Here is a 50,132-nt window from a genome sequence, read left to right as displayed (position 1 = left end):
TCCATATGTCCCAATCCATTTGTTACCTTGTCCATCTATGGCTATTGATTCAACATAATTATCTGGCAAACCTGAATTTGATCTTTTATAAACCGTCCAATTTACTCCATCAAACTTTGCAAGTCCTACTCCCTCTGTCCCAATCCACTTGTTACCCTGTCCATCTATGGCTATTTCACGAACCCGATTATCTGGCAAACCTGAATTACCTGTTTTATAAACAGTCCAATTTACTCCATCAAACTTTGCAACTCCTCCTCCATCTGTCCCAATCCATTTGTTACCTTGTCCATCTATGGCTATTGCACGAACATTATTATTTGGCAAACCTGAAGCCTTGGTGTAAAAAGTCATATTCCCCGTTCTCTTGTCAATTCTTACAAGTCCTCCTCCCCATTTTCCAACCCAGACATAATCACCTTCAAGTGCAATTGCATAAACAAAATTACTAGCTGTGAAATTAATCCATTCGGGATTTTGTGAGAAAGAAAGGATTGGAAATATAGTAAAGGAGAGAAATAAAAACATAGAAAAAGCTTTTAGTCTTTTCATTGTTATTTCCTCCAGTTTTCTATCTTTATAAATTCTGTTTTAATCTAAATAAGTTAATTTTAAAGTTCAAGCATCTATTAAAAATTAAAGAATTAATATTATCTTCAGAAAAACTCTTAAAGATGAGGGATTCATTTTCAAAAAGATTTTTAGGCTGGAATAAAAGATCAGACTAAAATTAATTTGTTTTTTCCAGCTTAAGTTTTTTTTGTTATTATTAGAGAAATGAATTTAATTCTGAGATTTTTTAAGATGGTGATGTTAATCACCACATAATTTAATTTCTTCAGCTTCGACAAGCTCAGCCTGACAAAGAATTGTCATCCTGAGCATTTGTCGAAGGGTAACATTATGGAATGTTAACTTAATTCCTTCAGCTTCGACTGGCTCAGATTGAAGAAAAATAAAATGTTATTCCAAGACTGACTTCGTAATAAGCTGGTATTTACAACTATAATTTGCATTCATCGAAGAAGAAATTTCGAATTACAAATCATTTAAAGATTTTTATCTCAAAACAAAAAAGGATGGGAGAACCCATCCTTTTTAATTCTGTACTTCAAAATAAATTTCATAATTGCTCTAACAAACCATCAACATCTTTCTGCTCAATTGGTCCATCAATTACAATTATAAAACGATCAAGAGTGAAATATTTTTTAGCCAATCTTATCACATCTTCTTTTGTGACTTTCATAATTCGATCAGCTTTTTTATCAAAATAATCAAGTGGCTTCCTATCTTGAATTAATTCAAATACTCGGCTTCCAATATCATCGGGAGTTTCGACATAAAGCGGAAGTAAGCTCAAAAGTCTAATCTTTGCGTTTTTTAATTCTTCGTCGGTTACACCATTCTCAATTAGATTTTTTATTTCAGAGAAAATTCCTTTAATGACTTTATCAACATTCTGTGGAGCTGTTTTTGTATTAAATTTCCAATATCCAATTCCATCTGTTGTTGACCAAAGTTCGCTTTTAATTCCGTAGATTAAACCCTGTTTATCGCGAAGATTAACTCCAATCCTTGATGTTAATGCACTCGATGCAAGAATGTAATTCAAAACATTAACCGCATCTTCTTCTTCAGCAGGAATATCATTGAAAGGAGAAAAACCAATATTAATTGTGCATTGAGTATAATCTTTTTCTGTAAAGACTTTAATTTCTTTTCCCTCAAGCGGTTTAACTTTTGGCATAACCTTGTAATCCGACAAAGCCTTTTTGGATTTGAAATCAGAAAAATATTTTTCAGCAATCTTTTGCATTTCCTTGTGAGAAAAATCTCCAAGAATTACAATTGACATTAACTTGGGCTGAAAATATTTATCCCATAAATCAATCAAATCCTGACGAGTAATTTTATTCAGCGACTCTTCCGTGCTTAAGTACTGAGAGTATGGATGATCTTTGAATATTTTATCGAACATATAATAGAAAGCTCTAACGCTTGTTCGTTTATATCGATTTTTAGCTTGAATCAAATGACGACTGCGTAGTTCTTCAATTTCTTTTTCATCAAAGCGAGGCGATTTCAATATATCAAGTCCTGTAGTCATCATTTCATTGAGATTTTCTTTCAAGCAATAACCCTGGAAATATATTCTTCTATAATTTCCTTGAACGCTAAATTGAAAAGGAACAAACGAAGCTTTTTCAATAAACTCATCATAAGTCATATTTTTTGGTCCACGATTAATTACATCACTTAGCAAATCGACAATACCTGGTTTATTTTTGCCGACAGCTTCTTCAATATATCCTGGTTGGATTACTCCTCCAATGTAAATCGATGGCGTTAGATGATTTTCTATTGTGTAAACTGTAATTCCATTTTTAAGCTTTGATGTTTTTATAAGTGGAGCAATAGGCATTGGTCTGAGAATATCTTTGTAATCTTCTTCTTCAACTTGGGTCATCAATTCAAAAATTTCTTCTGGCAATTTGAAATAGAATTTGCCATCATAAAGTTCAAATTTCTCTTCGTTACTATTTTCTTCATTTTCTTCTTCGCTCTTTTCTGCCTGCCTTTTCACTGGACCTTTTGGATAAAGATAAGCAACTGTGACCTGCTCAGGATTGAAATATATTTTCATTACTCTTTGAATGTCTTCACGGGTAACTGCTTTAACTCTATTGCTGAATGTATCAATGAATTCATAATTAACATAATTCTCATACAAACTAATCCTCGATCCTATATCTGCATTTTTTGTGTAAGTAGTTAATTCATCAAATCTGAATCGGTTTTTCGCTTTTTGTAATTCTCTTTCTGTTACAAGCGAATCCTGCAGCTTTTTAATTTCTTCCCAGACAATTTTTTCAACACTATCAACATTAGCTTCTGGTTTGAGTACAACTGAAATTTGATACAAGGTTGGATCTTTTGTAAACCCAAATCCACCTGCAGCTGCAGTAGCGACCTTTTCTTTTTCCACAAGTCGATTGTAAAGACGAGCACTTCTTGCTTTTGCTGTAAAAATTCTTTGTACAAGTTTCAAAGCTGCCGCATCGGGATGTTCATAATTTGGAACATGAAAAGCCATTCTTAAAGTTGGCTGAGTTATGTCATTGTGATAGAGAGTAAATGTTTTTCGGACGATTTGATTTTGTTCGCCAACTTTTAATTCTGGAACCTCAGGACCTTTCGGAATTTTTCCATAATATTTTTTGACAAGCTCAAGAATTTTTTCAGTTTCGAAATCACCAACAAGCACAAGGAATGCATTATTTGGAGTGTAGAAAGTTTTGTAATAAGTATAAGCATCATCCCTTGTCATACTCTTCAAATCCGTAGGCCAGCCAATAACAGGATCACGATTTGGATGACTATCATAAGCAATTGCATTCATCATCTCGTGAGCAATTCCATTTGATGTGCTTTCTGTTCGCATCCTTCTCTCTTGAATAATAACCTCAATCTCTGATTTAAATTCATCTGGATCGAAAATGCAGTTCATCATTCTATCAGATTCGATATCCATTGCAAGTTCAATTTTATTTTTAGGAAGATATTCGTAATAACTTGTCATATCATTCATTGTAAAGGCATTGAACACTCCACCATTCTTTGAAATAGTTTTTGATGCAACACCTTTAGGATATTTTTCTGTGCCTTTGAACATCATATGCTCTACGACATGACTGATCCCGGTAATTCCCAATCGTTCGTTTCTCGAACCAACTCGATAAGTCAGTTGATGATAAATGTACGGGGCAAGGTGTCGTTCCATCGTCAACACAACTAACCCATTGTCAAGTTGGTGACGATAAACTTTTCCTTCTTCATATTTCACTTTTTGAGAAAGAACAAAATTCGAAGTAATCAAAACGATTAATACAAGAATTTGAATTTTTTTCATTTTTCAATTTCCTCCAGATCTGGATTTTTAGTTGTTCGATATTTCTTTTGTTTTTGCATTGATGTTTCGACAAGCAGTTTTCTTTCTTCGATTGAAAGTTCTTTGTATTGTGGTTTGAAGTCAGAATTTGCAATGGCCTCAATAGACAAGAATCCAAGTTTAGCTACTCGGGCAAGTTTTTCGTAATTGATTTTATCATAGTCATCCTGAGGAGTATGATAATCATCGTGTAAACCACTGAAGAAAAAAGCTGAGGGAATTTCTTTTTTCAAAAATGGAGCCTGATCGCTCGCAAAATTTAGAAGTCCCACATTGTACAACAATTCAAATCCCACTTCAGAATTTGCTTTTTCAATTATCTTTCTTAGATCATCACTGTAAAATGCCCCTCCAATCCAGAGAAGTTCAGGTTCATTTCTTCCAACCATATCGAAATTGAACATTGCAATAATTTTATCAAGAGGGATTAAAGGCTGATAACTTACATAAAATCTTGAACCAAGCAGTCCATTCTCTTCACCGCTAAACGCTATGAAAAGTAAACTTCGCTTTGGTTTATTAACAGAAAAAGCTTCAGCGAGTTCAATCAATGTAGATGTACCTGAAGCATTATCATCGGCACCATTGTGAATCTTGCCAGTATCAGCTTTATTCATTGCTCCATAATAACCAAGACCAACATGATCATAATGTGCCCCAATTACAATAAATTCATCTTTAAGTTTTTCGTCAGTTCCTTCAATTATGCCCACAACATTTTGAGAGTTTATGATTTCCTTAACGAAATTAATTCTTAATTCTACTTTGATAGTCGGAAATTCAAATGCATTTCCTTTTAAATTTTTCTCGATTTTTTGTAATAAGTCTTTCAAACTTATTCCAGCGTCTTTAAAGATTTCATAACATACATTTTCGCTTATAAAAACTATTGGAATTGAATTACTCATTTGAACTGGTAAATGAAAGGATGGGTTTTCATAAGCATTGATTCTTTGTTCATATTTTATGTTAAACGGAGGTTCATTTTTCAATGGTGAGTTTACAACTAAAACTGCAACTGCACCGAGCTTTTGTGCAGCTTCCATTTTTCTCAATGGATTTCGATAGAGAGCATTCTTAGATTTTGAAAACGAACTTTCAGGATTATTTTCCTGTGGAAATCCATCAACAATTAGAACTATCTTATTCTTTACATCGACTGGTTTACCTTTTTCATCGGTATAATCACTATAGTTGTTTTCACCTTTATCAATTCCGTAACCCGCGAAAACAACAGGCGCTTTCAAGTAAATATCATTAAATAGATTGCTTATTTGAATAACAAAATCTTTTTTGTATGAAAACGAAACTTCAACATCTGCGACAGAACTCGATTTGCATATTTTCAAAGAATTATTTTCCGAAAGCTTTGACTTTATGAAACTAAATTTCTGATAATATTCTTCGGGCATCATCTCATCTGACTTATTTGATTTCAATCGAGTTCGATATAAAGAGGAAAAGTTTCCCGCAGGTTTCAAGCCATAATCGATAAATTTTTTTGCAATAAATTGAGCAGCAATATTATTTTCATCTGAACCAGCAGCTCTACCCTTCAAACTATCAGAAGCTAAAAATCTCAGATTCTCATAGATTTCATTTTGCTTGATTGTTGATAAAGCTGTTTGCAGCTGTACTGAGGGTTGAGCAAAAACAAAAAAGGATAAACTAATTAAAACAAAAAATGCGCGTAATAATTTCATAAAAAGATCTTTCCTTCATTATAACTAAGGTTTTGATTTAATATTCTCTCAGAGCAAATTATTTAAGAACAAAATAAAAGGCACCGACCCGGTCACACATCGGTGCCTTTTTAAAAAATTACTTCATCAGAACCATTTTCTTAACAGAAACAAAATCACCAGCGGTTAATTTATAAATATAAACTCCGCTTGTAAGTTTAGAACCATCCACTTTAACCGAATGATAACCAGCGTTAATTTTCTCGCCGTTTATTAAAGTCATAATTTCCTGACCAATCATATTATAAACTTTCAGTGTAACAATGCTTTCTTTCGGCAAGGCAAAGTTGATAGTTGTCGATGGGTTGAATGGATTTGGATAGTTCTGTGATAATGAATATGTCGTCGGCTTTGTAACTGACTGATCATTAACTCCTGTAATGTTTGTCAAATATGAATCTCCCATCCTTCCAAATGTATAACCGTTGTCGCTCCTGTCATAAATCTCGTCATATTCAAAATGTGATTTTGTGCAAAGCCAGCTTCATTATCATTTCCTCCACCATTATTTGCAGCATCTCCAAAGTTGATTGAATATTTGTACTCAACTCTCAATATTGTGTATTGCGGGAATGTAATATCTCTCGAGAATATCTTATCGCCTGCTACCAAATCTCCATTTGTCCCATCATCATACAATCTTATCATTACTGTCGAATCACTATTGGGCCATCCACCCTGTGGCCATTGCAATGGCAATGCACTTCCTGCTATGTGTACTGTATTAACTACTGGGAATGGCTGTCCATTGATTATCGATATCGCTCCATTGGTATTAACTGTAAACTTAATCGTTGCAGGCTGATTTAATACAGTCGCCAAGCTTGCATCGTTAAATGAACCACTGTAAAACACCGCTCCTGCATTGATATCATCCTGTGTAAATGTATATACTCTGTTTGGTCGGCTTTCCCAGTTATTCGGTGTATACCAGAACTTAAATTCAATGCTCTCACCTACTCCTGCATTAATTGTCCAGGTTCCTTCATACAAATCTGGATTTAATGGATTTGGTGTAAGTATCCATGCCTTCGATGTCCAGCCATTGAATGTTCCATTTACGGAAACTGTGTCTGTGGCTGGATTAAATCTTCCGCTTAATCGCTCTAATTCCATATTGCAGGAGAAGGTAAACTGAATTGGAAATTGTGGAACATACACACTGTCATTATTGAAGTAGCCGCCATCATAAACATTTGTTCCTGCCTGAACTGTGTAAGTTCTGTTTGGAATTTGATCTTCCCAGAAATCCTGTCCACCTCTTACAATGACAAACTTGAATTCAAGATTATCACCAACATTGAATGTCTTTGTAATTGAGTAGACTGAGTCACCATCTGGATCGCTTAATTGATCATCATTTCCACCCCATCCGTTGAAACTGCCGCGAATTACAACCAAATCACTCGATGGAGTGAATTTACCTTTCCGAATTGCTACACGCATGTTGATATTGAATGTGACCTGAGCTTGAGCAGAATATGTATATAGATTGCTGCCTAATGAACCAAACCAGGGATTTCCATTTTGATCGGTTGCAGCAGCATAAAATGTTGAGGTGAACAGCGGATCTGTTATTTGTGTCCAATTATCACCGCCATCAGTTGTTTGATAAACAAGTCCATTTGTTCCTACTGCATAACCATTCATCGCATCTTTGAAAGTAAGAGCATAAAGTAAATTTGGAACTGTTACAGGTACGGCATTCCAAGTTAAGCCGCCATCATCACTTTTGAGAATTGCATTTGTACCACAGGCAATTAATCTTGTTGGACTAAGGTAGACCACATCTCTCAAGTCGCCTGTAGTCATTCCATTTACAGTTGCAGTTTGCCAGGTAGTCCCACCATTTGTTGTATAAAGAGCTGTGACAGAAGCACCGACGGCAACTCCATTATTTTCATCTTTAAATGCTATTGCTCTAAGAGCCTTAGCAGCAACATTTTGATAAGTCGTCCAGGTTTGACCGCCATCTGTCGTTTTATGAATCACTCCATTACTGGTAGTGTATTGACCACAAACCCAACCTAAATTTTCATTCAAGAAGAATAGACCATAATTATGTCCAGTCGTTATTAAGCTATCGGGCAATACAGCAAACCAGCTGTTTCCACCATTTGTTGTCTTCGAAACCAAGCGATAACTGTGTGCGGCATATCCAACATTATCATTTAGGAATTGAATTCCATTTACATTTGGAGCAACATTGTTTGCAAAAATATAAGATGCTGTCCAGGTTTGTCCGTTGTCATTTGTTTTTAAGAATGTTCCATCATAACCTGCAGCAAAGCCGCTGCTTGTTCCTGCAAAACACATATCATAAATGGTTGCAGCTGGTATTGGCGTAATTTTTTTCCAGGTATTTCCAAAATCTGTTGTGTAAGCAATTAAGCCATCACTGCCGCCAATCCAGACTTTATCTCCAATCCCATAAATACCATAAAGTGTTGGTCCAAACGGAGCTGCAATTGGTACCCAATTAACTCCACCGTCTGTTGTTCTTTCAATTACACTTCCACGAGTTGCACCACCTATTGCAAGCCCATTATTTCCATCTTTGAACCAGATATTGTAAAGATTGTCATAGCTTCGGTTTTGTTCAAGTTGAGTCATATAAGTCCAGTTTGCACCACCATTTGTCGTTTTGAGATGAATGCTCGGCTGCAACCCAGCTGCAAAAGATCCCCAGCCGACTGCTACAGCTGTATTAACATCAAGCATTTTAACAGCACGAACATCAGAACGAGTATAGTTAAAGCCACCGAGCGATGGAGTGGGAGCCAATGTCCAAGTGTTACCATCTGTTGTGTAATAAAGAGTTCCAACACTTCTTCCTACCGCAACTCCAACAGTTGGACTAGCAAAATCAAAATCATTTAAATTGTTTGTTGTGCTTGCAAAAAGCTGAGTCCATGTATTCCCACCATCTGTTGTTTTAAAGATTCTTCCAACAGTAGTAGAATAAGAAGCAAGCACATATATTAAATTCTGGTTAAAAGCTTTAATCTTCACAATTGAACCTGTTGGTTCGGGAATTACATCAAGAGTAATTGCGGTCCAGGTAAATCCGCCGTCCGTTGATTTTAATAATGTTCTTGAACCACCTCCAGCGAGAAGGAAATTTTGATTTAAACCAGTAATAGTATAAAGAGTAACCGTAACTCCGCTAGTTTGTTCGACCCAGTTATCACCGCCGTCTGTAGTTTTAAGTATGATACCATCTGAGCCAACAACCCAGCCAACATTCTGATCAACAAAATAAAAACTTCTGAAAGTTGTTCCGCTCGGATATGTCGAGGTTAATGCGTTTCTCCATTGAGTATAAGAATTGGAGAAAAAGATTAAAAATACCAGACTTAGATAAAGTAAATTTTTTCTCATAGCCGCTCTCCTCAATTTTTTAGTAATTAAAGATTTTTAAGTTTAGTTGTGAATTCAAAAATTTATTCTTTTGTGAAATAGAATTTGATTGAATTGAATATGAAATATAAAAATCTATTTGCAATGAATTAAAATTATAAAGTCCAAAACCTGCTGAGATAGAATTAGATTTCACATCTTTGCTGCCTCTAACAACATCAAATCCGAGTTTATTAAAACTATATCCAGCTCTTAGAAAAGCTTTCGTTAGAATCTCAAACTCAAATCCAAAAGTCAATGAATAAAAAGGCTCCTTATAATTTGAAAAATAATTGTCAATGTATTTCGATGAATCTGATTTCACTATTCCAGATTTAATTTCAAAAATTGAAATAAGAGGAAATGAATTAAACTTATAAGAAATGCCGCTTCCAATTGAAATAGTCTGAATATTCCACTTCCAAATCATTAAAGCAGTTTCTGAGACTCGAGACCAACTTGAATAGTTATCAAAACCTCCTTCAAAACCAAATAATAAATTTCTAATTGGAGAATAATGAACTTTCAATGCTGTTCCATAATCTTCAAATACTGTATGACCTTCTTCATATTCTTTCAATGTTCCATAGGGGAACTGAGTTTTAAGATTTGAATTCAGGTAATTTCCTTTTAAGCCAATGTTTAAATTCTCTAATGGTGAAATGATTGCTGCAAGATCGTATCTATTCAATTTTTCTCGGTAAGTCTGTTCAACTGTTTGACTTCTTCTTCTAAAAGCAAAAGTATCACCACGATAATTAAAGATTTCTGCATCAAAAAGATCTTCACTTTTTGCTTCAATTGATTCTTTGTTATCGAGCATGGTTAATTTTCCGCCTACAACAAAGTCATTAGAAAATTTGTAAGCCAGATTAATGCTCCCATCTATATTGCGCCAAAGTGATTTTGCTCTGCTGTAAATATTTTTTAATCCATCAACTATTTGATAATTCAAATCAAAGCCGAGATAAAAATTTTTCAATGGAATGAAACTATATTGAAATCCAACTCGAGGTCCATTATAAAGAAAATCGCCAGTTGTTGTATCGGTCATTCTAAATGGGATACCATTGTAAGGGTACCGACTCAATGCTCGATTAACATTTTTCCGATTTTCAATTTCATAAATTACATAACCACGGAATGCACCATCTTTCAAGATTTTTGTTCCATCAAATGAAAGTGAATAAATCGAATTTTTCTCAGCATCATAAAATCTGCGATAATCTCCGGACTGAAAATTAATTTTAGGTCTGATATACAAAACATCAAATGTGTGATCTTCGATTAACCAGGCATAGTTATTTCCAAAATCATAAAGATTCAAATCGAGGTCAAAGTCTTTCAATGCAATTGTTGGATTTCCAAGTGCTGCAATTCTCTCGTTTTGAGTAAATGCAACTTGTGTTGCAAAAACTATAAACAGAATTAATAATCTTTTCATTTTCAATCCTTATTTGAAATATCCTGGTGTTGCTCGATCAAGAATTTCAAAATCTGAAAGCGAGTCATTGGTATCAAGTCCCGGCTCCCGCCTCTGCATTGATTTACCACTATATCTTGGCGGACTTAAGACATAACTTCTATCGATTCGATTATCAAGAGTTTTCTTATTCTGAGGATGTGGATTGGTTTGATATTCCACACCATCTACCACTGTGTTAATATCAATTCCATCCTGCCAAATTGAATCTCTTCCATCCGAAAGAATAATGACATCGCTTGTTAGAGCTATAAGAAAATCAGCAGTTTTATCCGGACGCATATTAATCAAATTTGGAACATTGGGATTGTCAATATCTTCAGGAGAATATTGATTATAAAATTCCCAATCAGCATTTGATAAATCATAACTTGTTGCACAGACATTTCTGTGATCTACTGCATCAGAAGCCAAAACAACAAACTGCTTTGGATAAAATGGGTAATTTGTCTCACCTGGTTTTCCAGGAAATTTAAAGACATAAGTTGCACCATCGATATCGTTATCGTCATCTTCATCTGCACCAGGTCCTTTACCTTCATTGTTTGAGGAAAATCTCATTATCATCATTCCATCGAGATAGCGTACGCTATCGCGCGCATTATATAGTTCAATGAATTGATCAAAGAAAAAGAAAAAGTTATTAACTGGTCCTGCACAGTAAATTTCATTGATTGAAATTCCAGTGCTCGAAATTGGTTTAACAAAAATTGTATCATAAACAATTTTGCCAGAAACAATCTCAACATTTTGCTTAGAACCAACCAGAATTATACTTGGATCAATCGGATGGGATTTTCTTACCGTAAAACCGTAAACTGAAGTAGGTAAATTTCTCAAATAAAGTTTTCCGTTTTGATCTGTCTGACAAATTTTTGCAGTATAACGAGAAGAAATAATTACCTTCGCATCCGAAACAGGAACAGCCAATGTCGAATCTGTATAAGTTGAATCCCACAAAACAACGAGTTCCAGCACTCCCTGCCCATCAACAAATACTGGTGGGTTTTCAGCACAGCTATTCAAATTAATCGCAATTAAACTCACAAAACAAAACCGAAATAAATTTTTAATAATAAAAGCTCTCATCTTTTTCTTCAATTATTGTCTTCCTGGTGTTGGAGGTTCAATAATTTCAAAATCAGTTCCGGAATCATTTGTATCAAAACCAGGTTCTTTTCTTTGAATTGAGCGGCCGCTGTATCTTGGCGGACTTAATACATATCCTCTATCGACTCTTGGGTCAAGCGTCTTTTTACTTTGTGGATGTGGATTTGGCTGATATTCAACCCCATCTACAATTGTTGATATATCAACTCCATCAAGTAAAAGAGAATCTCTACCATCGGCGATTACAATTACATCTGTTGAGAGATTAATTAAAAAATCTTGAGTTCGATGCGAAAAAACATTAATCAAATTTGGAACATTGGGATTATCAATATCTTCAGGTGAATATTGATTATAAAATTCCCAATCAGCATTAGAAAGATCAATGCTTGTTGAAATCATATTTTTGTGATTGACTGCATCGACAGCAAGAACTACAAATTGTTTTGGGTAGATTGGAATGTTTTGTTCACCGGGATTTCCGGGAAATTTAAACGCAAAAGTGACTCCATCAATGTCGCCATCATCATCTTCATCGGCGCCAGGACCTTTGCCGTCATTATTACCAGACACACGCATCACAATCATACCATCAAGATATCGAATACTATCACTTGCATTATAAATCTCAACGAATTGGTCATAAAAGTAAAAAATATTGTTTACCGGTCCGGCTGTGTAAATTTCATTAATCACAATTCCAGTTGCCGAGATTGGTTTTACAAAAATTGTGTCCGAAATAGTTTTACCCGAAATTACATTCAAATCCTGTTTTACACCGATCAGCATAATGTTTGGGTCAAGTGGATGTGTTTTTCTAACCGATAGACCATAAATCGATGTCGGCAAATTTTCGAGGATAATTCTTCCATTATCATCTGTCATTAAAATTTTTATTCCATATCGACTGTTTAAAAATACTTTTGCATTTGCAACTGGCAGCGCGATGGATGCATCTTCAGAGTAAGTCGAATCCCATAATACAATTACATCAAGTTTACCTTCACCATCTATTGCAATAGGCGGCTGTTCAGCACATCCAACAAATAAAATTACAAATGCAAAAAAATAAAACATTAATCTTTTCATCTTCTCACCTGAATAATTCATCCACAATCATACTGAATTCAATTCCATAAAAGAGAGAAGGATTTCTAGCTTCTTCAGCAATATCATTTGGATTATAAGTGTATTGATAACGATAAAGTGCAGGATCATCAAAAACATTATTCACATAGAAAGAAATTTCAGCACCTTTGAACAACGATTTACTTATGTTGATGTTAAATAACCACTTCGCAGGTTTCTTCTTAATTCTTTCATCCCAATCACGAGCAATTTTAACAGTATTTAATTTGACTGAGTCTGTAATAACTGAGAAATCAATTGGCTCAAGATTATATGTTTTGCTTCTTTCGAAGATCGTGTGTTCTGCTCTTAAAGTTATCCACAAACCAAGAGTAGGATGAGTATATTTAACATAATAATTCAAAATCAATCTGTCACTCCAGTATAACGAAGCATCGTAAACGAAACCAATTAAAGTATCGAATGGAACACCGGGCACTTTGTAATTTGGAAATCTCCCAAGAGTTTGATCAGGATCTGAATCAAATGCCCAACCGTTTGATCCACGCTTTACAAAATTATAAGAACCGACAATTTGAAACTCCATATTTAAAGGTTTAATTTTACTCGATCTCGCTGTAAACTCAATCCCCTTGCTTATACTCCAGCCAAGATTCTGTTGAATAGAATATTTATCAATGTAGTATAAATAAGATTGTCCATTAAGTTCTCTGTAATAGAAAAGGGGAATTGTTTGTCCAGTTGGATCCTGTTTTCGCTGTTTGTAATAGGCAGTCAAAGAAGTTCCAATTAAATTTCCAAATCTGTGGTCATAAGAAATTTCATACTGAGTTTCTTTATATCCTTTAAGTTCTGGATTTCTAGTATTCAATCTGAAAAATACAGTTTGACTATCGAGTGGATTTCTCCACTTTGAAACAGTTGGCGGAGGATAAATGTAACTCATTGCCGGTGATTTTGATGATGTTCCTAAACTTAAACGGATTTGATTGTATTCACTTAAATAAGCAATTAAATTAACTCTCGGATTAAAAAAGCTTCCCTGGTGTGATTTTACAAAATCACCTTTACCCAGTAATCCTGATAAATTGATTCCGTAAGGCCTGTACATTTCATAGCGGAAACCAAACACGGCAGTAAAATCTAAACCAAGCTTACCTGTTACTTTATCTTCTGCATAAATGCTTGCTAATACCTGACCTGGAATATCATCAAATCGATATGGAAGTTTTCCAGATTCGACACCGTAGTAATTAAATAAAGTATCAATTAAAACTCCTTCACCAGTATTTGCTTCATACTGTACATCCGAACCGACCAAAAGTTTGTGAATGAAATCGCCAGTTAAGTATAATCTTTCCCACTCGAACCTTCCGCCAATTTGCCATTCATTTCCACGAGTTTCTACTTTTCCAAGATATGTTGAAACAGTATCGCCGCTTGGTAAAATTCTCAAATCAGATTGAACAAGACGAGATTTCATACTGTTTTCTCGTCTGTAATTTATGTATGCATTGTAATTAAAGTTTTCTATATCAGGTATCGAAACATATTTTCCCCAAGAAGATGTCTGAAGCGAATAACCACGATTATAATTTCTTGTTTGATAAACATCTCCTTTGGGTTGTTCCTCATCAAAAATTCTCTGACCGAATAACTTCCAATTGGTATTTAGTTTGTTATCAAGGAAATCTCTCGTAAAAACTGCCTGACCAGTTAATCTGATATATTCATCACCTTTTTTTCTAATATCTCTTTCACTCTGTGCCGCATTAAGATTGTAAGAAAATCCAGTTAGACCAAAATTTTTTCCACCGCCCAAATTTAATTCTCTAGTATCCGGATTATTTTTAATTTTAAGTCGATGCGGCTGCACACCTGTTTTGGTTTTTACATTAATTACACCAGCAGTTACATCTCCATATCTAACTGAGGGAAGACCACGAATCACCTCAATCGATTCAATGTTGTCTGCTGGAATTGTTCTCAGGTCAACGCCACCGCCAACATTCGAAGGTCCAGTAATTCCACTTGTCCATTTTTCAAACTGAAGATTTGCATTGTTTGAGATTGGAATTCCATCAACCATTACAAGCGTACCAAGTGCAGAGAGTTTATCGGTCTCTTCACCTCTAATCGCAACCTGACTTGTTTTTGAAAGTCCGGGATTTGAAGTTTTTTGCACGCCCGGGACAAGGTCCAGTACATCGCCAATACTTGAAGCTTGAAAATGTTCAACCTCTGCACCGCTAATTACGGTTTTTGTATTCGCATCCTTCGGAATTAATTCGGTTGTTCCAACGACTTCGATTGCACCAATGTAAAATGCAGTGCTTTCAAGATAGAAATCTACCGTAACTGCTTCACCTTTTTTGACAATAACTTCTTTTGATTCCTTTTGATAACCAATAAATGATGCTTCGACGGTGTACTTGCCCGGTTTCAATTTGTGAATTGAATATTTTCCAAATCGATTAGTGGCTGCACCAAATTTATTTTCTTTAACAATAACATTTGCGCCAATTAATGGCTCGCCAGATTTATCGCGAACTGTTCCCTGAATTGAACCTGTTTCTTCATCTATTTTTTGTGTCTTTGCAATTATCAATTCATTTTTTTCAGTTAAGATGTAACTAACTTCTTTGTTTCTGAAAAGATAATTCAAAACATTCTCAACAGTTTCGTCATAAAAGCGAATGTCTGTTACTTTATCTCTAACAAGGTCATCGCTATAAATCATTCTGATGCCGGTTTTTGATGAAATGATATTTAAGACATCTCTAATTGTCCCTTCAGAAAGTTCAATTGTAATTTTACTTGATAAGATTGATTGAGATGGTAATAGATAACTGTCTTTTTCTGATTGCAAAAATTCAAGATTGTTTTTCTCAATCATCAAGCCGCCGCGAACAATTTCCGAAACAAGACTATCGCCGTCCTGTCCATAAATTTCATTTACGGATGTAATTGTATTTATCAGAAGCAATAAAATGCAAACAAAATTCAAAGTCATTTTAAACCTCTGTTAAAAGATAATAATTTTTTTACCTTTTCTCTGGAATTTGAAATCTAAGGCGAGACTAATTTTTGTAAGAATTTCATCAAGTGAATTGGAGTCAAAATAACCAGTTAATTTACGGTCTAAAATTTTATTATTCTTACACAAAGTCTCGACATTATAAAATCTCTCTATCTCTTCAAGAACATCAGAAAGCGGAGTAGCGACAAAAGACAATTTGTTTTCGCGCCAGGCTGTGTAAAGTCTTGTGTCTACCTTTATCGGTTGGGTAAATCCATTACTTGTAGAAGTTATTAATTCACCTTTGCGAAGATCTACAAATTTTGAACTATCCTGATTGTATAAAACCACAACTCCTTTTGTAACTACGACACTTAATTTATTCTTTCTGAATTTGACATTAAACTCAGTGCCTTTCACTTCTGTAAATTTATCACCTGTTTGGACGACAAATGGTTTCTCGGGATCTGATTTAACTGAAAAATAAGCTTCACCTTCAAGTTTCAGTAATCTTTTGTGTTCATCAAAAAATTGAGGATAAGTTAATTTTGAATCTGCATTTAAATAAACAATGCTTCCGTCGGCAAGAGGAATGGTTGCTTTTTCTCCCTTTTGAGTAACGAATTCATAAAATTTAGATTCCTGAATCTGATTGTTAAATTTTTGAGGGATAGGTAAACTTATAAACTGATAAGCAATCAAAGAAATCAAAATAATTGCAGCTGCTCTGGTAAGGACAATATGTTTTTTGAAATACTCTGAAAAATATTTTGTCTTTACAGGTTCATCAAAATTTTGATCTGATATTGTATAAATTCTGTAAGATTTTTCTGGAATTTGGTCTGTATTTTTTGTGAGTTTATCTTTTAATTTTTCCCATTCTGAAATTAAATCAGGGGAAAGAGGAGTCGGCAGGGTACCTGTTTTATCCCAAAGGAGAGCGATTTTACCGAACTCCTCTTTGTGTTCATCACTTTCTTCGAGCCATTGATTGAAGAATTCTCTTTCCTCTTCTGTGACTTCATTTTTAATCACTCGAATTATAAACTGAGCGTCAATAATTTTATTTTTTTTAGTCATTAACTTTTTTCTGCCTGCAAATTTCTAAAAAACAAAAGGAGTGGAACTTTCTTTTCTCCACTCCTTGAAGTTTAGTACCTCAATAACGCTGACCCCAATGATAACTAAAAATTCAATTTTCATCTCTTTCTAATATGTAATACAAACGAAAAGCGATTTTGTACTATTCGACAACAAAAACTTTTAATCAAAATATTATTTCTAATTGTGATGAAATTTGAACTTTAAATATTCTTTATTTAATCTTTTTGGATTTTTGCCTCTTCAAATTAAAATTGCTCGAGAGTTGACCCTTATTTCAAATAAATCATTTTTTTAATCGAGTAATTATCCGCTGAACTTAAATGAATAAAATAAACGCCACCTGCTAAATTGTAATTACTTAAATCTAACTCAGCTTCATAAATACCGGGCGATTTTTCTTCGTTTAATAGAGTTGTAATTTCTCTCCCCAATAAATCATAAAGTTTAAGAGTTACAGTATTCTTATCAGCCAGCGAAAATTTGATTCGAGTTTTTGGATTAAACGGATTAGGATAATTTTGATATAATTGAAAAGCTCTTAATTGGTTAATTTCACTTTCGACATCTAAAACTTGATTAACCGATCGATAAATTCCATAATAATTCATTCCTGCATAAAGATAACCATTTGGAGTTGCACCTAAACTCAAAACATATTTTTCCTGCCCAAAACCATCATTTAATAATTCCCAATTTTGACCCAGATTTGATGTTCTATAAACACCATAACCATTTGAACCCGCATAAAGAATATCTCCATCAATATAAAGTGATGTAAATTCGGGTCCAGTAATCCCAATCTGACTGAACGAATTCCCATCATCATTAGAAAGATAAATTCCATAACCAGCTGTTGAAAGATAAATATTATTTCTTCTATCCTTGATCAAATCTGTTGATGTAAAATTAATTCCAAAGGAATAACTGTTCCAGTTTGTACCTTCATCGATCGAAGAATAAATTTTTGCCTGACCATTTTCATAAGCTGCAGCAAGGATTTTTCCTGAAGATGTTTTTAGTATTGAATAAACATATGCAGGATAAGGAAAGATGTTAACCCAATCCGAACCATTGAACTTGTAAATTCCACCCTGACCATCGTAATAATTCATTCCAATATAAAGATTATTGTTTTCATCAATATAAATACAATTAAATCCGCCCTGCTTAATCCATATTCTATTCCAGTTAATTCCTTGATCAGTTGATTTGTATAGACCACTTTGCGAACCATCAACTCCTCCGACCACCAGAGCATAAAGATTCCAATTATTATCTCTTGTTATTTTCATCACCCACATTGAATCAAAGCTTCTATTTTGCCAGTCGTTGCCATTATTTGTTGAGCTCATTATTCCATAAAAATAAGTGCCGGCTAAAATGGTATTATCAGGTAAACCGAGTAATGCATAAACATTATTTAATTGAGTACCTGAGGGGAAGGATGTTTTTATCCAAAAATTTTGAGAGTAAATGTTTAAACATAAAGTGAGAAGCAAAAGGAAGGATTTTCTTAGCATAAAAAATGTCCTTTTTTTCAATTAAGTGATTATCGGGATTAAAAGCAAAAATCGGGGAATTATAAATTCAAAGAAATCATAAAAATCAACTTAAAATGTCTTTTATTCCTTTAGATTGCCTGTGATTATCTTAATCTTAAATAAGGGTGAATTCATTTTATCATCAAAGCCATTACAATCTTTTTTGTCTTTCTTGCTGTTAATTAAAATGAAAATATTTCACTTGAAAAAATTTTTTCGATAAAAAGATCTGAATTGTGTCAGAACAATAAAATATGAGCATATAGGATTAAATTTTCTTCAGGAATTAATTAAAGTAGGATACGTCGAAGTTTGAGGAGTTAAATTAACTGATTATAAACATCATCACTCGACAAATGCTCAGGATGCCAATTCTTTGTCAGGCTGAGCTTGTCGAAGCTGAAGAAATTAAATTATGTGGCAATTAACATCACCATCTTACAAAATCTCAGAATTAAATTCATTTCTCTAATAATTACAAAACGAACTTAAGACGGAAAAAACAAATTAATTTTAGTCTAATCTTTTATTCCATTTAAAAAATCATTGTGAAAATGAATCTCCCATCTTTAAGAGCTTATGTAAAGATTATACTGATTATTAAAATTGTAATAAAAGCTTGAATGTTAAAATTGACTTAATTAGATTAATGTAGAAATTATTAAAGTTGAAAAATGGGGGAATAAAAATGAAAAAACTAAAAACTTCTTATATCTTTTTATTTTTCATCATTTCTATTTTGTTACTTCTCTTCTTTTCTTTATATCCAAACCGCTCTTTCTCACAAAATCCTGAATGGATTAATTTCACAAATTGCAATTCAGTTTCTGCAATTGCAATTGAAGGTGATTCTGTCTGGGTTGGAACAAGCGGTGGTCTTGTAAGGATTGATAAGAAAACGGGAAATAAGATTTTTTATAACAGGTCAAATTCAGATTTGCCATATAATCATGTTTATGCAATAGCCATAGATGCTCAAGGTTACAAATGGATTGGGACCTGGGATGGACTAGCAAAGTTTGATGGAATAAAATGGACTATTTATAATACATCAAATTCAGGTTTGCCAGATAATTGGATTAACGCAATAGCCATCGATGGACAGGGTAACAAATGGATTGGGACAGGTGGAGGAGGACTTGCAAAGTTTGATGGAGAAAATTGGACTATTTATAATACGTCAAATTCAAGTTTGCCAGATAATTATGTTCGTTCAATAGCTATAGATAGACAAAATCGAAAGTGGCTTGCGACAAGTGGAGGACTTGTAAAGTTTGATGGAGTAAATTGGACTGTTTATAACACATCAAATTCAGGTTTGCCAGGTAATTTTGTTTCTGCAATAGCCATAGATGGATTGGGTAACAAATGGATTGGGACTTGGGAAGGACTTGCAAAGTTTGACGGAATAAACTGGACTGTTTATAATACATCAAATTCAGATTTACCAGAAAATGATGTTTCTGCGATAGCCATAGATGCTCAAGGTAATAAATGGATTGGGACAGGTGGAGGAGAACTTGCAAAGTTTGATGGAGAAAAATGGACTGTTTATAACACATCAAATTCAGGTTTGACCTTTGAACGTATTACTGCAATAGCCATAGGTGAAGAAGTTAACCAATGGATTGGGACAGATGGAGGACTTGCAAAGTTTGATGGAGTAATTTGGACTGTTTATAACATATCAAATTCAGGTTTGCCAGATAATAGTGTTAAAGCAATAGCCATAGATGCTCTTGGTAACAAATGGATTGGGACAGATAAAGCTGGACTTGTGAAGTTTGATGGAGTAAATTGGACTGTTTATAACACATCAAATTCGGGTTTACCAGAAAATGATGTTTATGCAATAGCCATAGATGGACAAGGTAACAAATGGATTGGGACATATGAAGGACTTGCAAAGTTTGATGGAGCAAATTGGACTGTTTATAACAAATCAAATTCAGATTTGCCAGTTAATTGGATTAATGCAATAGTAATAGATGGAAAAGGTAATAAATGGATTGGGACAAATTATGGAGTATTTACGAAGCTTGATGGAGTAAAATGGACTGTTTATAACAAATCAAATTCAGGTTTGCCAAGTGATGTCGTTTTTGCGATAGCCATAGATGGACAAGGCAACAAATGGTTTGGGACATATGGAGGAGGACTTGCAAAGTTTGACGGGGTAAATTGGACTGTTTATAGCATATGGAATTCAGGTTTGCAAAGTGATGTTGTTTATGCAATAGCCATAGATGGACAGGGTAACCAATGGATTGGGACAGATGGAGGACTTGCAAAGTTTGATGGTGTAAAATGGACTATTTATAAAACATCAAATTCTGGATTACCAAGTAATAAAGTTTATGCAATAGCCATAGATGGACAAGGCAACAAATGGATTGGGACAGGAGGAGGACTTGCTGTGTATCGTGAGGGAGGAGTTAAACTTGATTTTAAAAAATAAACAAGCGAAATACCATTTGGATTTAAACTTTATCAGAATTATCCCAATCCATTTAATCCAACAACAAAGATCAGATACTCAGTAAAAGAGACAAAGCCTGTGATGATAAAGCTTTATGATATAGTAGGAAGGGAGGTAACAACACTTGTAAACGAAGTTAAAGATGCAGGTGAGTATGAAGTAGAACTTAATGCTGGGAAATTTGGATTGAGCAGCGGGGTATATTTTTATCAGATGAAAGCAGGAGATTTTACTTCAATAAAGAAGATGGTTGTGTTGAAGTAATTTAGAGATTAAAAGCCAGCTCATTGGGCTGGCTTTTATTGTTTTTATATCAATTTTCAAAAATTTTATCAACCCTCCCAAAGAATCAAATCCAGAATGGATGAAATTATTATAGAAAAAACAATTACACATAAAACAAAAATGAATATAAAAACCCCGCAGGGGTTTAATATGAATAGCCCCCAATCGCATTGGGGGTAAATGAGAACAAAAAACAAAGAACCCTGAAGGGGTTCAAATAAACAGAATTTGTTCTAAATGATCTGAAAAATTCAATTGCAGATCAGACATTAAAAAAATTTTGAAATCCACATTCAACCCCTTCGGGGTTGGAATTTTTGGTTGACATTATTTCCCCGAGTGCAACTCGGGGCTAATCATATTCAACTCCTTCGGAGTTGGTGTAAATAGATCACAAAAGATATTGATTTAATTTCGATTAATTGAGAACCTAATCCAGAAAGGATGAAATTATTATAGAAAAAAACAAGCACCCACAAAAAACAAAATCCTGAAGGGTGACATTATCTTGGAAAAACTAAAGATGAAAATTCACTGTCAGGCTGAGCTCATCGAAGCCTGACAGCAATGAAACTTTAAACATTTTTTTAGGTCATCCTTCGACAAATGCTCAGGATGACATTTCCTTCTAAAAACTCAGGGTGAAATTTTGCTGTTACATTGATTAAAATATGAAAGGCATCTAAGACAGTACACAAAATCTTCTTCAAAAAATAAAAAATGCTGTCACACTTTATTCAAAAGAATAAGTATGACAGCAAACAATTTAAATTTTCAATCTATTTACATTGTCAATGCCATAATCGCTTTTGCGGTGTGAAGACGATTTTCTGCTTCATCATAAACAATAGAAATTTCTGGATTATCAATAACTTCATCTGTTACCTCTTTTCCGCGATCGGCTGGAAGAGCATGCATTAATTTTACATCTTTAGCAGCAAGCTTTATTCTTCTTTCGTCACAAATCCAATCTTTATATTTTTCAAGATTAGCTTTCATTTCCTTTTTACATTCTTCTTCATTTTGTAGATAGTAATCAACATCGTAATAAGCAAAACCGCCCCAATTTTTTGGAATCACAACATTTGCACCTTCAAAAGCTTCATCCATATTGTCAGTAAATCTTAAACTGCCTCCGCCAGCCTCAGCATTCTTATAAGCTTTTTCAACAATATTTTTCGAAAGTGGAAATTCTTTCGGATGAGCTACTGTTACATCAATTCCATATCTCGGGAATAAAAGAATTTGTGATTGCGGAACAGAAAGAGGTTTCGCATGCGATGTTGCATACGCCCAGGAAATTGTTACCTTCAAACCTTTCGGATTTTTTCCAAAGTATTCGAAGATTGTCATCAAATCTGCAATTCCCTGAAAAGGATGATAAACATCATCCTGCAAAGACATAACAGGAACAGTTGCATACTTTGCCATTTCATCTAAATATTTTTTACCAATTCCATAAAAACAATTCCTGCAGGCAATTCCATGTCCCATCCTTGAAAGTATGATTGCCGTATCCTTTGCCGATTCACCATGAGAGATTTGCATTTTGTCGGCAGTCAAATCGTGTGCATGACCTCCGAGCTGGGTCATTCCTGCTTCCATCGAATTTCTTGTTCGAGTGGATTGTTCAAAGAATATCATAAATAAAGTTTTATAAGGAAGGTAAAGGGTTGGTTCTTCTGCATAAAATTTTTGTTTTAGTTCAAATGCAGTTTCAAACACTACATCCAGTTCTTCTTTTGTCCAATCATCTTCAGAAAGAAAATGTTTGCCTTTAAATTTTTTGTCCATTTTTTTCTCCCTATATTTTTTAATTAAAATGTTTGACAATACATCGCATAAAATGCGGATGCTTTAACTAAATCATCTATTGGAATTCTTTCATCAGGTGCATGAGCAAAGACTTCATCACCAGGACCAAATCCAATTGCAGGAATTCCATATAATCCTCTAATCACAACTCCATTTGTTGAAAATGTCCATTTATCAATGACTGGATCAGAATTAAATAGGTCTTTATAAGATTTAATTCCATTTTGAACTGCAGGATGATCTAATTCCATTTTCCAGGTTGGATAATATTTTTCCATCCCATATTTTCTGCCAGTAAAAGAAGTTTCTTCATAATAAAGAAGTTTTACTTCACCATTAAATTTACTTACTATTTTTTCAATTTGATTTAATGCAAGCTCTTTATTTTCTCCAAAGGTTAATCTTCGGTCAAGATGAAATCTGCAGTAATCTGCAACAGCACAAAGCGATGGACTGTCAGAAACAATTTGTGAAACAGTTACTGATCCTTTCCCTAAAAAATCATCAAAAGCTGAGTTCTCATTGAGTCTTTCAATTTCAATTAACGAATGTGCTGCCATATAAATTGCATTTTTACCACGCTCAGGAGCAGATCCATGCGCCGAAATTCCTCTGAACTCAACTTCAATTTCCATTCTGCCTCTGTGTCCGCGATAGATATTGCATTTTGTTGGTTCCGTTAAGATTACAACATCAGGTTTAATTTTATCTTCTTCAATAATAAATTTCCAGCAAAGACCATCGCAATCTTCTTCCATTACTGAGCCAACAAAATAGACAGTTACATCGTTATTGAGTCCAATTTCTTTTAATATTTTACCTGCAGTTATAAAAGATGCAACTCCACCTTTCTGGTCTACCGAGCCTCTTCCAAAAACAAATCCATCTTTTATTTCGCCAGAGAAAGGATCAAATGACCAATTTTTTAAATTACCAACATCAACGGTATCGATATGACCATCAATTGCGATAATTTTTTTCCCATTGCCAATCCTGCCGATAACATTTCCGAGTCCATCTATAAAGACTTCATCAAAGCTGGCTTCTTCCATCATTGATTTGATAAGTTCGGCAACCTGTTTTTCTTTCGTACTGAGTGATTTTGTTTGCACAAGTTTTGAAAGATTTCTCGCGGTGTAATCGCGGTATTGATTTGCTTTAGCAAGAATTTCTTTTGATAGATTCACTTTGTTTTATCCTTTAATCTAATCCGTATTTAAATTTTCTTAAATTTACACAGATTTAAAATTACTTTTCACAACGGAGAAATTGATTTATGGCTCGAGTAATGAAAACAATTTCATTCAAGCAATTACTCAACTGGGTGTTTTCTGAATTTCAAAAAGAAAATTTAATCTTTGGAATTCCAGAATCGAAATTCTTCAAAAAGCAAAATTCTAAGACATTTCAAATATTCAACCAAAATCTTGAAACACCGTTTGGTCCTGCCGCAGGACCTCACACTCAACTTGCTCAGAATATCATTGCGTCATATTTAGTGGGCGGAAGATTTATTGAGCTTAAGACAGTTCAAATACTTGACAACTTAGAAATTGAAAAACCATGTATTGATGTTGAAGATGAAGGTTATAATGTTGAATGGTCACAGGAATTATCTCTTCACGAATCTTTTAATGAATATTTGAAAGCCTGGCTTTTGATCCATTTGCTGAAAAAAGTATTTAGACACTCAGAAAATTCTTATCCGGGTTTTGTCTTTAATATGAGTGTTGGCTACGATTTGAAAGGGATTCAATCCGAAAAGGTCGATGATTTTATTGAGAAAATTAAAGATGCAAGAAAAAGTGAACTTTTTGAAAAATATCTTAATGAGCTTTTGAACTTCATCTCTGACTCTAAATTTGAACCGATTAAAAATTTTTCAAGAGAAGATTTAATTGAAACGCTTCAAAATATTCCTCCAGAGATTTCAAACTCAGTTACGCTTTCAACAATGCATGGTTGTCCGATTAATGAAATTGAATCAATTGCAAAATATTTGATTAAAGAGAAGCGCTTAAATACTTATGTCAAATTAAATCCGACATTACTGGGTTATGAATTCGTCAGGGATATTTTAGACAGACTCGGTTATGACTACATTCTCTTAAAGAATGAGTCATTTGAACATGATTTAAAATTTGAAGAAGCAATTCCAATGATTAAACGGCTTCAGGAATTCGCGAAACAAAATGGAAAAGAGTTTGGGATCAAACTTTCTAACACACTTGGTGTAATTAATACAAAAAAGAGATTACCTGGTGAAGAAATGTATTTGAGCGGAAGAACTCTTTTCCCATTAACGATTAATCTAGCATATAAAATTTCAAAAGAATTAAATGGTGAAATAAGCATTTCTTATTCTGGAGGAGCTAACATTTTCAATTCGAAAAAAATTATTCAAACTGGAATTTATCCTGTAACTTATGCAACCGAACTTCTCAAACCTGGGGGATACTTTAGATTACATCAAATTGTAGAAGATTTTGAAGCAGATGAAAATCAGTTTGAAATAAATTCATCAAAGGTCAATCTCGATAAATTAAAAGAGCTGTGTGATGAAGTATTCCAAAATGACTTTTATAAAAAAGATTTCAAAGAAACCACGGTAGTTTCGATCAAAAAAAGTCTTCCGCTTTTTGATTGTTACATTGCACCTTGCGAAGTTACCTGTCCGATCGAGCAAGATGTATCTGAGTATGCCTACTTAGTTTCTCAGGGTAGATTTATTGAAGCATTTGAAACGATAATAGAGAAAAATCCTCTGCCTCACATTACGGGTTACATATGCGATCATCAATGTATGACTAAATGTACACGATGGGAATACGATTTACCAGTTTTAATAAGAGATATAAAAAAATTTGCAACTGAAAAATCTTTCGAGATTTATTTGAAGAATTTTACTCAAAACTTCCAATCAAATCGAAATGAAATAAAGGTGGCAGTAGTTGGCGCTGGACCATCTGGACTTTCTGCAGCCTATTTTTTAGCTCGAGCAGGATTCAATGTGACAATTTTTGAGAAGACCGATAAAGCGGGAGGAACTGTTCGACACACCATCCCACAATTTAGAATTCCACAAGATGTGATTGATAAAGATGTTGAGTTCATCAGACTGCATGGCGTCGATGTTGTTTATAATGTTAAGCCTGACTTAAGGATAGACGAGTTAAAAGCTCAGGGCTTCAAATATATTTTTATTGGAATTGGAGCTGAGATTCCTAATGAATTAAAAATCGATGCAAGAGGAAATATTTTTGACGCTCTTGATTTTCTAAAACGATTTAACAGAAAAGAAAGTTTTAATCTTGGTAAAAAAGTAGCCGTAATTGGCGGTGGAAATTCAGCAATGGATGCTGCACGTGCTGCTTTAAGATGTGATGGTGTCGAACAAGTCCTTATCATTTACAGAAGGGCATTGAAATATATGCCTGCTGATAGAGAAGAAATTGATGCAGCAATGAAAGATGGTGTGAAATTTTTTGATTTGCTCCAGCCAGTTGAGTTTCAGAATGGAATTTTAAAATGTCAAAAGATGAAACCTGGTGAATTTGATCAGGATGGAAGACCGAAGTCTATACCAGTTGAAAACGAATTTGAAGAATTCAGAATTGACTCAGTGATAACTGCGATTGGAGAACATACGGATTATGAGTTTCTTAAGAGAAATAAAATTGATTTTGATTCGAAATTAAAACTGCTGGTTAATGCTGAAACAAATGAAACAAATATTGAAAATGTTTTTGTTGGAGGTGATACTTTGCGGGGACCTTCAACTGTAGTTGAATCAATCTCCGATGGGAAAAAAGCTGCAGAAGAAATAATTCGACGGGAAGGCATCAATGTAAATTTCAAATTGAAAAAAGATTATCGTAAAGAAATGATAAGCAGGCAAATTGAATTAAGAGGGAAAATTAAATTTTCATTTGATGATGATTTAATAAAAGAAGCTTCCCGTTGTTTGATGTGCGATTCTGTGTGCAATAAGTGTGTTGAGGTTTGTCCTAATCGAGCAAATGTTTCAATTAATGTAGACGATGGTTTTAAAGATCAATTTCAAATTGTTCATATTGATAAAATCTGCAATGAATGCGGAAACTGTGAAACATTTTGTCCTTACAATGGAAAACCTTTCAAAGATAAATTCACAATATTCTCTGATGAAATTGAGTTTAATCGAAGTGAATCTCCAGGATTTTTTATAAATGGTGAATTCATTTATATCAGAACAAACAAGAATAATGTTGCTCAAAGAATTAAACTTGAAGATCTCAAAAATCTATCAGGCGACTATCAGTTTATTCAAAGAGAAAATGAAAAAATTTGGAAGTTGACAGAAATCTTAGTTAAAGATTACAGTTATCTTCTTGAGGCATAAAACTAAAATCACTTTTGATTTAAAATAAAAATGGACGGCTGAACCGTCCATTTTTAGTTTTGAATTAATTAGAAACCTGATTATCGGTAGTACTTAAATCTTAAGTCTTCAATTTTGGCTTTCTTTTTCAATTCATTCATCCAGCTGCTGATAATTGTATTTTGTTTTTCCTGAAGTATTTGATTTCGTATAGTGTTCTTTTGAATATCAAAAGCTGTTTTGTCAAAATCTTGTTTGGACACAAGTTCAATAAGATAATAACCTCTATTCCCTTTTATGGGTTCAGAAACCTGACCGACATTCAATTTGAAAGCAGCAAAATTAAATGCGAAATCTCTACCAACTCCACCACCGACAAATTGTCCATAGTTAAAGAGACCTGTTTGAGTAATTACAATGCTTGTATCAATGTTCTTTAAATATTCAAGTCCCTGTCCTGCGGGAATTTTCTTTCGCATTTCTTCTGCTTTTTTCTTTAAGATTTCATATTTCTTTTCTTTGATTACTGCTTGCTTAATGGTTTCCTTTACTTCATCAAAGCTTTTGAAACCAGCATCAGTTGCATCTGAAACCATTGCAACAACATATCCCTGACTGGTAGGGAAAACTTCGCTAACTTCACCAACTTTATTGTCGAAGGCAAATTTTACAAGCTGTTTATACATTCCAATTCCTGGAATGAATTCAGATTTTTCGTTGAAAGGTGCAGTTTCTTGAACCTGATATTTCATCAGCTCTGCTTCTTTTTCGAAGTTTCCATTTTTCTGAACAATGTATGCAAAATCTTGTGCAGCATTGTAAAGTTCTTCTTCAGTTTGAGGAGAAATTTTAATCGGTTGATTTAACTCGGCAGCAATAATAATTCTTTTACTTTTATCATGAACTTTGATGATGTGGTAACCATAATCAGTTCTAACGGGACCAACAACTTCACCAATCTTTGCGTTAAATGCTGCTTTTTCAAATGGGGGTACCATCATTCCTTTCCCAAACCAGCCAAGATCACCGCCACGGGAAGCAGAGATAGGATCAAGTGAATAATCTTTAGCTAACTTTGCGAAATCAGCACCATTCTTAATTTGCTGTAAAATATCCCTGGCTTTGTTTAAAGCGGCTACACTATCACCTGCAATTGGAATTAAGATGTGAGATGCATGAACATATTCATCTGCGCCAAGACTATCTCTTACTATTTTGAAAATTGAATAACCAGAGTAAGTTAAAACCGGTCCAACAACATCTCCAACATTATGTTTATATAATTCTACTTCACTTTCGTATGGCAATGATCCATGGAGAATTGCTCTTTCAGAATATTCTTTATTTGAATAAAGTTTAATCAGTCCAGCAAAATCAGGATCTTTCTTTGCTTCCTCTGCAATAGCTTTTAAGCTGTTAAATACTGATTGACTATCTGCTTTGCTCGGCTGCCTTCTAAAAATTACATACTTAAGTTTGCGTTGTGCTTCAACTTTATATTGATCAATGTTTTTCTTGTAATAAGCTTTGAGATCATCCTCGTTGTAGGAGATATCGTTGTCCTTAATGGAATTCAAATCGAATAAGACAAATTTTGCGTCTGCTTTTACATTTTGTTCCATAAATCGTTTTTTAATTTCATTCTCGGGGACAACGATTGTTGCTTTGAGATATGCGATCAGTTTTTCCTGTAATCTTTGTTGTTTTACATAATCTTCAGCCTGAGCAAGTGCTTCTTTATTTCTTGGATCCATTATGGCTTGTAAATAAAGCTGACGATTAAAATTGCCAAGTGAGTCAATAAAATTTCTTTTTAAGAATTCAGGAGGATTTTCGCCTGTGATAATTTCGTAGATTTCGTCATCAGTAACCTTGATGCCTAACTTTTCAACTTCCTGCTCAATTAATATTTGATTGACATAAGATTCCCAGACCTGATCTCGGAACATTGGAAGCTGATCATCTTCAATATCCTGCCCCGATTGAGCTTTTTGATTCTCTCTTGCCTGATCAACTATTTTATTGAATTCCAGATATTTAATTTCTCTTCCATTAACACTGCCAATGACCGGGTCATTTCTTTGAGAAGTAAGTCCGAGATAGTTCATTCCCCAGTCAAAAACAATTGTAATTAAGAACATTACAACAAGCCCGATTAAAATTGCGGGCATATTATCCCGCATTTTAGTCATAATAGCCATTCAAATATCTCCTAAATAGTCATTTTTTTAATTGCAAAAAGTATACAAATATAGTTTGAACGGCTTTTATTATCAATTTGATAAATGGCGGGAAAGTGTTTCAATTGTTGATTAAAAAGTAAAATCTGAACCTTTCATAAATTCTTTCTCCATTATTGATTATAATCACATTAAACATGCTATGTCATCAAACTATCAAGACTTTCAATGCTTTTAAAATATCTCAATGAAATAATTCTAATGTTTATTTCTTTGCTATAAATCCCTGAGCGGATAGTTAGTTTTGTTTCTTTTAGCTTCTATGTTCTTCAAATTTTAGAAATGCGTCTTTCATTTCGTTTGATTTATATAATCTAAATACTGCGATTAACTGTGATTAATCGAGCTTTCTTGATTTGATATTCTTAACATTTTAATTTTAATATGATTATGAAACGATTTATTCCAGCATCAATTTTTGGAGTTTCGTTTGGATTTCTTGAAGCAATAGTCGTTGTGTACTTAAGGGCAATATATTATCCTGATGGTTTCAGATTTCCGCTGACATTTTTAGATCCTCAAATGCTCAGGATCGAAATTGTTAGAGAATTCTGCACTATTATAATGCTTACAACAATTGGCTGGATATTAGGAAAAACAAAAGGTGAAAGATTTTCGTTTTTCATTTTTACTTTTGGTGTGTGGGATATTTTTTACTATGTAGCTCTAAAACTTTTTTTGAACTGGCCCCAAACAATTCTTGAATGGGATGTCTTGTTTTTAATCCCAATTACATGGATTGGACCAGTTTTAGCACCTGTCATTTGCTCAATTGGGATGATTATGATTGCGCTGATTTATGTTTATTTGAGTGAGAAAAATTATCAAATAAAATTTTCTTCTATGCAACTGATTTTAATTTCTGCTGGGGTGTTGATAATCATTTATACTTTTATTTATGACTATCTCAATTTATTTACTGAACATAATTTCTGGACCGAGCTTTCAAACATTACAGAAAAGCAAAAATTCTGGGATGTAATTCAGAACTATGTACCGCAGAAATTTAATTGGGTGCTTTTTACAGGTGGATGTTTATTAATTGGAATGAATTATTTGTATTCTTTTTTGAAAGCAGAAATAAAAAATTAGTGAATTAATTTCACCTCAAAGCTTTCCTGATAAAACTTTTTTTCTTTTATCAACTTATCAACTTCTTTAAGTATTTGAGACATTTCATTATAATCAATTGTAGAATTAGCTTTTTGCATTAATTCTTCAATTCTTTTGGTGAGTGAGAGTTCTTTTAATTTTTTTATATAATCAGTTATAGTTTTTTCAATGTAATTATCCGAGATATTATTCTGTACAATATCCTCCCAACCTTCACTTACTTTGTATCTTTCAGTCAGAGCATCGGCAAAGAGACTTTTCAGTTCTTCACGCTCGAGTTGACCAAGAATTAAAAGACTGTTTATCTTTTCTCCTGCTGTTGAATCCAAATAATAATTTTTCAAGACTTTGAAGATTTCTCCAGCGAGTGGATTGATAAAATCATTTTCGTTGAGGTTTGAGAAAATTGGTTCAAGATAAATGTATTCGACTTCACAGATTAATTTGAGCATTCCCCGTTCAGCAGGCGAAAGTTCAGGATATTTGGTTGAGTCTTTTTTGCGTGTTTCAATTTCTAGATTTAGTTCTTCCTGTCTTTGTTCTGTTTTCTTGTAATTTTTAACAACTCGATCCAATTTTTGAAGAACCGAGTTGCTGGTCAATTTAAATTTTGAGGCAATTTCTCTTCCGAGCAGTTCACGTCTGACCGGGTCTTTAACTTTGGCAGTGAATTCTATTAAGCTGTCGACAACTTTTAATTTTGAATTTATATCACTTAACGCATTGTTTCTTTCTGCCAGTTTGTAAATGTAGTTGATATAATTTTCTCCATTTTCAATTAACTTTCTAAATTCATCAACTCCATAGTTTTTAATAAAAGAATCAGGATCTTCTTTTTCAGGCAAAGCAACAATTTTGAAATTAACATCTGTTTGGAGTAAAAGCTCAATTGCACGAATCGCAGCTTTTTGTCCAGCATCATCTCCGTCAAAAACCAGATACAAATTCGACGATGTCCTTGAAAGAAGAATAATTTGATCCATTGTAAGGGCTGTGCCGGCAGAAGCTACAACATTTTTAATCCCGCTCTGATAAAGTGAAAGAAAATCCATATAACCTTCAACAAGAATTGCTGCCTGACTTTTTCTTATTTCATCTTTAGTCTGATAAAGTCCAAAGAGAGTTTTTCCTTTTGTGTAGATTTTTGATTCAGGCGAGTTTAAGTATTTAGGTTGATCTTTATCGTCTATGATTATTCTGCCGCCGAAAGCAATTACACGGCCAGTAACGGAAAATACTGGAAAGATAATTCTTCCTCGGAATCTGTCATAATATTCACCATTTTCTTTTTTTATTATAATCCCAAGCTTTTCAAAAATTTCGAAGTCATAATTATTTGAACGAATAAAATTCACAAATCCATCCCAGGCACTTAATGCATATCCCAATCTAAAATTTTTAATTGTGGATTCATGAATTCCTCTGCTCTTGAGGTACTTGAGTGCATTTTTCCCTTCATTTGTATTGAAAAGTTTATCCACAAAATATTCAGATGCGATAAGTGAATATTCATAGAGTTTATTAATTTCTTCGTCTTGTTGGAAAGAAGAAGTACCTTCGTATTCAATTTTGATCCCGAATAATTTAGCTAAATGTTCAATCGCTTCAGGGAAACTATAATTTTCAATTTTCATTAAGAAGTCAACAACAGTTCCACCAGCTTTGCATCCGAAGCAATGAAATAACTGTTTTTGTGGTGAGACTGTAAAAGATGGATTCTTCTCTTTATGAAACGGGCAGAGCGCAACATAGTTTCGACCAACAGGTTTTAATGTCACATAGTTTCCAACTACAGTTAAAATGTCGGCTCGCAGTAAAACTTCTTTTATTGATTTATCTGATATCTTCATATGAATAAATTAATTATTTGGCTTGTTCATTCCAAAGTATGGATTTCTATGCAATTTGGAAATTTAGATTTTAATATTTACTAACAAATGGATTTGAGATTGTAAGGAACAAATAAGCAATTTTTTTCAACGAAACGATTTTATTTATCTTAAATTTTTATATTATTACGAGAGGTTAGATACGAATAAATTCTTATTGAAAAATGAGCATAAGTAAAATTGGCGATTTTGAACTTAACAAAATTTATCAAGGCGATTGTATCGAATTGCTTAAAAAAATTCCCGACGAGTCAATCGATTTAATTTTTGCAGATCCGCCGTATAATCTTCAACTAAATAATGAACTTTATCGACCAGACCAATCTAAAGTTGATCCAGTTGATGATGAATGGGACAAATTTAATACATTTGAAGATTATGATAATTTTACAAAGAAATGGTTAAGCGAGTGTAAAAGAATATTAAAGCAAACTGGAAGCATCTGGGTTATAGGAACTTATCACAATATCTTCCGGGTCGGTGCGATAATGCAAAATTTAGGTTACTGGATTTTAAACGACATTATCTGGATTAAAAATAATCCAATGCCAAATTTTAAAGGAACGCGTTTTAACAATGCTCACGAAACTTTGATCTGGGCAACTAAGTCAAAAAACTCCAGATACACATTTCACTATCATTCAATGAAAGTAATGAATGACGATTTACAAATGAGAAGTGATTGGTACATCCCAATCTGTCAGGGTAGTGAAAGAATTAAAGTAAATGGTCAGAAAGCTCATTCAACTCAGAAACCGGAAGAACTCCTTTATAGAATAATTCTTTCCACATCAAATCCAGAGGATGTTGTTTTAGATCCTTTTTCAGGAAGTGGAACGACTGCTGCAGTTGCGAAACGACTTGGAAGAAACTTCATCGGTTTTGAAAAAGAAGATTTTTATATCAAAGTCTCGAACGAGAGATTGAAAAAAGTAAAACCAATTGATAAAAAATTTCTTGAGTACAAAGTTGAAAGAAAAAAACCAAAAGTTTCATTTGGAAGTTTGATTGAAAAAGGCTTAATCGAAATTGGAGAGTTTTTATATTCAAGCGATGAAAAATACAAAGCTCAAGTAATGGCAGATGCTTCTCTAAATTACGAAGATGAAGCAGGTTCAATTCATAAAATAAGCGCAAAGATTTTGAACAGAGAGCGAAATAACGGCTGGACATTCTGGTTTGTTAAGAGAAACGGTAAATTAGTCAGTATTGATAATCTGAGAGAAGAATATGCAAAGAAATTTTTAAGCTCTTCTAATTTATCCGAAGAATCTCTTTTTTTGAGTGATTTTAGTGAAGAATAGTTTTTAAAGCATCGGACTTTGTTCTGACTTGAAATTAAACCAATAATGATAGCTCATTAATTTTGAATTCATTTGTAAAAATTTATGCCTTATGTAAAACTTGGTCCTTATAAATTTGATTGCAATGTCTGCGAAACAAGATGTGATGGAAAATCTAAGGATGAATATATATTTGAACATGATTCAAATTTCTCAGAAGCTGTAGAAAAAGAAATTATTAATCTAATTAATTCCACCTATAAGAATTTAATCGCTGTAAAAACATTTGATAAAGGCTACCCAGATTTAGAAATAAAAAAGAAAAACGCATCTGAAGAAACTTTGCTCTTCATCGAAGTTAAAGTTCAACAGCGAGCATTTATGTCCATTCAAAAACAACTGCCTCACTCGGGTTTAATTCCAAGCGAAACAGTCGCATTAAATTTAAGCGATCTTGAAAGATATTTTGAGATTAAAGACAAAGAACAAAAACCGATCTTCGTTGTTTGGTGTTTGATGAAACGTCCCTGCATAAATGGTCCTAATCAGACAAGTAGAAGATATTTTTCGCAGGAAATTGACTTTTTAAGAAAAATAAGATTAAATGATAAGAATAGTTCAAGAAGATTTAGACGAGCATCGGGTAAAGGAGATGTGGTTAATGGTGAGCACAAGGGTGTTGTTGTAAATTATCATTTTTCGTTAAATGAATTATTTGAAGGGTTACCAGAATTAAGTTTGCTTGATTTTGAAGATTGATAAAGAAACGGTGAATTGAAGTCAGAAATTGCAGGAGATTATTTAATGATTTTATGTTCCATTGCTTTTTGAACGGCTTGCATTTTGTTGTGAACATGTAATTTTAAATAAATGTTTTCGAGATGTTTCCTGACAGTTGAGGGCGAAATAAAAAGTTCATCAGCGATCTTTTTATAATCTTTGCCTTGCTTCAATTTTTCAAGAACCTCTATTTCTCTCTGAGAAAGATCAAAAGTTTCAGTTTTGATTTTTTCGTTACTTTTATCCTCTTCAGATTTAATTTCAGCTTTTCTCATTATACTTAAAATCTTCGATGCAATTGATGGAGACATAGTAGCTCCACCTTCCATAATAATTTTAATGGAATTAAAAATTGCTTCTGGACTTTCTTCTTTTAAGAGATAACCAGATGCTCCATTCTGAATTGCTTTGAAAATTTTATCATCATCATCAAAAACTGTTAGAATTAGAATTTTGATTTGTGGATAAAGATTTTTCACTTCATAAGTTGCTTGAATTCCATCCATTTCAGGCATTTCAATATCCATCAAAATTACATCTATATCCCGGTTTGATTTTAGTTTATTGAGCAGTTCAACTCCATTTTTTGCAATAAATTTAATTTCCAGTTCAGTCGAAAAAAGAGATAATTTTTCTACAAATGATTGAGCAATTATTTTATTGTCCTCGGTTATTGCAATTTTGATTTTCATATCCTGATAAAATTCTCACTTAAAAATAATGATTGAAAAGAATAGATAAATACGTCAAATGCCTAATTGCCCGAAACTTCAGCTTGAATTTCAAAAATGAGTTTTGTTCCGCACGAGACATCATTGGTTTGATTTTTCTCGATATACATTTTCCCTTTTGATTCTTCGGCACGGATTTTTAGAGAATCTAAACCTGAACTTTCGAGACTTAATGAGTTTTCTATACCTATTCCATTATCACAAATTTGCATGGTAAATCCATCTTTAGAATCATTGAATATAATCTGAGCTTCGGTAGCGTTGGCGTGTTTAATTATATTTTGCAAGCATTCCTGAAAAATTCTGAAGAGATTTAAGAGTTGTGCTGAATTGAGACGATATTCTTTTTGAGTATTATTTATGACATTAAGGTTTAGATTTGCAATACTCGGTTTAATCCTGTTCAAATAATCTCTAATCTTTAAAATCAAATCAGACAAATTTCCAGTTTCATGTTTCATTGCCCAAATTGTATTTCTCAATTCGTTAAGAGATGAGCGGGTGAAGTTGTTAATATTGTTTATCTTTTCAAGCAATGACTCATCACTTATTGAGTATTTTAAATTATCCAATGCGCTAATTATAAATGTCAGTTGTGAACCAGTATTATCATGCAATTCTCTTGAAATTCTCAATTTTTCTTCAATAACTTTTTTGTTTGCTTCTTCCAATGAGAGTTGTTTTACCAAATCCATTTCTTTTGCAATAGCTTTTCTTTTTTGAATCTGATAAGTATACAGACCAACCATTGCAAGTACTATGAACAACAAAGTTGTTCCAACCGAGATAAATAAAATTGCTCTTTGTTTGAGCTGAAGTTGTTGCTGGGCAATTAATTTGTCTTTTTCGCTTGTTTCGAATGCAAGTTCAAGTTCAGCAATTCTTTGATTGGTTGATAAATTGGTAATGCTGTCTTTATAAGCAGAGTATTTTTTGAAATTAATAAAAGCATTTTTGAAATCAGATTTTTTCTCATAAAGATCAGAAAGCTGTCTATAACAATATTCAATCAGGAATGTATATCCATTTTTAAGAGATAGATCAAGAGAACTTTGATAATATTTAATCGCTGAATCAATTTTTCCTTCCATTGTGAAAAAATCGCCGTAATAAGCCAGATTATCCGCTTTGCCAAAATCATTTTTTTCTTTTGCTCTGAATTTATCAGATTGGTTTAAGATGGTATAAGCTTCTTTAAACTTTCCCTGAAGTGCTTTTGCATTTGCAATTTTGTTAAGACTAAATGGAATACCAATTGAATCATACAAATCATACTTAAGTTTTAGAGCTTTATTATAAAGTAATAAAGCACTATCAACTTTACCTTCCATTTCTTTTAATACACCAAAGTTATCATAAAGCTTGGCCAGTGTTGGTTTGCTAAGTTTATATTTTTCAGCTATTTGTATTCCTTTTAACATATATTGGTGAGCTTTTGCAAGTTCTCGTCTTTTCATCTGATAACCATATTCACCGTATGCATTAGCCAGTTCTTCGTACTCTTTGATTTCCTCAAAAATTTTTAATGATTGTATGTTAAATTCTGTGGATTTTTCGTAATTACCCATCAGGTAATAGATTATTGCAAGAATATTTAATGCTTTTGCCTCGCCAGATTTGTAACCGATAGATTTTGCTCTCACCAGGTTTTCTTCAAAGATTGATTTTGATTTATAAAGATTGGCAAGATATTCTGTGGCGGGTAATTTGTTTACTGAATCTATAATTGATTTCAGATCCTGAGCAGCAAGCGAGCAAACTAAAATTATTATAATAAATGATAATCTAAATGTAAACATAAAAATAAATTTTAGTTGAAAATTATGAAGGAGGCCGAGGGAACAACCAGTCAAATCTCATAAGCAACCTTCACATTCTAAAAATAAATTATAAACTAAGAGAATAAATTTCAAATTTGATTTAACAAATAAATTTTTGCATTAGGCAATTTTAATTCGATAGTCAACAATCTTGATTGTTTTAACTTTGATCATCACCGGATTAAGGTCAATTTCTGAAATCTCATCAAACTCAGAAATTAATTGTGAAACTTTACAAAGAAGCTCGATTAAGAGATCGAGATTTGTTTCTTCGATGTCTCTAAATCCTTTAAGCAATGGATAAATTTTGGAGCTTTCAATTAGTTTCATTGCATCATTTTTTGATAATGGAGCCAAAGCAAGATTTTTGTCCTTAATTACTTCTACGAGTTTTCCACCAGCACCAAAAAGTACAACGGGACCAAAAGATTTATCTCTGTAACCACCGATTATTACTTCGATATTTCCCTCAAAAAATTCTTGAACTTCAAATTCATCAATTGCATCGATTAATTTTCTTTTTTCAAGATTTGATTTCAAATCATCAAAGGCTTTCAATAATGTTTTTTTATCTTTTATGTTTAAGACTACACCACCAATATCAGATTTGTGAGTAAATTTTCTGCTCGAAATTTTAAGGGCACAGGGATAATCAAAGTTTTTAGAAATTTCAATTAATTCTTTTCTGGATTTGAAGTATTTGCTTTTCGCAATTGGCAGTTTCAAGGTCTTTAAAATTTTATGACTTTCTTTGGAAGTCAGAAATGAAGGTTCAACTATTTTACTTTTTGCATTCATAATTACTTTTTTAATTGCATCTCTGGAATTTTCATCCAAATAATTTGCTGCCTCTTTCTGGATTTTTCTTTTTTCATAGTAATCATAGAAATTTTTTATAATTAATGGAGCAAGCTCAACTGATTTGATTATGAGAGCTTCTTTAATTCCGTTTTCTTTCCATTTCTCCCAGAAATGTGGAAGTGGAAAGTTCACGATGAATATAGGTTTTGAATTCAGTTTTTGTTCTTCCGCTAATTGATAGATTACTTCAAAAGAATCGATCATCACAGGCTCAACAAAGATTGCAATTAATGCATCTACATTTTCATCATCTGTTAAAATTTTCGAAGCAAGACGATAAGTATTTGCATCGGCACCTGGCAGCATATCAACAGGATTTTTGATACTTGCTTCAGGATGGAGAATTTCTCTTAATTTATTTTTGGTTTGATCTGTTAATTGTGAAACTTCAAGTCCCTGCTTTTCAATTTCATCCACACATAAAATTGCAGGTCCACCGGCATTTGTAAGAACAGCTACTCTTTTACCAGAAACGTTCTTTAATTTCAGGAATGCATTTGCTGTCTCAAACATTTCTTCAATTGTATCCACACGAATACATCCACTTTGTTTTAATGCGGCGTTTACAATATCATCTTGAGTTGCAATTGCACCAGTATGAGATGATGCTGCAGATGACCCGGATTTTGTTCTTGCTGCTTTTAGGACAATAACAGGTTTTTGTTTTGTTACTTTGTTTGCGAGATCAAAAAATTTTCTTCCATCTTCAAATGACTCAAGATACATTGTAATAACTTTTGTCTTTTCGTCTTTCCACCAGAATTCGAGCAAATCATTTTCGTTGACATCGGCTTTGTTACCGATGCTTGCAAATTGACCAAAAGAGTATCCTGTCAGAGAAATTGTGTTTAGGACAGCTGCAGCCAGTGCGCCGCTCTGTGAGAGAAATGAAACAGGTGAATAATGTGGGACTTCGGCTGCAAAGGTTGCATTTAGTCTAACATCAGCATCGGTATTTATTAAACCCATACAATTTGGACCAATCAGTCTAATCCCGTTGGCTTTTGCAAATTCAGTAATTTGTTCTTCAAGTTCAGCTCCTTCGTTTCCAACTTCACGGAATCCAGCTGTGATGATTACAACATTCTTAATTTGTTTTGATGCACAGGATTTTAAACTATCGAAAACGAGATTTTTGGGGACAAGAATTATCGCAAGAGAAATCTGGTCTTCAATTTCATCAATAGTTTTGTTGCATTTAATTCCTAAGATTTCATCAGTTTTTGGATTAACGACAAAAATTTTCCCACCATATCCAAAATTGATAATTGATCTCAAAATTTCGTATCCAATTGATTTTGGTTTAGAAGATGCACCCACAAGCAAAATGTTTTTTGGATAGAAGAAATTGGAAAGAGTTTCAGCTGTCATATTATTCCTCTTTACTTTGTATTTTGCAATGTGAATATAACCTTTGTATGTTTTATTCGTCAAACAAAATGAAAATGCAAAAATCAATATTCATTCAACTCAAAAAAATTGTTTTATTCATCTTTAAAAATCTTGAATTAGTTTTCTGGCTCGGCGGTTTGTTCTATTTAGCATTTATAATTCCTGAACAAAATCACTTTTCAGTTTGTCCATTAACAAATATGGGTTTTCAATTTTGTCCAGGATGCGGACTTGGGAGATCGATTTCGATGATCTTTCATTTTAGAATTTTAGAATCTTTCCAGGTTCATCCATTAGGACTTTTTGCACTAATTATAATTATTTTTAGAATAATTCAACTAATAATAAAACTAAGGAGAGAACATTATGCCTAACATATTCACCTATCTTCCTGAGCTCGAAGGGGAAGAGTTAATGTTTGTTCAAAGATTAACAAATGATTTCGATGAACAACAACTCGCACAATTTGCGGTTATTTATCGCAATAGAAGAAAAGATCCAACTTTAATTTTGTTGACCGCATTGGTTGGATTTCTTGGTATTTCGGGCATTCATCGATTCTTGCTTAATCAAATTGGAATGGGAATTCTTTATCTTTTGACAGCTGGGCTTTGCTTCATTGGTACAATTATAGATTTAATAAATCATAGAAAACTTGCATTTGAATACAATTCAAATGTTGCAAGGGAAGTTGCAACAATTATTAAAAGGGGTATGTAGTTCCGGAGTTTGATTTATGACATTTAGAATCAAACATATCATCTGGGACTGGAATGGAACCCTTTTTGATGATGTTGATCTTTGTGTTGAAAATATAAATTGGCTGCTTGAAAAATATAATTATCAAAGAATTTCAAAAAGTCGATACAAAGATATTTTTACTTTTCCTGTAATTGAATATTATAGAAGAGCTGGATTTGATCTGGAAAAATTAGACTTCACTAAAATTGGTAAAGAGTGGATGGATCGCTATGAACAGAAAAAATATCAAGCAAAACTTGCCGATGGTGCAGAAGAAATAGTTCAATATTTCCATAACAGAGGACTTGAGCAATCAATTCTTTCTGCTTACTCTGAGCATACTCTTTTTGAAATTGTAGAGAGATTTGGATTGAAAAAATTCTTTAAAAATATAGATGGATTGGATAACATTTATGCAGAAAGTAAAATTGATCTCGGAAAGAAATTGTTGAATAAAATTGATGCAAAACCTGATGAAATTTTACTGATTGGAGATACAGTTCACGATTTTGAAGTTTCCATTGAACTCGGTTGTCGTTGTATTTTACTTTCATCAGGTCATCAGTCAAAGATTGAACTTGAGAAATGCGGAGTTGAAGTTATTGATAACTTAAAAGACTTGAAAAAATTCAGTTCGAGATTTTGAACTCATAGATTAAGAATTATTAAGAAATTTTTATTCGTAGATTATTATTTAAAAATCTTGAGGTGACTGGTCTTCAAAACAATTCATTTGTAGTTGGCTTTTAGTTTTTTACTGGAGCTGAATTAAATGTTTGAGTTCCAATCGCTAGAAGGAATTTCATTTCACATTTTCATTGGAATTTTAATTAAGAATTTATCCACCAAAAACTTTATCTTTAAAAAAATAAAAAGACAGGTGAAATGAGAAGAATCTTAATCATAGCTTCAATTTATTTTTTTGCGGGAAATATTTTTGCTCAAATAGTTCCGCAAGTTAATATCCCCATTAATGTTTCAGACGGTTTAAGGTCAAAAACTCTCTACTTTGGATTAGATCCAACAGCTACTAATGGAATTGATACTCATCTGGATGAAATGGAACAACCGCCTCTTCCACCTTCGGGAATTTTTGATGCAAGGTTTGTCGGTTATGATATTAACATTCCTGAACTCGGTGAAGGTGTTTTGAAAGATTACAGACAGGGTTCAATAAATTATCAGGGGCAGCAAATTCATGAAGTAAGATATCAGGTTGGAAGTGGAACTACAATTACTATCAGTTGGAATCTGCCTTCTGGAATAACCGGATTACTTCAGGATTTTTTTGGCGGAGTAGTTGTAAATAAATCAATGAATGGAAAGGATAGTCTTGTAGTTTCCAATCCAGGTGTTTTAAACAAATTAAAAATGATCATTACTTATAATTTGACCGGCAATCTTCCTCCTTCACAGCCATATTTAATTTCACCTGCCAACGGATCAATTAATGTTGATTTAAGATTAACATTAAATTGGTCGCAGGTTAGCGGTGCAACTAATTATCATTTGCAGGTTGCTAAGGATTCGGTTTTTAATCTGATTGTCTTTAATGACTCAACAATCACAAACAATTCAAAAGAAGTACAACTTCAAAGTAAGACAAAATATTTCTGGAGAGTACGGGCAAAAAACAATGCAGGCTGGAGTGAGTTTTCGTCAGTGTGGAATTTTACAACGAAACAGAATCCACCATCGCCTCCAAACTTGAACTCACCGCCAAAAGGAGCAGTTGGGATTTCGATTCCTGTAGAGTTTAATTGGTTTTCTTCCCCTGAAGCTGAAAACTACACTTTATTTGTCAGCGAAGATTCGAATTTTATTAGTCTTGTAATTAATGAAACTTTAACTGATACATTTTTCATTGCATCTAATCTTGAGAATAACAAAAAATATTTCTGGAAAGTTGTTGCAAATAATCTTGCAGGCTCAAGTGATGATTCAGAAATATGGTATTTTACCACAATTACAACATCGATTGATGACAAAATATTTCAATCAAAAGAATTTGTTTTGCATCAGAATTTTCCAAATCCTTTTAACTCGGTTACAAAAATTTCTTATCAACTTCCCGTCGATTCATTTACAAAAATTATAATCTACAATTCTCTGGGTCAAAGCGTTTTTGAAAAAGATTTTGGATTTCAGAAAGCCGGGAATTACCAGTTTGAATTTGATTTCTCTCAACTGGGATTAAAGAATGTTCAGTCCTCAGGAATTTTTTTCTATCAACTTATTGCAAATCACAATTCAATTGTAAAAAAAATGATTTATTTAAAGTAGGAAGTTCGTATGAAAAAGTTTTATTTGTTTTTCATCTTCATTCTAATTTCTAATCTTTACGCACAAACCAAATCAACACCTGATTTTAGACTTGAGACAATAACGGGCGAGAAAATTTCACTTTATGAATTATTAAAGAAAGGGCCTGTTTATATTAATTTCTGGGCAATGTGGTGCGTGCCTTGCCGTACTGAATTAAAAGCCATTCAACAAATTTATGATGACTTCAGAGAAAAAGAATTTAATTTAATTACGATAAATATTGATTCCCCGAGAAGTACATCCAAAGTTAAGTCATTTATTGCCGGGCAGAAGTATACTTTCCCTGTTTTACTTGACCCGAATCAAGAAGTCTTTAAAAAATTAAATGGAAATAGTTTGCCTTATTCTCTGCTTATAGATAAAGATGGAAAAGTTGTCAAAGTCAGAAATAGTTACCTTCCTGGAGATGAAAAAGAAATTGTAAAAGATATTCAATCCCTTCTGAAATAATTAATCAATCGGGAGGTTTACATTGATTAAAAATATTTTTACACTGATGTTGTTTTTAATTTTTGTTCATTCAATCTACTCTCAAGATATATCCACTTCAGTTTCAAATTATCTTAAAGCTGGCAGCGGATTTGAATTCTTTGGAGAAAGGCAGGCTCGGATTAAGAAAAACTATTTTGAAAATTTTTCTGATGTGAGAATCTTCGTTCCAAAATTAACTGTGGGCTTCAGGCTTGAATATAGTAATCCTCCAGAATATGGATTTAATTTCATAGGCTTAAGAAAAAGATTTATTGAATTTGGAACTTCAGGTTTAAATCTTCGTGCTGGAGATTTTTATACACTTTTTGCGAGGGGCCTCTCAATAAATTTATTTGAAAATAGAAATTTAGCTTTTGATAATGGAATTGACGGATTGAAACTATCTTACGAAAATGATTTTCTCAAAGCTCAGATGATTGGTGGTGATTTAAATTATAATGAACCTTTGAGCATTTATCTTGGCAATTTGCGTTCTGAAAAATACAAAGTCCGCGCGGCTTCACTTGAAATTACTCCGATTAAAGATTTCTCGGTAGGCGCAAATTTCACCTGGTCGGAAGGTTATCTGCCATCTGTGATTTCAAGAATGGATACAATCGAAGTACACATTCCTGAATTTTTCTTTAAAACAAAATTGTGGGACTTTGATTTATTCGCATCTTATGCAATTAAAAGAACAAGTCTGAGTGGAAAAGATACTTCGAAAGGTTCTGGTTTCTATTCTTCACTTTCTTATTCAACAGAAGGTTTTGGAATTACATTTGAGTATAAAGATTATCGTTTTGATATTGTTGATCCGTCAAGAAGAACGGATATTTTCAGACCCACAAGGGCTTTGCCATTTCAAAATCCTCCAACTGTACATAAAGAACATATTTTTACATTGACGCAGAGATTACCTCATGTTGTTGATTTCAATGATGAAGTTGGTTTCCAGATCGATGCGTTTTTCTCTCCTTCAAGTTCAATTACATTTAATGCAAATATTGCTCTTTCATCAAGACATTACGATTATGAACTTGACCTTTCAACTTTTCAATTCGAAAGAAAAAAAGTTGGCAGTGATCTTTTCCCATCATTAAATAAACTTCGTTCGCCTTTCTGGGAAATTTATTTTGATGTTGAATACTATCTGCCCGATGAAATTGATTCATACATTCGACTGGGCTTTAATAGAAGGAGCGAAACAATTAATGAAAGAATGAATTTCACCAATCCAATTCAACCAACAAGAATAACTACAATTCCACTCGAAATTCAAAAAGTGTGGAACGTTTATCTAAGCACAAAATTCATCTCAGAATCTCAGTGGATATTTGAATTCCCTCAATCAGAAAAATTTTTCAATCAGTTTTTTTCAATTTCATTTAATTTCTTTTCAAAATATTCTCTTGGATTGAGATATGAATTAACAACGAATAAATTTGAGTTAGAGAATAGAAAGAATTGGCTAGTTTTTGAAGGAGGTTACAGGATTGGTTCAAATCATACTCTTATCATTAATTATGGAAAAGAAAGAGGAGGAACAGTTTGCTCTAATGGAATTTGTCGTCAGGTCCTTCCTTTCGATGGATTCAGATTATCATTAACAACTAACATTTGATGGAGATTGAAATGAAGAAATTTCTATTACTCTTAATTACGTTTCTCACTGTTTCCAATATCTTTGCGTTTGAAAGAACAGTATTGGCTGAAATATTTACGAGCACAACCTGTGGACCCTGTGCAGCACAAAATCCATATTTTGATAGCTGGTATAAAAATTATTCGAACAAAGATAGAGTCGCTGTTATAAAATATCATGTTTGGTGGCCCTCGCCAGGCAATGACCCATTCTATCTTGCAAACACAACTGAAAATGCGGGAAGAACTAATTACTACAGCACAAATTATGTCCCTCGTGGAATTATTAATGGAACATCTGATGGTTCTTCCAGTGCATCTACATGGATAATTCTTCTGCAAAATTCAATGATAACTTCAAGTCAGTTTGAGATTAAAATTCTTGGAAATGTTAATGCTGCAACCGGCGGAAACTTGACAATTCAAGTTACTTCAGATAATAATCCGATTCCTTCGGGTACGCTTGTTTTGCATGTTGCAGTAGTTGAATCGGATATAAATTATACAGGTCCAAATGGGGATCCAAAACATAACTTTGTTATGAGAAAAATGTACCCGAATCATAATGGCGAAGTTTTTACAATTAATCCAAATGAGACAAAAACTTTTTCAAGAGTATTCAGCTGGAATTCAAATTGGAATTTAGAAAATTCACATATTGTTGCTTTTATTCAGAATAGAGATACAAAAGAAGTTTATCAGGCTGCAATAAGAAGGGCAAACATCTTTGTTGCGACGCCTCAATTAATACATCCACCCAATAAATCATTAAATCAACCAGTTACAATCTCACTCAACTGGGCAAAAAAATAATCAGGCAATTCGATATGGATTGGAAGTGGCTACAGATAGTCTTTTTACAAATAAAATTTTCTCTGATTCAACTCTTGTTGATACTTTCAAAACTTTAGTTAAACTTTCAAGAGGAACAATTTATTATTGGCGTGTGAGAGCAATTGCAAGTTATGGTTCAAGTGATTGGTCTGAGGTGTGGAGTTTCAAAACTTTACCTTTGAATGTCCCTAATCAGGTTCAGCTTATGAATCCCCCAAATGATACTATAATTATTAATCCAGGAGTAATTACTTTTAGCTGGTTACATTCTGAACCTGATGTTGATGCTTATCGATTTGAATATGCAACCAACAATACTTTTAACAATCCTGTAATAGATACGATTTTATCAGACACAACGATATCAATTAATCTTACCTATATGATGTCTGAATATAACTATTGGCGGGTTACAGCAAGAAATGGTGTTGGTTGGAGTGAGCCGAGCCCAATTTGGAATTTGAGAATTTTAAGAACCTCTGTTGACATCGACTTAAACCCGGATAAGTTTTTCCTTTACCAGAATTATCCCAATCCTTTTAATCCATCTACAATAATTAAATTTAATTTACCTAAAGACGGATTTACTACACTTAAGATTTTTGATTTGTATGGTAAAGAAATCACAACTCTTATTAATGAAAACTTAAGTGCTGGAACTTATGAGCTTAAATTTTCAACCGAAGATTTGAATGATAAATCAATTTCATCTGGAGTTTATTTCTATCAGTTGAAAAGCGGCAATTATTCTGAGATTAGGAAGATGATTTTATTGAAGTAATCATAGCGGAAGATTTATTAAAAATATATAGTCAAATTTTTCAAACGGCTCAATTTTTTAAGCTCTGAGTATTTTTATGGGATTTTGTTTTTTTGAGTTAATCCAGATTTGAGATTAAAGCTTTAACAGCATTTTATTTAAGTTTCAACCAAACCTGAGTTATCTCATTTAGTTTCAAATCAGGAAGTTTTAGCCGAATTAAATTAATTCTATCACTACAAATTCTTAGATTTTTTTTACATCATACTTTAATTCTCACACGATCTTTTTGATTAAATCACTTACGATTGATAACTTTACACTTCAAATTTTTGAGTATGAGAAAAATATTTTTATTCATCTGTATTTCATTACTGATTCCATTATTAAATGTTAAAGGTCAGGAATTTTATATTTCCGGAGGAATGGGCTACAACATAGTGACGATGGAAAAACTAAATGATTATCTCCATTACAATTGGAATTTTAGAAATAGAAGAGATCAAACGCATTCGGCAATCGAATTTTATGGATTAATTGGAACTACGCTTTTGCCAAATGTTTCAGTTGAGACCTCTTTCGGTTACACTTTGAATTCTTTTACAAATAATTACGGACTTGGTGTTTACGAGTTTGAATATGTTTTTTACATCCCCGAATTAAACTTTTTGTATGATTTGAATTATGGTTACTATGGCTTTCAAGCTGGATTTGGAATTAGTTACATCTTAGGATCGGCAAATGAAACCCAGCCAATGACGATTCAAAAAATTACTGAAACAACAAAAGGATTTGCATTTAATCTTAAATCAACTTTTTATGCTTCACTAAGCTACACACTACAGGCAGAAGTCGGTATGAGCTATCGTCAAGCATTTATGAGCGATTTAATGTTTGATAATTTTATAATCACTCAACAACATAATGAACAGCTAAATTTATCTTTTAATTCATTTGGAATAAAATTAGGAATGAGGTATAGATTTTAATGGAAGATATAATTAAAGCAATTGTACTTGGTATTGTTCAGGGACTAACTGAATTTTTACCAATTAGCAGCACAGCTCACCTTAGAATCGTTCCATCACTTTTTGGATGGGATGATCCAGGAGCTGCATTTTCCGCTGTAATTCAGATTGGAACTATGCTTGCAGTGATAATTTATTTTTTGAAGGATTTAATAAGAATTTATAAGAAAGTAATTACCAATTTTTTTGAAAAAAAATTTATCACCGATATTGATTCAAAACTCGGCTGGTACATAATAATCGGAACTATACCAATTATAATCTTTGGATTAGCTCTTGAAAAATTAATTGAGAATGAATTTCGATCCCTTTATGTAATAAGTTTTTCGCTAATATTTTTCGCGATAATTCTGGCTCTGGCTGAGAAATTTTCGAAAAAAAATCTTGATATGAGTGAACTGACATTACCTAAAGCATTGATCGTTGGAATTGCTCAAGCGTTTGCATTAATTCCTGGTGCATCAAGATCAGGGGTTACCATTACTGGCGGATTATTTGCGGGACTTAATCGTGAAACAGCTGCAAGATTTTCTTTTTTATTAAGCGTGCCTGCAGTTTTGCTCAGTGGAGTGTACGAGTTTTATAAAATTCTTCCGGAATTAACACATCAAGGAATTGTGAGTCTTGTAATTGCAACAGCGTTTTCGTTCTTAAGTGGTATTCTTGCTATTGAACTTTTATTGAGATATTTGAGAACACATTCAACTTATGTTTTCATCTGGTATCGAATAATTTTAGGAATTTTACTATTAGTTTTAATTAGTAATAATTTCATTCAACCATAAGTGGAGGACAAATTATGAAGAACTTATTTCTGCTGACTTTAGCTATAATTTTTACTTCAAGTCAAATTTCGTTTTCTCAAAACTCAAAATCTGCAGTTAAGAAAGAAACAAAGACTCAACTTGTTGCAGTCTTTGAAACTAATATGGGAACATTTGAATGTGAACTTTTTGAAGATAAAGCCCCAAAGACAGTTGCAAACTTTGTCGGACTTGCAGAAAAAGGATATTATGACGGAGTAATTTTCCATCGTGTGATTGATAATTTTGTAATTCAGGGTGGAGATCCAACAGGAACTGGAAGAGGCGGAGAAAGCATTTATGGCCATCCTTTTGAAGATGAATTCCATCCAGATTTAAAACATGACAAGGCTGGAGTCCTTTCGATGGCAAATGCAGGTCCCAATACGAACGGAAGTCAATTCTTTATTACTCTTGCACCAACTCCATGGTTAGATAACAAACACTCAATCTTTGGTCAAGTTATAAAAGGTATGGATGTAGTTAGAAAAATTGGTAAAGTGGAAACAATTAAACCCGGTGATAGACCTGTGAAAGATGTTGTGATGAAGAAAGTAAGAATCGAGAGAAGAAAAATTAAAAAGTAATTCCTATGAAAGAAGAAACATTTTCTTCAAGATGGGCTTTACTTGTTTCTGTTTTAGGGATAGCTGTAGGCACAGGAAATATCTGGCGTTTTTCAAGAATCGTTGCACAAAATGGCGGCGGCTCGTTTTTAATCCCATGGATAATTTTTCTTTTAATCTGGTCTATACCTTTAATCATCCTTGAATTTACAATTGGTAAATATACTCGAAAAGGTCCTGTTGGCGCATTCGTTCAACTGGCTGGTGAAAAATATGCCTGGATGGGAGGTTTTGTTGTGTTGGTATCGACTGCTATTATGTTTTATTACTCAGTTGTGACAGGCTGGTGCATTAAATATCTCACCGCAATTTTTACTGATGGTCTTTTAATGGTTAATGATTATTCAGAATACTGGAATAATTTTAGCTCAAGTTATCAACCAGTTCTGTTTCATTTAATTGCAATTTCGATTTCAGGTCATGTTATTTATCGTGGCGTTAAAGGTGGGATTGAAAAAATTAGTAAAGTTTTAGTTCCTACACTTGTATTAATTCTTATCCTTTTGTTTTTAAGAGCAATTTTTCTTCCTGATGCTATTAGAGGAATTGAATATTTTTTTAAGCCCGATCTAAATCTTCTGTTGAATCATAAAGTTTGGATACAGGCTTTAACGCAAAATGCATGGGATACAGGAGCTGGGTGGGGTTTAATTCTGGTCTATGCTGCAGCTTATGCAAGAAAAAAAGAAGATACAACAATAAATGGCGCACTCATTGCTTTTGGAAATAATTCAATTTCTTTACTCGCTGGTATGACAATCTTTGCAACTGTTTTCGCATTGACTACTGGAGATGCATTAAAGGAAATTTCTGTTTCAGGTCCTGCAAATACTGGATTAACCTTTATTTCTTTGCCGAATCTTTTTAAGCATATGCCAGGTGGTTTCTTTGTCCAGAATATATTTACATTTCTATTTTTCCTTGCCCTAACTTTTGCAGCATTAACATCTTTAATTTCTCTTGTAGAGCTTGCAACAAAAACCCTCATTGATTTTGGAATGGAAAGAAAAAAAGCAATTGGAATTGTTTTAACACTTGCATTTATCTGTGGACTTCCTTCCAGCTTGAATTTAAAATTTTTGATCAATCAAGATTGGGTGTGGGGCGTTGCATTAATTTTGAGCGGAGGTTTTATTGCATTTGCTGTAATAAAATTTGGTGTTAATAAATTTAGAGAACAAATACTCAACGACACAGATAATGAAATTAAATTTGGAAGTTGGTTTAATTTTGTAATTATATTTTTGATTCCTTTGCAGGCAATTATTCTTCTATTCTGGTGGATTACCGCTTCGTTTAATTGGGAAGCGGAATGGTATAATCCTTTTAAGCCCGAATCAGCTGGAACAGCAATTTTTCAATGGCTCATTGTAATTTTAATTTTGCTCTTAGCTAATAAAAAAATTGCAGCAA

36 protein-coding genes (1 of these 36 only partly in view) are annotated in these 50,132 nt (G+C 33.2%); 18 read left to right on the top strand and 18 right to left on the bottom strand.

From position 1 onward, the window contains the following. The 11 genes from HPY57_12595 to HPY57_12545 all read right to left on the bottom strand — a co-directional run. Positions 1–552, bottom strand: a 552-nt coding sequence (locus HPY57_12595) for a hypothetical protein (GenBank protein NPV12617.1), incomplete at its 3' end; no start/stop codon positions are given. A 571-nt stretch (positions 553–1,123) separates the two neighbouring features. Then, a complete protein-coding gene (locus tag HPY57_12590) occupies positions 1,124–3,913 on the bottom strand; it encodes an insulinase family protein (protein NPV12616.1) in 2,790 nt (929 codons plus the stop codon). Then, on the bottom strand, positions 3,910–5,655 hold the full coding sequence (locus tag HPY57_12585; protein NPV12615.1) for a M20/M25/M40 family metallo-hydrolase: 1,746 nt from the start codon (positions 5,653–5,655) through the stop codon (positions 3,910–3,912). Before HPY57_12585 ends, HPY57_12590 begins: the two co-directional genes overlap by 4 nt. A gap of 118 nt (positions 5,656–5,773) precedes the next feature. Beyond that, on the bottom strand, positions 5,774–6,085 hold the full coding sequence (locus HPY57_12580; GenBank protein NPV12614.1) for a T9SS type A sorting domain-containing protein: 312 nt from the start codon (positions 6,083–6,085) through the stop codon (positions 5,774–5,776). Continuing rightward, a complete protein-coding gene (locus HPY57_12575; GenBank protein ID NPV12613.1) occupies positions 6,082–9,075 on the bottom strand; it encodes a hypothetical protein in 2,994 nt (997 codons plus the stop codon). Before HPY57_12575 ends, HPY57_12580 begins: the two co-directional genes overlap by 4 nt. 19 nt (positions 9,076–9,094) lie before the next feature. Beyond that, on the bottom strand, positions 9,095–10,537 hold the full coding sequence (locus HPY57_12570) for a hypothetical protein (protein NPV12612.1): 1,443 nt from the start codon (positions 10,535–10,537) through the stop codon (positions 9,095–9,097). Between the two features lie 9 nt (positions 10,538–10,546). Next, complete coding sequence (locus tag HPY57_12565; GenBank protein NPV12611.1) at positions 10,547–11,665, bottom strand: DUF4876 domain-containing protein; 1,119 nt, start codon at positions 11,663–11,665, stop codon at positions 10,547–10,549. A gap of 12 nt (positions 11,666–11,677) precedes the next feature. Then, positions 11,678–12,775: a DUF4876 domain-containing protein gene (locus tag HPY57_12560; GenBank protein NPV12610.1), complete on the bottom strand. Its 1,098-nt coding sequence runs from the start codon at positions 12,773–12,775 to the stop codon at positions 11,678–11,680. Positions 12,776–12,779: 4 nt separating this feature from the next. Further along, the gene (locus HPY57_12555; GenBank protein NPV12609.1) at positions 12,780–15,788 is read right to left on the bottom strand and encodes a TonB-dependent receptor; all 3,009 of its coding nucleotides are present in this window, start codon (positions 15,786–15,788) and stop codon (positions 12,780–12,782) included. 12 nt (positions 15,789–15,800) lie between these two features. Next, entirely contained in the window at positions 15,801–16,874 is a 1,074-nt protein-coding gene (locus HPY57_12550) for a DUF4974 domain-containing protein (GenBank protein ID NPV12608.1), read from the bottom strand. Positions 16,875–17,167: 293 nt separating this feature from the next. Next, on the bottom strand, positions 17,168–18,010 hold the full coding sequence (locus HPY57_12545; protein ID NPV12607.1) for a T9SS type A sorting domain-containing protein: 843 nt from the start codon (positions 18,008–18,010) through the stop codon (positions 17,168–17,170). A 1,117-nt stretch (positions 18,011–19,127) separates the two neighbouring features. On the opposite strand from HPY57_12545, the gene HPY57_12540 reads away from it, so the two are divergent. Next, positions 19,128–20,897 carry a hypothetical protein gene (locus HPY57_12540; GenBank protein NPV12606.1) on the top strand — a complete coding sequence of 590 codons (1,770 nt, stop codon included), beginning with the start codon at positions 19,128–19,130 and terminating at the stop codon, positions 20,895–20,897. 9 nt (positions 20,898–20,906) lie between these two features. Further along, on the top strand, positions 20,907–21,182 hold the full coding sequence (locus HPY57_12535; GenBank protein NPV12605.1) for a T9SS type A sorting domain-containing protein: 276 nt from the start codon (positions 20,907–20,909) through the stop codon (positions 21,180–21,182). A gap of 804 nt (positions 21,183–21,986) precedes the next feature. Here the strand turns inward: HPY57_12535 and HPY57_12530 are convergent. Then, positions 21,987–22,997 (bottom strand): ornithine carbamoyltransferase, encoded by a 1,011-nt coding sequence (locus tag HPY57_12530; GenBank protein ID NPV12604.1) that lies wholly within the window; start codon positions 22,995–22,997, stop codon positions 21,987–21,989. 23 nt (positions 22,998–23,020) lie between these two features. Then, positions 23,021–24,205, bottom strand: a complete 1,185-nt coding sequence (locus tag HPY57_12525) for a YgeY family selenium metabolism-linked hydrolase (protein NPV12603.1) — start codon at positions 24,203–24,205, stop codon at positions 23,021–23,023. Between the two features lie 89 nt (positions 24,206–24,294). Here HPY57_12525 and ygfK point away from each other — a divergent pair, with 89 nt between their 5' ends. Next, a complete protein-coding gene (gene ygfK / locus HPY57_12520) occupies positions 24,295–27,399 on the top strand; it encodes a putative selenate reductase subunit YgfK (protein NPV12602.1) in 3,105 nt (1,034 codons plus the stop codon). Positions 27,400–27,479: 80 nt separating this feature from the next. Here ygfK and HPY57_12515 read toward each other — a convergent pair whose 3' ends face one another. Continuing rightward, a complete protein-coding gene (locus tag HPY57_12515; protein ID NPV12601.1) occupies positions 27,480–29,579 on the bottom strand; it encodes a hypothetical protein in 2,100 nt (699 codons plus the stop codon). 429 nt (positions 29,580–30,008) lie between these two features. On the opposite strand from HPY57_12515, the gene HPY57_12510 reads away from it, so the two are divergent. Then, positions 30,009–30,710 carry a hypothetical protein gene (locus tag HPY57_12510; protein ID NPV12600.1) on the top strand — a complete coding sequence of 234 codons (702 nt, stop codon included), beginning with the start codon at positions 30,009–30,011 and terminating at the stop codon, positions 30,708–30,710. On the opposite strand, the gene HPY57_12505 is transcribed toward HPY57_12510, so the two are convergent. Further along, positions 30,707–32,581, bottom strand: a complete 1,875-nt coding sequence (locus HPY57_12505) for a DNA primase (protein NPV12599.1) — start codon at positions 32,579–32,581, stop codon at positions 30,707–30,709. The genes HPY57_12510 and HPY57_12505 overlap by 4 nt on opposite strands. A gap of 203 nt (positions 32,582–32,784) precedes the next feature. On the opposite strand from HPY57_12505, the gene HPY57_12500 reads away from it, so the two are divergent. Both HPY57_12500 and HPY57_12495 read left to right on the top strand, forming a co-directional pair. Further along, positions 32,785–33,924: a site-specific DNA-methyltransferase gene (locus HPY57_12500; protein NPV12598.1), complete on the top strand. Its 1,140-nt coding sequence runs from the start codon at positions 32,785–32,787 to the stop codon at positions 33,922–33,924. A gap of 84 nt (positions 33,925–34,008) precedes the next feature. After that, entirely contained in the window at positions 34,009–34,662 is a 654-nt protein-coding gene (locus tag HPY57_12495; protein ID NPV12597.1) for a hypothetical protein, read from the top strand. Between the two features lie 38 nt (positions 34,663–34,700). Here HPY57_12495 and HPY57_12490 read toward each other — a convergent pair whose 3' ends face one another. The 3 genes from HPY57_12490 to HPY57_12480 all read right to left on the bottom strand — a co-directional run bounded on the left by HPY57_12490 (position 34,701) and on the right by HPY57_12480 (position 39,466). Continuing rightward, positions 34,701–35,375, bottom strand: coding sequence for a response regulator transcription factor (locus tag HPY57_12490; GenBank protein ID NPV12596.1), 675 nt, complete (start codon positions 35,373–35,375; stop codon positions 34,701–34,703). 62 nt (positions 35,376–35,437) lie between these two features. After that, positions 35,438–37,213 carry a hypothetical protein gene (locus HPY57_12485; protein NPV12595.1) on the bottom strand — a complete coding sequence of 592 codons (1,776 nt, stop codon included), beginning with the start codon at positions 37,211–37,213 and terminating at the stop codon, positions 35,438–35,440. A 141-nt stretch (positions 37,214–37,354) separates the two neighbouring features. Next, positions 37,355–39,466, bottom strand: a complete 2,112-nt coding sequence (locus tag HPY57_12480; GenBank protein ID NPV12594.1) for an acetyl-CoA synthetase — start codon at positions 39,464–39,466, stop codon at positions 37,355–37,357. 74 nt (positions 39,467–39,540) lie between these two features. Between HPY57_12480 and HPY57_12475 the strand changes: the two genes are divergently transcribed. From HPY57_12475 to HPY57_12420, 12 genes are all read left to right on the top strand, one after another. Then, positions 39,541–39,861, top strand: a complete 321-nt coding sequence (locus HPY57_12475; protein NPV12593.1) for a DUF2752 domain-containing protein — start codon at positions 39,541–39,543, stop codon at positions 39,859–39,861. Next, entirely contained in the window at positions 39,854–40,207 is a 354-nt protein-coding gene (locus HPY57_12470) for a TM2 domain-containing protein (protein ID NPV12592.1), read from the top strand. Before HPY57_12475 ends, HPY57_12470 begins: the two co-directional genes overlap by 8 nt. Positions 40,208–40,223: 16 nt before the next feature. Beyond that, complete coding sequence (locus tag HPY57_12465; protein NPV12591.1) at positions 40,224–40,874, top strand: HAD family hydrolase; 651 nt, start codon at positions 40,224–40,226, stop codon at positions 40,872–40,874. 239 nt (positions 40,875–41,113) lie between these two features. Continuing rightward, the gene (locus HPY57_12460) at positions 41,114–42,511 is read left to right on the top strand and encodes a T9SS type A sorting domain-containing protein (GenBank protein NPV12590.1); all 1,398 of its coding nucleotides are present in this window, start codon (positions 41,114–41,116) and stop codon (positions 42,509–42,511) included. A 9-nt stretch (positions 42,512–42,520) separates the two neighbouring features. Then, a complete protein-coding gene (locus HPY57_12455; protein ID NPV12589.1) occupies positions 42,521–43,003 on the top strand; it encodes a TlpA family protein disulfide reductase in 483 nt (160 codons plus the stop codon). 22 nt (positions 43,004–43,025) lie between these two features. After that, a complete protein-coding gene (locus HPY57_12450; protein ID NPV12588.1) occupies positions 43,026–44,648 on the top strand; it encodes a hypothetical protein in 1,623 nt (540 codons plus the stop codon). 11 nt (positions 44,649–44,659) lie between these two features. After that, complete coding sequence (locus tag HPY57_12445) at positions 44,660–45,481, top strand: Omp28-related outer membrane protein (GenBank protein ID NPV12587.1); 822 nt, start codon at positions 44,660–44,662, stop codon at positions 45,479–45,481. A 25-nt stretch (positions 45,482–45,506) separates the two neighbouring features. Next, the gene (locus HPY57_12440; protein ID NPV12586.1) at positions 45,507–46,283 is read left to right on the top strand and encodes a T9SS type A sorting domain-containing protein; all 777 of its coding nucleotides are present in this window, start codon (positions 45,507–45,509) and stop codon (positions 46,281–46,283) included. 317 nt (positions 46,284–46,600) lie between these two features. After that, positions 46,601–47,251, top strand: a complete 651-nt coding sequence (locus tag HPY57_12435) for a hypothetical protein (GenBank protein ID NPV12585.1) — start codon at positions 46,601–46,603, stop codon at positions 47,249–47,251. Continuing rightward, a complete protein-coding gene (locus HPY57_12430) occupies positions 47,251–48,075 on the top strand; it encodes an undecaprenyl-diphosphate phosphatase (GenBank protein NPV12584.1) in 825 nt (274 codons plus the stop codon). The genes HPY57_12435 and HPY57_12430 overlap by 1 nt, the downstream gene beginning before the upstream one ends. 14 nt (positions 48,076–48,089) lie before the next feature. Beyond that, the gene (locus HPY57_12425) at positions 48,090–48,680 is read left to right on the top strand and encodes a peptidylprolyl isomerase (protein NPV12583.1); all 591 of its coding nucleotides are present in this window, start codon (positions 48,090–48,092) and stop codon (positions 48,678–48,680) included. A 5-nt stretch (positions 48,681–48,685) separates the two neighbouring features. Further along, positions 48,686–50,132 carry the 5' portion of a sodium-dependent transporter gene (locus tag HPY57_12420; protein ID NPV12582.1) on the top strand. It continues 11 nt past the right edge of the window, so only the first 1,447 of its 1,458 coding nucleotides appear in the window; the start codon lies at positions 48,686–48,688; the stop codon falls past the right edge of the window.

The sequence above is a fragment of the Ignavibacteria bacterium genome, assembly GCA_013177855.1.
GTDB lineage: Bacteria > Bacteroidota > Ignavibacteria > Ch128b > Ch128b > Ch128b.
The sequence above is the reverse complement of the archived record's forward strand: the minus strand, read 5'-3'. Positions and strand labels throughout refer to the sequence as shown.

Bases quoted from the DNA above. Each gene is read 5' to 3' on its own strand.
- HPY57_12530 (NPV12604.1), bottom strand. From the start codon at position 22,997: ATGGACAAAAAATTTAAAGGCAAACATTTTCTTTCTGAAGATGATTGG.
- HPY57_12460 (NPV12590.1), top strand. From the start codon at position 41,114: ATGAGAAGAATCTTAATCATAGCTTCAATTTATTTTTTTGCGGGAAAT.
- HPY57_12590 (NPV12616.1), bottom strand. From the start codon at position 3,913: ATGAAAAAAATTCAAATTCTTGTATTAATCGTTTTGATTACTTCGAAT.
- HPY57_12540 (NPV12606.1), top strand. From the start codon at position 19,128: ATGAAAAAACTAAAAACTTCTTATATCTTTTTATTTTTCATCATTTCT.
- HPY57_12505 (NPV12599.1), bottom strand. From the start codon at position 32,581: ATGAAGATATCAGATAAATCAATAAAAGAAGTTTTACTGCGAGCCGAC.
- HPY57_12490 (NPV12596.1), bottom strand. From the start codon at position 35,375: ATGAAAATCAAAATTGCAATAACCGAGGACAATAAAATAATTGCTCAA.
- HPY57_12545 (NPV12607.1), bottom strand. From the start codon at position 18,010: ATGAATTATTACGATGGTCAGGGTGGAATTTACAAGTTCAATGGTTCG.
- HPY57_12565 (NPV12611.1), bottom strand. From the start codon at position 11,665: ATGAGAGCTTTTATTATTAAAAATTTATTTCGGTTTTGTTTTGTGAGT.
- HPY57_12485 (NPV12595.1), bottom strand. From the start codon at position 37,213: ATGTTTACATTTAGATTATCATTTATTATAATAATTTTAGTTTGCTCG.
- HPY57_12425 (NPV12583.1), top strand. From the start codon at position 48,090: ATGAAGAACTTATTTCTGCTGACTTTAGCTATAATTTTTACTTCAAGT.
- HPY57_12480 (NPV12594.1), bottom strand. From the start codon at position 39,466: ATGACAGCTGAAACTCTTTCCAATTTCTTCTATCCAAAAAACATTTTG.
- HPY57_12515 (NPV12601.1), bottom strand. From the start codon at position 29,579: ATGGCTATTATGACTAAAATGCGGGATAATATGCCCGCAATTTTAATC.
- HPY57_12455 (NPV12589.1), top strand. From the start codon at position 42,521: ATGAAAAAGTTTTATTTGTTTTTCATCTTCATTCTAATTTCTAATCTT.
- HPY57_12560 (NPV12610.1), bottom strand. From the start codon at position 12,775: ATGAAAAGATTAATGTTTTATTTTTTTGCATTTGTAATTTTATTTGTT.
- HPY57_12550 (NPV12608.1), bottom strand. From the start codon at position 16,874: ATGACTAAAAAAAATAAAATTATTGACGCTCAGTTTATAATTCGAGTG.
- HPY57_12570 (NPV12612.1), bottom strand. From the start codon at position 10,537: ATGAAAAGATTATTAATTCTGTTTATAGTTTTTGCAACACAAGTTGCA.
- HPY57_12445 (NPV12587.1), top strand. From the start codon at position 44,660: ATGAAGAAATTTCTATTACTCTTAATTACGTTTCTCACTGTTTCCAAT.
- HPY57_12435 (NPV12585.1), top strand. From the start codon at position 46,601: ATGAGAAAAATATTTTTATTCATCTGTATTTCATTACTGATTCCATTA.
- HPY57_12575 (NPV12613.1), bottom strand. From the start codon at position 9,075: ATGAGAAAAAATTTACTTTATCTAAGTCTGGTATTTTTAATCTTTTTC.
- HPY57_12465 (NPV12591.1), top strand. From the start codon at position 40,224: ATGACATTTAGAATCAAACATATCATCTGGGACTGGAATGGAACCCTT.
- HPY57_12470 (NPV12592.1), top strand. From the start codon at position 39,854: ATGCCTAACATATTCACCTATCTTCCTGAGCTCGAAGGGGAAGAGTTA.
- HPY57_12430 (NPV12584.1), top strand. From the start codon at position 47,251: ATGGAAGATATAATTAAAGCAATTGTACTTGGTATTGTTCAGGGACTA.
- HPY57_12475 (NPV12593.1), top strand. From the start codon at position 39,541: ATGCAAAAATCAATATTCATTCAACTCAAAAAAATTGTTTTATTCATC.
- HPY57_12510 (NPV12600.1), top strand. From the start codon at position 30,009: ATGAAACGATTTATTCCAGCATCAATTTTTGGAGTTTCGTTTGGATTT.
- HPY57_12495 (NPV12597.1), top strand. From the start codon at position 34,009: ATGCCTTATGTAAAACTTGGTCCTTATAAATTTGATTGCAATGTCTGC.
- HPY57_12500 (NPV12598.1), top strand. From the start codon at position 32,785: ATGAGCATAAGTAAAATTGGCGATTTTGAACTTAACAAAATTTATCAA.
- ygfK (NPV12602.1), top strand. From the start codon at position 24,295: ATGGCTCGAGTAATGAAAACAATTTCATTCAAGCAATTACTCAACTGG.
- HPY57_12585 (NPV12615.1), bottom strand. From the start codon at position 5,655: ATGAAATTATTACGCGCATTTTTTGTTTTAATTAGTTTATCCTTTTTT.
- HPY57_12555 (NPV12609.1), bottom strand. From the start codon at position 15,788: ATGACTTTGAATTTTGTTTGCATTTTATTGCTTCTGATAAATACAATT.